Annotated in this window: 53 protein-coding genes and 5 pseudogenes; 33 read left to right on the top strand and 25 right to left on the bottom strand. The window is 69.8% G+C overall.

Going from position 1 to position 56,564, the window contains the following annotated elements; all coding sequences use genetic code 11:
• Window positions 1–143 precede the first annotated feature (143 nt).
• The 3 genes and pseudogenes from JAP66_RS26220 to JAP66_RS33515 all read left to right on the top strand — a co-directional run.
• Window positions 144–1,014, top strand: a pseudogene (locus JAP66_RS26220) (ISAzo13 family transposase); the annotation flags it as partial.
• Between the two features lies 1 nt (window position 1,015).
• On the top strand, window positions 1,016–2,110 hold the full coding sequence (locus JAP66_RS26215) for a hypothetical protein (protein WP_199434515.1): 1,095 nt from the start codon (window positions 1,016–1,018) through the stop codon (window positions 2,108–2,110).
• Between the two features lie 197 nt (window positions 2,111–2,307).
• A pseudogene (locus JAP66_RS33515) lies at window positions 2,308–2,661 on the top strand (hypothetical protein); the annotation flags it as partial.
• Window positions 2,662–2,746: 85 nt separating this feature from the next.
• On the opposite strand, the gene JAP66_RS32790 reads toward JAP66_RS33515, so the two are convergent.
• Window positions 2,747–2,872 (bottom strand): hypothetical protein, encoded by a 126-nt coding sequence (locus tag JAP66_RS32790; RefSeq protein ID WP_268963314.1) that lies wholly within the window; start codon window positions 2,870–2,872, stop codon window positions 2,747–2,749.
• Between the two features lie 538 nt (window positions 2,873–3,410).
• Between JAP66_RS32790 and JAP66_RS26205 the strand changes: the two genes are divergently transcribed.
• The 5 genes from JAP66_RS26205 to JAP66_RS32785 are packed head-to-tail and all read left to right on the top strand — an operon-like array spanning window position 3,411 to window position 7,301.
• Entirely contained in the window at window positions 3,411–4,244 is an 834-nt protein-coding gene (locus tag JAP66_RS26205) for a helix-turn-helix domain-containing protein (protein ID WP_199434514.1), read from the top strand.
• A 53-nt stretch (window positions 4,245–4,297) separates the two neighbouring features.
• Window positions 4,298–5,620 (top strand): FAD-binding oxidoreductase, encoded by a 1,323-nt coding sequence (locus JAP66_RS26200; RefSeq protein ID WP_199434513.1) that lies wholly within the window; start codon window positions 4,298–4,300, stop codon window positions 5,618–5,620.
• A 19-nt stretch (window positions 5,621–5,639) separates the two neighbouring features.
• The gene (locus tag JAP66_RS26195; protein WP_199434512.1) at window positions 5,640–6,245 is read left to right on the top strand and encodes a dihydrofolate reductase family protein; all 606 of its coding nucleotides are present in this window, start codon (window positions 5,640–5,642) and stop codon (window positions 6,243–6,245) included.
• Complete coding sequence (locus JAP66_RS26190) at window positions 6,242–7,162, top strand: NAD-dependent epimerase/dehydratase family protein (protein ID WP_199434511.1); 921 nt, start codon at window positions 6,242–6,244, stop codon at window positions 7,160–7,162. The genes JAP66_RS26195 and JAP66_RS26190 overlap by 4 nt, the downstream gene beginning before the upstream one ends.
• Window positions 7,163–7,172: 10 nt before the next feature.
• Window positions 7,173–7,301, top strand: a complete 129-nt coding sequence (locus tag JAP66_RS32785; protein WP_268963313.1) for a hypothetical protein — start codon at window positions 7,173–7,175, stop codon at window positions 7,299–7,301.
• Here the strand turns inward: JAP66_RS32785 and JAP66_RS26180 are convergent.
• From JAP66_RS26180 to JAP66_RS26160, 5 genes are all read right to left on the bottom strand, one after another.
• On the bottom strand, window positions 7,279–8,469 hold the full coding sequence (locus JAP66_RS26180; RefSeq protein WP_199434510.1) for a glycoside hydrolase family 64 protein: 1,191 nt from the start codon (window positions 8,467–8,469) through the stop codon (window positions 7,279–7,281). The two genes, JAP66_RS32785 and JAP66_RS26180, sit on opposite strands and share 23 nt — an antisense overlap.
• Window positions 8,470–8,939: 470 nt before the next feature.
• Window positions 8,940–9,977: a LysR family transcriptional regulator gene (locus JAP66_RS26175; protein ID WP_199434509.1), complete on the bottom strand. Its 1,038-nt coding sequence runs from the start codon at window positions 9,975–9,977 to the stop codon at window positions 8,940–8,942.
• 32 nt (window positions 9,978–10,009) lie between these two features.
• The gene (locus JAP66_RS26170) at window positions 10,010–11,140 is read right to left on the bottom strand and encodes a CaiB/BaiF CoA transferase family protein (RefSeq protein WP_199434508.1); all 1,131 of its coding nucleotides are present in this window, start codon (window positions 11,138–11,140) and stop codon (window positions 10,010–10,012) included.
• Window positions 11,141–11,147: 7 nt separating this feature from the next.
• Window positions 11,148–11,975, bottom strand: a complete 828-nt coding sequence (locus tag JAP66_RS26165; protein ID WP_199434507.1) for an enoyl-CoA hydratase/isomerase family protein — start codon at window positions 11,973–11,975, stop codon at window positions 11,148–11,150.
• Window positions 11,972–13,177, bottom strand: a complete 1,206-nt coding sequence (locus tag JAP66_RS26160; RefSeq protein ID WP_199434506.1) for an acyl-CoA dehydrogenase family protein — start codon at window positions 13,175–13,177, stop codon at window positions 11,972–11,974. Before JAP66_RS26160 ends, JAP66_RS26165 begins: the two co-directional genes overlap by 4 nt.
• A 230-nt stretch (window positions 13,178–13,407) precedes the next feature.
• Here JAP66_RS26160 and JAP66_RS26155 point away from each other — a divergent pair, with 230 nt between their 5' ends.
• From JAP66_RS26155 to JAP66_RS26140, 4 genes are read left to right on the top strand one after another with little or no spacing between them, the layout of a single operon-like run.
• Window positions 13,408–14,535 carry an acyl-CoA dehydrogenase family protein gene (locus tag JAP66_RS26155; RefSeq protein WP_199434505.1) on the top strand — a complete coding sequence of 376 codons (1,128 nt, stop codon included), beginning with the start codon at window positions 13,408–13,410 and terminating at the stop codon, window positions 14,533–14,535.
• Entirely contained in the window at window positions 14,532–15,515 is a 984-nt protein-coding gene (locus tag JAP66_RS26150) for a tripartite tricarboxylate transporter substrate binding protein (RefSeq protein WP_199434504.1), read from the top strand. Before JAP66_RS26155 ends, JAP66_RS26150 begins: the two co-directional genes overlap by 4 nt.
• A gap of 2 nt (window positions 15,516–15,517) precedes the next feature.
• Window positions 15,518–16,012 (top strand): tripartite tricarboxylate transporter TctB family protein, encoded by a 495-nt coding sequence (locus JAP66_RS26145; RefSeq protein ID WP_199434503.1) that lies wholly within the window; start codon window positions 15,518–15,520, stop codon window positions 16,010–16,012.
• A gap of 15 nt (window positions 16,013–16,027) precedes the next feature.
• Window positions 16,028–17,554 (top strand): tripartite tricarboxylate transporter permease, encoded by a 1,527-nt coding sequence (locus tag JAP66_RS26140; RefSeq protein WP_199434502.1) that lies wholly within the window; start codon window positions 16,028–16,030, stop codon window positions 17,552–17,554.
• A gap of 120 nt (window positions 17,555–17,674) precedes the next feature.
• On the opposite strand, the gene JAP66_RS33335 is transcribed toward JAP66_RS26140, so the two are convergent.
• The 9 genes and pseudogenes from JAP66_RS33335 to JAP66_RS26100 all read right to left on the bottom strand — a co-directional run bounded on the left by JAP66_RS33335 (window position 17,675) and on the right by JAP66_RS26100 (window position 22,680).
• A complete protein-coding gene (locus JAP66_RS33335; protein ID WP_372449013.1) occupies window positions 17,675–18,274 on the bottom strand; it encodes a thiolase family protein in 600 nt (199 codons plus the stop codon).
• A pseudogene (locus JAP66_RS33330) lies at window positions 18,243–18,689 on the bottom strand (thiolase family protein); the annotation flags it as partial. The pseudogene JAP66_RS33330 and the gene JAP66_RS33335, both read right to left, overlap by 32 nt.
• The gene (locus JAP66_RS26130) at window positions 18,682–19,044 is read right to left on the bottom strand and encodes a nuclear transport factor 2 family protein (RefSeq protein WP_199434501.1); all 363 of its coding nucleotides are present in this window, start codon (window positions 19,042–19,044) and stop codon (window positions 18,682–18,684) included. The pseudogene JAP66_RS33330 and the gene JAP66_RS26130, both read right to left, overlap by 8 nt.
• Before the next feature lie 29 nt (window positions 19,045–19,073).
• Complete coding sequence (locus JAP66_RS26125) at window positions 19,074–19,220, bottom strand: hypothetical protein (protein WP_199434500.1); 147 nt, start codon at window positions 19,218–19,220, stop codon at window positions 19,074–19,076.
• Entirely contained in the window at window positions 19,217–19,945 is a 729-nt protein-coding gene (locus tag JAP66_RS33050) for an aldehyde dehydrogenase family protein (RefSeq protein ID WP_199434499.1), read from the bottom strand. Before JAP66_RS33050 ends, JAP66_RS26125 begins: the two co-directional genes overlap by 4 nt.
• Entirely contained in the window at window positions 19,828–20,451 is a 624-nt protein-coding gene (locus JAP66_RS33045; protein WP_199434498.1) for an aldehyde dehydrogenase family protein, read from the bottom strand. Before JAP66_RS33045 ends, JAP66_RS33050 begins: the two co-directional genes overlap by 118 nt.
• A 2-nt stretch (window positions 20,452–20,453) precedes the next feature.
• Window positions 20,454–21,578, bottom strand: a complete 1,125-nt coding sequence (locus tag JAP66_RS26110) for an NDMA-dependent alcohol dehydrogenase (protein WP_199434497.1) — start codon at window positions 21,576–21,578, stop codon at window positions 20,454–20,456.
• Window positions 21,575–21,766 carry a hypothetical protein gene (locus tag JAP66_RS26105; RefSeq protein ID WP_199434496.1) on the bottom strand — a complete coding sequence of 64 codons (192 nt, stop codon included), beginning with the start codon at window positions 21,764–21,766 and terminating at the stop codon, window positions 21,575–21,577. Before JAP66_RS26105 ends, JAP66_RS26110 begins: the two co-directional genes overlap by 4 nt.
• On the bottom strand, window positions 21,763–22,680 hold the full coding sequence (locus tag JAP66_RS26100; protein ID WP_199434495.1) for an MFS transporter: 918 nt from the start codon (window positions 22,678–22,680) through the stop codon (window positions 21,763–21,765). Before JAP66_RS26100 ends, JAP66_RS26105 begins: the two co-directional genes overlap by 4 nt.
• A 34-nt stretch (window positions 22,681–22,714) precedes the next feature.
• On the opposite strand from JAP66_RS26100, the gene JAP66_RS26095 reads away from it, so the two are divergent.
• Window positions 22,715–23,131 (top strand): pectate lyase family protein, encoded by a 417-nt coding sequence (locus tag JAP66_RS26095; RefSeq protein ID WP_307849720.1) that lies wholly within the window; start codon window positions 22,715–22,717, stop codon window positions 23,129–23,131.
• A 40-nt stretch (window positions 23,132–23,171) separates the two neighbouring features.
• On the opposite strand, the gene JAP66_RS26090 is transcribed toward JAP66_RS26095, so the two are convergent.
• The 7 genes and pseudogenes from JAP66_RS26090 to JAP66_RS26065 form a co-directional block, all read right to left on the bottom strand.
• On the bottom strand, window positions 23,172–24,224 hold the full coding sequence (locus tag JAP66_RS26090; protein ID WP_199434494.1) for an alpha/beta fold hydrolase: 1,053 nt from the start codon (window positions 24,222–24,224) through the stop codon (window positions 23,172–23,174).
• 12 nt (window positions 24,225–24,236) lie between these two features.
• Entirely contained in the window at window positions 24,237–25,502 is a 1,266-nt protein-coding gene (locus JAP66_RS26085; RefSeq protein ID WP_199434493.1) for an esterase/lipase family protein, read from the bottom strand.
• 232 nt (window positions 25,503–25,734) lie between these two features.
• Complete coding sequence (locus JAP66_RS26080) at window positions 25,735–29,136, bottom strand: glycosyl hydrolase family 95 catalytic domain-containing protein (protein ID WP_235999487.1); 3,402 nt, start codon at window positions 29,134–29,136, stop codon at window positions 25,735–25,737.
• 336 nt (window positions 29,137–29,472) lie between these two features.
• Window positions 29,473–29,817 (bottom strand): DUF202 domain-containing protein, encoded by a 345-nt coding sequence (locus JAP66_RS31870; RefSeq protein WP_210770664.1) that lies wholly within the window; start codon window positions 29,815–29,817, stop codon window positions 29,473–29,475.
• Window positions 29,784–29,930: pseudogene (locus JAP66_RS32430) on the bottom strand (YidH family protein); the annotation flags it as partial. The gene JAP66_RS31870 and the pseudogene JAP66_RS32430, both read right to left, overlap by 34 nt.
• 3 nt (window positions 29,931–29,933) lie before the next feature.
• Window positions 29,934–31,265, bottom strand: coding sequence for an MFS transporter (locus JAP66_RS26070; RefSeq protein ID WP_199434492.1), 1,332 nt, complete (start codon window positions 31,263–31,265; stop codon window positions 29,934–29,936).
• Window positions 31,262–32,323 carry an MBL fold metallo-hydrolase gene (locus tag JAP66_RS26065; protein WP_199434491.1) on the bottom strand — a complete coding sequence of 354 codons (1,062 nt, stop codon included), beginning with the start codon at window positions 32,321–32,323 and terminating at the stop codon, window positions 31,262–31,264. The genes JAP66_RS26070 and JAP66_RS26065 overlap by 4 nt, the downstream gene beginning before the upstream one ends.
• Window positions 32,324–32,424: 101 nt before the next feature.
• Here JAP66_RS26065 and JAP66_RS26060 point away from each other — a divergent pair, with 101 nt between their 5' ends.
• The 7 genes from JAP66_RS26060 to JAP66_RS26030 all read left to right on the top strand — a co-directional run bounded on the left by JAP66_RS26060 (window position 32,425) and on the right by JAP66_RS26030 (window position 37,668).
• Window positions 32,425–33,312, top strand: coding sequence for a LysR family transcriptional regulator (locus JAP66_RS26060; protein WP_199434490.1), 888 nt, complete (start codon window positions 32,425–32,427; stop codon window positions 33,310–33,312).
• A 147-nt stretch (window positions 33,313–33,459) separates the two neighbouring features.
• Window positions 33,460–33,711: a hypothetical protein gene (locus JAP66_RS26055; RefSeq protein WP_199434489.1), complete on the top strand. Its 252-nt coding sequence runs from the start codon at window positions 33,460–33,462 to the stop codon at window positions 33,709–33,711.
• 106 nt (window positions 33,712–33,817) lie between these two features.
• Entirely contained in the window at window positions 33,818–34,345 is a 528-nt protein-coding gene (locus JAP66_RS26050) for a TQO small subunit DoxD (protein WP_199434488.1), read from the top strand.
• Complete coding sequence (locus tag JAP66_RS26045) at window positions 34,342–34,710, top strand: Rv1678 family membrane protein (RefSeq protein ID WP_199434487.1); 369 nt, start codon at window positions 34,342–34,344, stop codon at window positions 34,708–34,710. The genes JAP66_RS26050 and JAP66_RS26045 overlap by 4 nt, the downstream gene beginning before the upstream one ends.
• Complete coding sequence (gene fadE16, locus JAP66_RS26040; protein ID WP_199434486.1) at window positions 34,710–35,858, top strand: Rv1679 family acyl-CoA dehydrogenase; 1,149 nt, start codon at window positions 34,710–34,712, stop codon at window positions 35,856–35,858. The genes JAP66_RS26045 and fadE16 overlap by 1 nt, the downstream gene beginning before the upstream one ends.
• A 23-nt stretch (window positions 35,859–35,881) precedes the next feature.
• Window positions 35,882–36,694 carry an Rv1680 family SBP-like protein gene (locus JAP66_RS26035; RefSeq protein ID WP_199434485.1) on the top strand — a complete coding sequence of 271 codons (813 nt, stop codon included), beginning with the start codon at window positions 35,882–35,884 and terminating at the stop codon, window positions 36,692–36,694.
• Complete coding sequence (locus JAP66_RS26030; RefSeq protein ID WP_199434484.1) at window positions 36,688–37,668, top strand: Rv1681 family radical SAM protein; 981 nt, start codon at window positions 36,688–36,690, stop codon at window positions 37,666–37,668. The genes JAP66_RS26035 and JAP66_RS26030 overlap by 7 nt, the downstream gene beginning before the upstream one ends.
• A gap of 81 nt (window positions 37,669–37,749) precedes the next feature.
• On the opposite strand, the gene JAP66_RS26025 is transcribed toward JAP66_RS26030, so the two are convergent.
• On the bottom strand, window positions 37,750–38,832 hold the full coding sequence (locus JAP66_RS26025) for a terpene synthase family protein (RefSeq protein WP_199434483.1): 1,083 nt from the start codon (window positions 38,830–38,832) through the stop codon (window positions 37,750–37,752).
• Window positions 38,833–39,193: 361 nt separating this feature from the next.
• On the opposite strand from JAP66_RS26025, the gene JAP66_RS26020 reads away from it, so the two are divergent.
• From JAP66_RS26020 to JAP66_RS26000, 5 genes are all read left to right on the top strand, one after another.
• Window positions 39,194–39,490, top strand: a complete 297-nt coding sequence (locus tag JAP66_RS26020; protein ID WP_199434482.1) for a hypothetical protein — start codon at window positions 39,194–39,196, stop codon at window positions 39,488–39,490.
• A 30-nt stretch (window positions 39,491–39,520) separates the two neighbouring features.
• Entirely contained in the window at window positions 39,521–39,952 is a 432-nt protein-coding gene (locus JAP66_RS26015) for an Hsp20/alpha crystallin family protein (protein WP_199434481.1), read from the top strand.
• A gap of 57 nt (window positions 39,953–40,009) precedes the next feature.
• The gene (locus JAP66_RS26010) at window positions 40,010–40,474 is read left to right on the top strand and encodes a hypothetical protein (protein ID WP_199434480.1); all 465 of its coding nucleotides are present in this window, start codon (window positions 40,010–40,012) and stop codon (window positions 40,472–40,474) included.
• Window positions 40,475–40,480: 6 nt separating this feature from the next.
• A complete protein-coding gene (locus tag JAP66_RS26005) occupies window positions 40,481–40,780 on the top strand; it encodes a J domain-containing protein (protein WP_199434479.1) in 300 nt (99 codons plus the stop codon).
• A 420-nt stretch (window positions 40,781–41,200) separates the two neighbouring features.
• The gene (locus JAP66_RS26000; RefSeq protein ID WP_199434478.1) at window positions 41,201–42,550 is read left to right on the top strand and encodes a tetratricopeptide repeat protein; all 1,350 of its coding nucleotides are present in this window, start codon (window positions 41,201–41,203) and stop codon (window positions 42,548–42,550) included.
• A 27-nt stretch (window positions 42,551–42,577) separates the two neighbouring features.
• Here JAP66_RS26000 and JAP66_RS25995 read toward each other — a convergent pair whose 3' ends face one another.
• Window positions 42,578–43,390: an SDR family NAD(P)-dependent oxidoreductase gene (locus JAP66_RS25995; protein WP_199434477.1), complete on the bottom strand. Its 813-nt coding sequence runs from the start codon at window positions 43,388–43,390 to the stop codon at window positions 42,578–42,580.
• A gap of 124 nt (window positions 43,391–43,514) precedes the next feature.
• Here JAP66_RS25995 and JAP66_RS25990 point away from each other — a divergent pair, with 124 nt between their 5' ends.
• The 3 genes from JAP66_RS25990 to JAP66_RS25980 all read left to right on the top strand — a co-directional run bounded on the left by JAP66_RS25990 (window position 43,515) and on the right by JAP66_RS25980 (window position 47,482).
• Window positions 43,515–44,462: a PDR/VanB family oxidoreductase gene (locus tag JAP66_RS25990; RefSeq protein WP_199434476.1), complete on the top strand. Its 948-nt coding sequence runs from the start codon at window positions 43,515–43,517 to the stop codon at window positions 44,460–44,462.
• Window positions 44,463–44,476: 14 nt separating this feature from the next.
• A complete protein-coding gene (locus JAP66_RS25985) occupies window positions 44,477–45,673 on the top strand; it encodes a cytochrome P450 (protein ID WP_199434475.1) in 1,197 nt (398 codons plus the stop codon).
• A 126-nt stretch (window positions 45,674–45,799) separates the two neighbouring features.
• Window positions 45,800–47,482, top strand: a complete 1,683-nt coding sequence (locus tag JAP66_RS25980; protein WP_235999483.1) for a C69 family dipeptidase — start codon at window positions 45,800–45,802, stop codon at window positions 47,480–47,482.
• 94 nt (window positions 47,483–47,576) lie between these two features.
• Here JAP66_RS25980 and JAP66_RS25975 read toward each other — a convergent pair whose 3' ends face one another.
• Entirely contained in the window at window positions 47,577–48,569 is a 993-nt protein-coding gene (locus JAP66_RS25975) for a fatty acid desaturase family protein (protein WP_307849719.1), read from the bottom strand.
• Between the two features lie 351 nt (window positions 48,570–48,920).
• On the opposite strand from JAP66_RS25975, the gene JAP66_RS25970 reads away from it, so the two are divergent.
• The 5 genes and pseudogenes from JAP66_RS25970 to JAP66_RS33510 form a co-directional block, all read left to right on the top strand.
• Entirely contained in the window at window positions 48,921–49,709 is a 789-nt protein-coding gene (locus JAP66_RS25970) for an alpha/beta hydrolase (RefSeq protein ID WP_372449011.1), read from the top strand.
• Window positions 49,710–50,160: 451 nt separating this feature from the next.
• Window positions 50,161–51,198, top strand: coding sequence for a multicopper oxidase domain-containing protein (locus JAP66_RS25965; protein ID WP_235999481.1), 1,038 nt, complete (start codon window positions 50,161–50,163; stop codon window positions 51,196–51,198).
• A 69-nt stretch (window positions 51,199–51,267) separates the two neighbouring features.
• The gene (locus JAP66_RS25960) at window positions 51,268–55,287 is read left to right on the top strand and encodes a ThuA domain-containing protein (RefSeq protein ID WP_199434473.1); all 4,020 of its coding nucleotides are present in this window, start codon (window positions 51,268–51,270) and stop codon (window positions 55,285–55,287) included.
• Window positions 55,288–55,492: 205 nt separating this feature from the next.
• Window positions 55,493–56,200, top strand: a pseudogene (locus JAP66_RS33325) (cupredoxin domain-containing protein); the annotation flags it as partial.
• Window positions 56,201–56,402: 202 nt separating this feature from the next.
• On the top strand, window positions 56,403–56,564 hold a 162-nt coding region (locus JAP66_RS33510; RefSeq protein WP_443706215.1), incomplete at its 3' end, for an OmpL47-type beta-barrel domain-containing protein.

Genomic DNA, 56,564 nt, shown 5'->3' with positions numbered 1-56,564 from the left:
TCTCAGCGTAGTTGCAGCCGCTCGCGGACGCGCCCGCGCGGACGGAGAGCCCGTTCAAACAGAACCAATGGGTCAAGGACAGTCCTAAGGACTCGCAGAGAAATAACCCGTAGATTTCGATCTTGGGCTGTCATGCTTGTGGTATGAGCCTGGTCGAGGACACGGGGACGGCGCTGGCGGCGAAGTTCGAGGTGCTGATGCCGCACCTGAACGAGCGTCAGCGGCGGCTGCTGCTGGCCACGGAAGCCAGAGCGTTGGGCACGGCGGGATCAGGCTCGTCGCCCGCGCCGCGGGTGTCCGTGAAGCCACGGTGTCCCTGGGGTCACGGAGCTGGAGTCCGGCGAGGCCCCGCTCGGACGGGTGCGCCGGCCCGGCGGGGGCCGCAAACGCGCCGCCGACCTCGACACGGCGCTGCGCCCGGCATTGCTGGCACTGGTCGAACCGGACGTGTGCGGTGATCCGATGTCGCCGCTGCGGTGGACGACGAAGTCGACCCGCAAACTCGCCGCCGAACTCACCGCCCAAGGCCACCGGATCTCCGCCGACACCGTCGCGGACCTGCTGCGGGAAGAGGGCTTCAGCCTGCAAAGCAACGTCAAAACCCTGGAGGGAAAGCAGAATCCCGACCGGGACGCGCAGTTCCGTTACCTCAACGAACAGGTCAAGGACCACCAGGCCGCCGGGCAACCGGTGATCAGCGTGGACACCAAGAAGAAGGAACTGGTCGGGCAGTACGCCAACGCGGGCCGCGAATGGCGACCCGGCGGCGACCCGGTCAAGGTCGACACCCACGACTTCCCCGACAAGCCCCTGGGCAAGGCCGTGCCCTACGGGATCTACGACCTGACCGCCAACACCGGCTGGGTCAACGTCGGCACCGACCACGACACCGCCGCGTTCGCCGTCGAATCGATCCCCCGCTGGTGGAAGACGGCCGGCCGCAGCACCCACCCTCAGGCCCAACGCCTGCTGATCACCGCCGACGCGGGCGGCTCCAACGGCTACCGCGAGCGGTATGAGCACGCTCATCTACCACGGTCCGGACGCATGGCGGGCCGAGGTCGCCGCCGAGGAGCCCGCCCCACCGACACGGCTGGTCGAGGACTGCGACGCGCTGCAGCGCGACATCCCGCTCGACGGACACCGCGCCGCGTGCCTGACCGCGCAACTCACTGCGATGCGCGCGATCGCCCTCCACCTGGATGGCTCTGGCGTTCCGTTCCTTGAACACGCCCGGCAGTGCCTTGGCGTGCCGATCGATCGTGAGCCCGAGGACCGATTCGAGGCCGCCCACGCCCAGCTCGACGCCGCGCTTCCCGCTGGGCCCGGGTCGCTAGCCGAGCGTCTGCACGCGTGGCAGCAGGCCCATATCGTGCCGGCTGCTCGCCTTCCGGAGCTGGCCAGGCACGCCATTGCCGAGACCGTGGCCCGCACCCGCACGATCATCACGCTGCCCGACGAGCTGCATCTCGACGTCCGACTAGATACCGGGCCGCACCGCGGGCACTTCGCGGGCGAGGACCACGGCACGATCTACCTCAACGACAGCCTGCCGTTCAACGGGGCCGACCTGCTCTATGTCGTAGCGCACGAAGGGTTTCCCGGGCACATCGCCGAGTCGCTGCTGAAGGCCGCCCACCTGGCCGATCAGCCGGAGCACGGGGTCCGCTTCATGATTTCGCCGCAGTTCGTCATCAGTGAAGGGCTTGGGTTGCTCGCTCAAGAGGTCGTCTTCCCCGCCGACGAGGCGCAACGGTGGCTCACGGATAAGGTCCTCGCCCCGCTCGGGATCGGCCCGGACGGCAGCGACTTCGCCGCCATCCACAACGCCCGCAACATGCTGTGGGGCGTCTGGGGCAACGCCGCCGTCCTCGCGGCCGAGGGACGACCCGACTCGGAGATCGCCGACTACCTGACGCACTGGGCGCTGCTCACCGAGGACGAGACGGCGTGGGCACTCGGCTCCCTGCGCTCGCCCAGCATGGGCGTCTACGTCCTGGGCTACTTCCACGGATGGCGGCTGCTGCAGTCGTGGCTCGACCATCCGGACCGACCGGCGCGAGTGCGGCAACTGCTCACCAAGCCGGTGCTGCCGGTCGACTTGACCTGACAGCGCCACGCGCCCCCATGCCGCCAGGCGCAGAGGGCGCACACTCGAAACTGCCTGAACCGCGCTGGGTTCGGTAGAGACTCGTTACTGGGGCAGGCGACCGGGCTAGTCAGGTCGCCTGGACGGTTGATCGCGTGAAGCTCGGGTGAAGTAGCCCCTGGCTGTGGACGCGGACGGAGGGTGTTCAAGATCGAGTTGTGGGCAACGACCTGAACACCCTCCTGACGGCACTTTACGTGTTGATCGATGACCACGTGGTGCCGCCCCGCACCGGCAGAGGCCGCCGTCCCGAGCTGACCGACAGTGAGCTTGTCTGTCTGCCGTAGCCCAGGCGTTGTTGGGTTACCACAACGAACGACGCTGGGTCCGGCACGTCCACGCCGACCCCGAACTGCGCGCCATGTTCTCCGCCATGCCCAAACAGTCCGGCTACCACACAGTGGTGCCTGGCCAACCCGAAGATCGGCGAACGCGAGGTACTCGCGGCCCTGCTCGACCACAACCACCACCTCCTCCGCGACGGCCAGGTGCTGCTCGCCGGCAAGGACTTCGAACGGCTCTGCCAACCCTGATCGCGGGGCACGTGATCGTTCTCGAAGCTGACGAAACCTGGTTGGCCTCAGTCAGCTCCGGCATTCAACCCTGATCGATGAGAAGCGCGGGGCACCGCATCGAGCCCTTGTCGACGAGCCGCTCGATGATGTCGTCAACGACGGTCCGCAGCAGGTCGCCCGGGTTGGCGGTGCTGGGAGGCGATCCCATAGTTGGGGACGGGAACACGCAGCCCCGCTCCCAACGGAGCATCACTCACACGCGGACAGCCCGAAGGATGACTCGATCACGAGACTGCCGGTGTAGAACCGCTGGTCATTCCTGTTCCCATCCTTTGGTACTCCCGCCGGGGGCACCCTCCAGGACCGGCACCAATCGGCCCCTCACCAGGCACAACGCGGTGAGGGGCCGATCTCATGGTGGTGTCCGGCCGATACCGGCCGTTCGCGGTCTATTCGCGGTCTCGCTCCGGACCCAAGCACGCGGTCGATACATTCACGAGCGCTGGTCCGTCGGCGAGGTCATGCGGCTGTGGACCGACACCGCCAGCTGGATCAGAAGGGGTCGACCTCGATGCCCAGACCCAGCCGCAACTCGACGTACATCCTGGGCCAGCCGTAGGTGCTCCGGGACAGTCCGGGAACCTCCCGGATCTGTTCGGCCTGCCATTCGTTTCCTCCGCGCGGGCCGAGAGCGGGCAGCCTTGTTTTCGAGCCCGCCCGGGCAACTTCGGTGCGAGGATGCCGTCATGGACTCTTACGTCGAGCGTTCGCCGTTGCCGCGTTTGGCGGGGGTGGTGCGGACGGTCTGGATCCAGCGCACCGGTGCGGCGGCGTACGTGCAACGGCACCTGCCCACGGGCGGGGTCGAGATCCACTTTCCGATCGGTGGCCGTCCCCAGCTGGTTGGTCCGCTGACCGGTCCGCAGATCGAGGTCATCCCGCCGGGCACCACCATCGTGGGTGTGCGCTTCCACCCGGGGGCCGCGCCGCCCCTCCCGACGGTGCTCGACGACCTGGTGGACCAGCGTCTGGGCCTGGCGGAGCTGTGGCGGAGTTCGGCGGACCGTCTCGTGGAGGCGATGGCCCTGGCCGCCACGCCCGAGCGGGCGCTCATGTTCCTGCAGGCTCACCTCTTGCAGGCGTTTCGAAGTGCGCTCCACGTGGATCCGCTGGTGGGTGCAGCCGTGAAGGCGCTGATGCCCTGGCAGTCGGCCGACATCGGCGCCCTGGCCACCCACCTGGCACTCTCCGCGAGTCAGCTGCGCCGCCGCTGCCTGCACGCAGTGGGGGTGAGTCCCAAGGTCCTTCACCGGACGTTGCGATTTCAGGGGTTTCTCGCGCTGGCTCAGGCCGGCGTCGTGGCCACGGGCCGGCGTGGCGCGGACGGCATGGCGGGACTGGCGGTCGACGTGGGGTACGCCGACCAAGCGCACCTCAGCCGGGAATGCCTTCGCCTGACCGGCCTCACACCGCGCCGGCTCCTCGGTGGCGACATCGACCGGTGCGCCTGTGGCCACGAGCACTCCGCCTCTTACAAGCCCTTCCTCGCTACCCGTGGCAGGCGGCCGCTACGAGTCTGACCGTGCGCGATCTGTTCAAGACCCGCCCGGCACGCTGCTCATAGTTTGAACTCGTGTCCAACCTGGCCGAGTTCGGCAACTCACTCGATGGCGAGTTGTTCGGCCCCGACTCGCCGGGCTACGAAGCGATCCGCCGCCCGGTCAACGCCGCCTACCGCGAGGTGCGTCCCCGGCTCGTGGTTCTGTGCCGCTCGGTTTCGGACGTCGTGGGCGCCATGACCTACGCGAAGGCCACCGGGGAGCGCATCACCCCTCGTGGCGGGGGGCACTGCTTCGCGGGCCGGTCGTCGACTGATGGGATCGTGCTCGACCTGTCCGGCCTTGATGGCATCTCCATGGTGGATGACCGGGTCACCACGATCGGAGCCGGCGCCCGCCTTGGCCAGGTGTACGCGGCGCTGCACAGCCACGGCCGGACCCTGCCAGCCGGGTGCGGGGCAGGCGTCGGCATCACCGGCCTCGCCCTCGGCGGCGGGATCGGCCTGCTCGGGCGCGAGCACGGACTGACCTGCGATCGCCTCGTCGGCGCACAGGTCGTGCTCGCCGACGGCAGCATCGTGGATTGCGACCACGACCACGACCCAGACTTGTTCTGGGGTCTGCGCGGCGCGGGGGGTGGCCAGTTCGGTGTGGTCACGTCGCTGCGGCTCGACACCGTCGGTGAGCCGCTGACCACCCGCATCGAGGCGCACTGGTCGGACACCGCTCTCGAGGAACTGGCCTCGGCCTGGCAAGCCTGGGCACCGGACGCCCCGGACGAACTCACCGTCAACCTCACCCTTGTGTCCGAGCCCGGCGCACCTGTGCGGGCCACCCTTTTCGGCGCCTCGACCCTCGGGGAGGAATCGACGCGGGAACTGCTGCAGGAGTTCGTCGACCGGGCGGACGTGGCGCCTGCGGTCGAGTTGCGCACCGGCCTGCCCTACCACCACCTGAAGCACACCTTCGCCGACCCGCGGGATCTACCCGAACGCGCGCTGCGGATCCGGTCGGAGTTCTTCTCCCACGCGATGGCCCGCCGCACCCTCGCATCGCTGCTGACCCAGCTCGGCGACCCGAGGACCATCGGCCGTCGGCAGATCACGTTCACCGCGATGGGCGGGGCCTACAACAGGGTCGCCGAGGACGCCACCGCGTTCGCCCACCGCGGCGAACGCTTCCTGCTGGAGCACATCGCCGGCGCGGCCGACCCGTGGGTCGATCGTTCCTGGGCGACCGCCCACGCCGACGGGTCAGGACGCGTCTACCCCAACTTCCCCGACCCAGCACTCGACGACTGGGCCGTGGCGTACCACGCGGGCAACTACCCCCGGCTGACAGCGGTCAAGAACGCCTACGACCCGCACCGGTTCTTCGACTTCCCCCAGGCCATCTGATCAACAGCGAAGGAAGAACATGAGCAAGGTATTCAGCGCCCACGCCGTCTCGGTCGACGGCTACATCAGTGGCCGCACTCCCGACGGCCACGAGGAGTTCGGACGCGGTCTCGGTGACGCGCCCATGCTCTTCGACTGGTACTTCGACGGGGACACGCCGAGCCGGCTGTTCGACGGATTCAAGCTCAGTGAGCCGAGCGCCCGGTTCTTCGACACCATCGCGGCACGAGTGGGGGCGACCGTCTCGGGGCGCACCACCTACGAGCATTCCAGCCATTGGGGAGGCGGCAGCCCGCACCCGACGGCGCCGCTCGTCGTCCTCAGCCACCGGCCCGCGCCCGGGATCAGCGAGACGCAGACGCTCGTCACCACCGGCATCGAGGACGCCATCGCGGCGGCACGCGAGGCCGCCGGTGACAAGGACGTCGCCCTCATGGGCGGCGGCGCGCTGACCTCCGCGCTGGCAGCGGATCTCGTCGACGAGGTCATTCTCCACCAGGTGCCCATCCTGCTGGGCGGCGGTCGCAGCTTCTTCCGGGAGCTCCCGGAGCACGTGCACCTCCGTCTGCTGGAGGCCATCCCGGCGCCCGGCGTGACCCACCTGCACTTCGAGGTGGCCCGATGATCCTCGTCACCGGCGGGCTCGGCATGATCGGCGCCCACACCGCCCGCGCGCTCATCGACCTCGGGCACGAGGTCGTCGTCACCGCACACCGCCGGACCGAGGTTCCGTCGTTCCTCGCCGGCATGGTCACCGTGGAATCCCTCGACGTCACCGACCGGGACGCCTTCCTCGCCCTCGCCGATCGTCACGACATCAGCGACATCGTCCACCTCGCCGGCACCATCCCCGACGAGGACCCGGTCCACTTCTTCCGCACGGACACCACCGGCCTGCTCAACGCTCTGGACGCCGCCCGCACCTGGGGCGTCCGCAGGTTCGCCGTCGCCAGTAGCCTCGGCGTCTACATCGGTCAGACCGAGACCCCCTGGCACGAGGACCTCGCCCTGCCCACCGCCGACCTGCCACACCTGATCATCGCCTTCAAGAAGGCCGTCGAGCCAATCACCACGCACAGCCTCGCACGCACCGGTATCCAGCCGGTCGTGCTCCGGATCGGGAGCATCTGGGGACCGCTCATGGACCCGGAATCACCGCTCAACCACATCCCGCCGTACATCAGCGCTGCACTCCGCGGTGAGCAGCCGCAGCCGCTGCACGCCGACGACGGCGGTGACAGCTGCTACGCCCCCGACGCCGGACACGCGATCGCCCTGCTGACGACCACGGAAACCCTGCGGCACCACACCTACAACGTCTCCAGCGGCCGGCCGTTCACCAACCGCGAGCTCGCCGGCGCCCTGCAGGCGATCACCCCCGGCTCGCGGCTCGACCTCCTGCCCGGACGACGGCACGGCCCCGGCAACGACCCCTACCTCGACATCACCCGGCTCACCCACGACACCGGCTTCACGCCGAACTTCGACGTCACCGCCGCGGTCGCCGACTATGTCGCCTGGCGCACCGACAATCCCCGCTGAAGGAGCACACATGCTCGGCCCCGACGCGCGCCGCGTACTCGACGGCACCTCGATCGCTCACCTCGCCACCGTCCTCCCGGACGGCTCGGCCTTCCGGCTGGTGCCGCTGCCCGGATTCAGCGGATTCTGCCGAGCGTGACCGTCAGCAGCTCGGGGTCGCCGTGGTTGACCTTGCCGCTGTGATCCTCGTTCGCGTTCGCGCTGACGTCGTCGTAGGCGAAGGCGTATCCTTTGCCGTCCGGCAGGTTCTCGTGTACGACGCGGGCGTAGTGGTTCGTGACCGGATGCTGGTAGAAGGTCGCCGGGTCCTCACCGTGCGGCTGTTCGGAGTTGATCAGCAACGTCGTCCTGTTGAAGGCGGCGGCGATCCGGGGAACGATCGCTTTGCGCTCCTCGCTGTCTGTGTCCGGGTTGTTGGCGAACGGTCCGCTGTTGCAGCCCCAGATGTCGCCCGTGGTCGGCTTGCCGAAGCGTTCCGCGCCGAACACCAGGTCGCCGCCCTCGACGCGGCCCTGAAGGATGCCGATGTCGTCGCGCTGCGAGTCGACGATCAGCGGTTCGCTCGCGTACTTGCCCCACACCTGGTCGACGTAGCCGCTCATATACCCGGCGAAGTCGCCTGCCCGGTGGTTCGGGTTGAGCACGCGGACCACGGTGCCATTCGCCTCCTGTACACAGGTCGGCCACGAGCCGCCCTGTGCCCACAGTGACGAGGCGACGCGGTCGATCGCTCCGCTGGGCAGGCCCGGAACCTCCTGGGTTCCGCCTGTGTGCGCCAGATGCAGGCCGACCGGGGCGGCGACGAAGTCGACGTAGCTGATGTTGGCGTACAGCTGGACGGAGTTGAGTGTGAACTCGGCGAAGGTCCAGTTCTTGTCGAAGTTGGGGTCGGCGTCGGCGACGAAGTTCGGATGCACGACCGCAGTTCTGCCGTCGGCCGCCCGCACGGCGAGGAACTCTAGCTTGTCGTCGGTCACGAAGTAGACCCGCGCGCCGTACATGCGGGGAACCACGACCTCGGTCGATCCGTTCACCGGAACGGCGGGGTCCTCCCCGAGCGGCTGGGGCGTGGGGCCACTCGCTGCCGGGTAATACACGCTGCCGTCGGGGCGAACGAACATCGCGCGGCCGTCCGCATCCGCCTGGCCGGTGATGTAGGCGTAGGCGGTCTTACCGGAGTTGTTGACCAGCCGGAACCGCAGACTTTCCGGCGCGGCCACTGCGAACGGAGCGGTCAGCGTTCCCGCCCACAGCGGCGAGCTGAGCGCCGCGGCGGACATCCCGAGAAACTGCCGACGTGAGACCATGGACTTCCTCCAGACCGCGTTTCATCTCGAAAGCTGTGTGATCGACACACAGTCTGCCGGTCTAGACCTCTTGGCGGTACCTCCGAAAGTGGTTCTGATGACGCCATGCGGCGTACGTTCATCGCGGCGTTTCGGTGAGCGCGTCGGAGAGTTCGTTGGACCGCCGGCCTTCTCCGGCCTCAGGTCCTGGAACCGCCCGGAGTCGCCGGTGTTCATCCCGCCTGACCGGTTGCAGCATCCGGTCAGGCGGTAGCCGGCTTGCGCACCACCTGCTCAGGCGTGTGCTTCATCCACCTAGCAATATTGATGTCGAGCCTTCCTTCCACAAGGGACAGGCCACGCCCGGCAACGACGACGGTTGAGTGGACTGCGCGCGATCTCCGCGGGTGGCCATCCGGTGACGGCAGCGCCAGACTCGGAAACAGACGAAGAAGGACAGCGAATCGCGTGCGGGTCCCGTTCGGGTCTGGTCATCGCCTGGCATGGACGCGACCGGCACGGGCACGGTCTGCCGGCTCGGGCGGCCCCTCCTCCAGGCGCTGGTACGCGGCCTCGATCACGTTGTCGGCTTCGACGGCCGCCTCCAGCAAGCTGCTCCCCTGCTCCGTGCGCCGCGCGACCGCTCGGCGCCAGCGATCGAGATTCTCCTTGCTGAGCTCGAGGAATTTGCGCGCCGGGGCCGAGAGCGGCGAACTGGGCATGATGGCGTAGATCGGCCGGAAGGTCAGCGGGTCGATCGTGCGGAGGTTCGCCCCTCGCCGTCGAGCGTCGAGGGCCTGGCGCATCGGCAGGAAGGCGGCACCCGCTCCGGCGATGATCAGTGGAACGAGGCCCGCGGACTCGGAGACGTCGACGACCACGGCCGGCTCGACTCCGCTGGCGTCGCGAATCGACTGGAGGTAGGACCGCCCGAATCCACGGTCGATGATCATGGGCAGGCCGTCGAGCATCGCGATGGGGACCGGCTCGGGGAACTCGGTACGCCAGCCGGGCGGCAGGGCGAGCACGACCTCACCGTCACCGACGTGGACACATTCGATCCCTTGCCGGGACACGGGGGTCACGGTGTAGGCAAGTTCGGCTTCGCCCGATCTGATCAAGGCGATGATGTCCTCCGTGTCCCCGTGGTGCTGCGTCAGCCGGACGGTGAGGCCAGGGTGCTTGCGACGGAAATGGCCCACCCACGCGGCCAGGAAGTTCGAGGTGAGCGAGGCGGAGATCGCGAGGTCGACCCTCCCTCGCTCCAGCCCGCGGTATTCGTCAGCGACCTCGCGGGCGTGCTGCAGGTCGCGAACGACCTGCCGCGCCGGACCGACGAGCGCTTCACCCGCCGGGGTGAGCACCAGCCCGCGCCCGACCCGGCGGAACAGCTCGATGCTGAGCTCTGCCTCCAGTCGGCGGATGATCTGCGACACGGAAGGCTGGGCGAGATACAGCGCGGAAGCCGCCCGAGTGATGCTGCCGTGATCGACGACGGCGAGGAAGCATTCGAGCTCGTGGACCTTCATCGTATGATCCAAAGCCCGCCCCGCCTCGCCGGTCAAGGTTCGTACCGCGGGAGGGTGTCGGTGTCCGCGCCCACCTTCGGTACGGCTCGGTCCGGTGCGGGGTCGACGCCGTCGAGGCTGAACGGCAACGACGGGATCGGGTAGCGCTCACCATCCGGGCTCACCCCGGTCGTCAGGATTCCGCTGGACCGCGTGTCGGACGCGGCGGCCACCTCACGATAGGTCCGCACAGCTGCCGCGACGATACCCCGGTCCGCCAGCGCGGCGAGGCACTCGTCGGTCCGGGCAGTGCCGAAGGCCTCCGAGATCTCGGCCAGGAGAACGTCCCGGTGCGCGACCCGGGCCGGATTGTCGGCGAAGCGTGGGTCCTCGAGCATCCAGGTCTTCCCCATGAGCTCGCACAGCCGGGCGAAATGATCGGGCGTGTAGGCCGAGAGCACGATGGTCCCGTCCGCGGTATGGATGAGATCTGCCGCGGGCGCCACCGTCGCCTGACCATTGCCCTTCCGGCGCGGTTCCTGACCGGAGGCGTGCCACTCGCCCCACATCGCCGACTGCATGTGGATCATCGCGTCCAGCAGCGACACCTCGATGACCCCGCCTTGGCCCGTGCGCTCACGACGCAACAGCGCGGCGAGGACACCTTGGACGACCGCGTAGCTCGCGGCGACATCGGCGATCGGGAACCCGACACGCAGCGGATCGCCGTCCTGCTCCCCGTTGATCGACATGAGGCCGCTCTCCGCCTGCGCGGCGATGTCCAGACCCGCCCGCGACGCCGAAGGGCCCTTGGAGCTGAACCCGCTGACCGACACGTACACCAGCCGGGGGTGGTCCGGCACGAGGTCGCCGGCGCCGAGCCCGTGGCGGGCCATCGTCCCGGCCCGGAGATTCTGGACGACGACGTCCGCCTCCGCGATCAAGCGCAACGCGACGCGCTTGTCGTCATCCCTCGTGAGATCGAGCGCGACCGACCTCTTGCCCCGGTTGAACGCGAGCACGATGCCCTCGCCGTAGGCGCCGATGCCGCGAGCCTGGTCGCCGGTCGGTGACTCGACCTTGACGACCTCCGCGCCGAGATCGGCCAGCAGCTGCGTCGCCGCGGGAGCGGCGATGTAGTGACCGAACTCGACGACTCGAATGCCCGCAAGTGGGTTGGCCATACCGCTCCTACTCCCCGGTGAACACCGGTCTACGCTTCTCCAGGAACGCGCGAGCCGCTTGGCGCGCGTCGTCGCTGCGCGCACAGTCCACCATGCGCGGCACCTCACGCTCGAGGTACTCGGCCAGGGTGAACCGCCCTGCGTCGGCCAGATTCTTCTTCGCGTACCGCATCGCCTTCGGCGCCTGACCGGCGAGCTTGTCTGCCAGCTCGCCGACCCGGGCCGGCAGGTCCGCCGCGATCTCGGTCACGAGCCCGGCCTCCAGGGCCTCCCCCGCCGTGATCTTGCCCGGATCGAGAAGAAGCGCCCGCGCACGGGCACTGCCGACCGCGCGAGTCAGCAGCCACGCGCTGCCCAGGTCGCCGGAGACGCCTGCGCTCACGAAAGCCGTGTTGAACACCGACTCCGGGGCAGCGAGCCGGAAGTCGGTGGCCAGCGCCAGCGAGAGGCCGGCGCCCGCGCATGCCCCGTTGACGGCGGCGATCGTCGGCGCGGGGAAGGACGCGATCCTCTCCACGACGGTCGACGCCACGGCCAGCCGATCGCGATCGTCGGCGACGGAGCGCCCTCGCAGTGTGCGTGTCTCCTGGTCGCGCGCGTGCTCCGACCCCACACGGGCCAGGTCGGCACCGACACAGAAGTCGTTACCCGATCCGGTGACGACGAGGACTCGGAGCCCCTCGGCGGTGTGGGCTCGCTGGAGGGCCGCAAGCAGGTCCTCGACGAGCTGCCAGGAGATGGCATTGCGGCGCTCCGGCCGGTTCAGGGTCACGGTGGCGACGCCGCCGTCGAGCGTGAAGAGCGCGGTGCCGGAGCCGATCGCGGTGCCGCTCACCGGGGCAGGCCCAGCAGGTCGCGCGCGATCAGCGTGCGCTGGATCTGGGCGGTGCCGCCGGCGATCCGCTGACCTCGTACCTGCAGGTGCCGCCAGCGCAGATGGCCGGCCAGCTCCCCGGCCGGCGCCGTGCTGAGCTGGCCGTCCACGCCGAGAACGTCGGCACCGAGGTCGGCGATCGCCAGTCGCGTACGCGACCACAGCAGTTTCGTGATCGAGGCCTCCCTGCCCAGATCCTCACCTCGGCCGAGACGGGTCATCGTGTCGTACGCGCGAACGCGCAGCAGTTCGAGGTCGGCCCTGCAGCGGGCGATCCGCGCGCGGATCGACGGGTGCTCGATGGCGGGGCGACCGTCCTTGCCGGTGCACCGGGCCGCGGCGATCACGTCGTTCAACTCGTGGCTGAACTCCACGTACTGGCCGATCGGTGAGGCCTGCCGTTCCACCGAAAGCAGATATTCGGCTACTCCCCAGCCCTCGTCGATCTCACCGACCACGTTGCCCTCGATCGGTACACGCACGTCGTCGAGGAACTCGTGCCCGAGGTCCGGCGACCCGGACATCTGGCGGATCGTCCGCACCTCGACCCCGGGCAAGGTCAGGTCGATCAGCAGGAACGTGATGCCGCGGCGCCGTGACTCCCGCGGACTCGTACGCACCAACGCGAACAGCGCGTCGCCGTAGCGGGCCATGGAGGTCCAGATCTTCTGACCGGTGACCACCAGAGTGTCACCGTCGCGCACGGCCGTGGTCCTCAGGCTTGCCAGGTCGCTGCCGCTCTCGGGCTCGGAGAACCCCTGGCACCAGATCGTGTCCCCGGAGAGGATGCCCGGGAGGAGCCTGCGTTTCTGATCGGCCGTCCCGTAGCGCAGCAACGTCGGCCCGAGCAGGGTCGTGCCGAGATAGGTCAGCCCCAGGTAGGGCCCGATCGGTGCTCTTGCCCGCGCCATCTCCTCGTCGTGCACGGCCCGCACCTCGTGGTCGGCCCCGCGCCCGCCGAACTCGACCGGCCAGTCGACGCCGGTGAACCCGTTGTCGAACCGGTCCTTCTCCCACTGTCGCCGAAGCTCCAGGGACTCGGTGGTGCCGTCTCGCTCGAGCCAGAACCGCGGGCGGCGCCACGCCATGGGGACCGACTCGTCCAGCCAGCGCCGGATCTCCTTCCGGAACCGTTCGGCCTCCGGTGAGTAGCGCAGATCCATGCTGTGGTCACTCCCTGTCCCGAGATCCGATCGTGGTGCCGCCGGACACGCGAACCATCCTCGGGACTGCCGACATAGTACGTCAAAGAGCAAAATCGAACGCGACCCATTGTCCAGCGCAATACGTTACTCATTGCGTTGAACAATGGATGGCTTTGGGTTCACGTCTTTGACGTACTGATTCGTCACGTTGTGGACTGTGTGGCACCTCAACGGAGTGGACCGGTGTCATGGATTTTCGGCTCAGCGACGAGCAGGTCGCGATGGGCGGCGCTGTGCGGCAGTGGATGGATCGCCACATGGACCTGGCGGCCGTGCGGGAGTACGCCGATGCCTTGTCAGCGGAGGACGCCGAGCTGTACCGGGCGGCGGCCGACCTCGGATGGCTGGGTGTGACGGCACCGGAAGGAGCCGGCGGTCTCGACCTCGGCCTGCTCGACCTGTGTGTCGTCGCCGAGGCGCTGGGTGCCCGCCTGAGCCCTGCCGGTGTCTCGACCCGAATGGCAGCCTCCGACGTCCTCGCGCTGTCCTCCGGGCCGGAACAACTCTGCCGCTGGCTCGCGCCGGTGGTCTCCGGCGACCTTGCCGCGACGACGGCCCTGCACGCTCCGGGCGGTGCGTGGGACCGCCACGGCATCGGCGTCACCGCCACGGCCGACGGCGCGCTCGACGGGGACGCGGGATTGGTCGACCACGCCGCCGACTCGGGCATCGTCGTGGTCGCGGCCGCCTCCGCCGACGGGGTCGCACTGTATGTGGTGGAGACCGGGCACCCGGGGGTTTCACGCCGTCCGGCCGACCCCGCCGACCGGACGGTGCGTGCGGCCAGGGTGACCCTGGCCGGTGTTCCGGCGGAGCGCCTGCTCCGGTCCGGCGCCGGACACTTCGAGCGGGTCATGCAGCGGCTGACCGTGCTCGTGACCGCGGACCTCGTCGGTGCGGCCGGAGCCGCGCTCCGGCTCACCGTCGACCACGTCAAGCAGCGTCACCAGTTCGGGCGTGCGGTCGGCACCTTCCAGGCCATCCAGCACGAACTGGCCGAGCTGTATCTCGAGTGGACGGTCATCACCCACGCGTTGTGGTACACAGCCCACAGCCATGACGCGGGCCTGGACGAGGCCGCGTTCATGACCTCTGTGGTGAAGAGCCGCGCGGCCGACCTGGCCTGCCGGATGTCCGCGGCCATGGTCCAGTTCCATGGCGCCATCGGCCTCACCTGGGAGCACAGCGCGGGCCTGTTCTTCGCCCGGCTCCACCGGGACGCGTACAACTTCGGCGATGCCGACTGGCACCACCCGATCATCACGGCGGCCGCCATCGGGGCGGGCGCCCATTCGCACACGGGAGTTGCACCATGAGTATTCGTCCGATCCGGATGCGCCGCCGTGCCGCGATGCCCGCGATCCTCGCGGCGAGCGTCCTCCTCGCGGCGGCCTGTGGCGGGCCGCCCGGTCAGGGGGCTTACCCGGCACGGGACGTCCAGATCGTCGTCCCCTATCCGGCCGGGAGCAGCATCGACACCACGACCAGGGCGCTGGCCGAGGTCATCAACGACCAGGGCAAGCTCGGCAAGCGCGTTCAGGTCGTCAACAGGGAAGGAGGCGCCGGCTCGGTCGGGACCACGGCCACGCTCAACGCCAAGCCGGACGGCTACACCGTCGGCGTCCTGCCGGACGGCCCGCTCACGTTGATCCCGCACACCGAAGAGGTCTCCTACGACCCGCAGAACATCTCGGTGATCAACGAGGTCACGATCTCGCCGGTGATGTTCGTGGTACCGGCGGACTCGCCGTACCGGGACCTGCGTGACCTGATCGACGCCGCGAACGTCCGCCCCGGGGCGATCACGCTCGGCGAAGGCCCGCTGAACTACGCGGTCCCTGCCGAGAAGTTCGAGCAGCTGACGGACACCCGGTTCAAGCACGTCGCATTCGACGGTGACCAGGCGACCACGACGGCGCTGCTGGGCAACAACCTCGATGTCGGCGTCATGCAGCTGGCCGGCGCCTTCGCGCAGTTGGAGTCCGGCAAGGTCCGCGCGCTGGCGATCGCGTCTGCGGAGCGCGTCGACCTCGCCCCGGACATCCCCACCTTCGACGAACAAGGTGTCGGCCTCGGCTGGGAAGCGTACAACGTCGTGGTCGCCCCACCGGAGCTGCCGGACGCCGTCGGCAAGAAGCTGTCCGAGGTCTTCGGTTCGGCCGTCAGGAGTGCGGAGTTCACCAAAGCGGCGCAGGATCTGGGCCTGGTCGTGAGTGGTGCCGGCAGCGCGGCGGCCACGAAACGCCTGACCGACAAGTCCGCCGCGGCGGCGGGTCTGCTCGCCCCGTCGAAGTGACGATGAGCGCGGGGCGGGTTCGCGTCAACCCCGACATGATGGCGGCCGCGACGCTGCTGGGACTGGGCCTGCTGTACGGCGGCCTGGCCCTGGACGAGGGTCTCGGCACCGTGCCGGACACCGGCGCGGGCTTCTTCCCCTTCCTCGTGGCGCTGGTGCTCGTGGCATCCAGCATCACCGTGCTCGTACGCGAGCGACCTCGTGGGACCGAGGCCGATGCGCCCGCCGACGAAGACGAGGAGGGCTTCGCCGGCACGGTCCACTGGCGGCGGGTCGTCGGGGTCGTGCTCGCCGCGCTGCTCGTGCCGCTGTTCGGCACCACCGTGGGGATGATCGTGACTCTGTCGATCGCTCTGGTGCTGATCGCCAAGATCATGGGGTTGTCGCGGTGGAGCAGCGCGCTCATCCTCGGGCTCGCTTTCGGGGCCGCCACCTGGCTGATCTTCGTGTACTGGCTGTTCGTCCCGCTGCCGACCGGGACCCTCGGACTGGTCTGACCGGAAAGGACAGACGTGCTCGACAACCTCTGGGCGGGCTTCGCCGCCTTCGCCGATCCGACCTACCTGACCCTCGCGGTGGCCGGAGTGGTACTCGGCACGTTGGTCGGGGTGCTTCCCGGCATCGGGCCGATCGGTGCGATGTCGGTGCTGCTCGGCATGACCACACAGCTGGGTCCCGCGGGCTCGCTGATCCTGTTCGCCGGCATCTACTTCGGTTCCACCTACGGAGGGTCGACGACCTCGATCCTGCTCAACGTCCCCGGCGAAGCGTCCTCGGTGGTCACCGCGCTCGACGGCCACGAGATGACGAAACGAGGCAGGTCGGGACCCGCGCTGACGATCGCGGCGGTCTCGTCGTTCGTCGCCGGGACCGTCGCCATCTTCGGTCTCATGATGTTCGCTCCGTGGCTGAGCGGGGTGGCCGTCAAGCTCGGGCCGCCGGAGTACGCGGCTCTGTGCCTGGCGGGACTGCTGCTGTTGGCGGCGCTGTCCAGCGGGTCCACCGCGAAAGCCGTCGTCATGATCTGCGCTGGGCTGGCGATCGGCACGGTCGGCATCGATCCGGCAGGCGGCGACTTGAGGTTCACGTTCGGTTCGGACGCGCTCGCGGAGGGGTTCAGCTTCATCGCCCTGGTCATGGGCGTCTTCGGCATCGCGGAGGCCTTGACGCTGGCCGGCAGGCGGTGGCGTCCGGAACCCGTCAGGGCCCCGAAGCTGCGGGAGTTGCTGCCCTCGCGACAGGAGTCGCGGGACGCGGCGCCCGCGGCGCTGCGCGGATCGGCGACCGGGTTCCTCCTCGGCTTGGTTCCGGGCCCTGCCGCGGTGCTGTCGACGTTCGCCTCCTACGTGACGGAACGCAAGATCTCAAAACGTCCGGAGAAGTTCGGCGCTGGCGCCGTGCAGGGAGTCGCCGGCCCGGAGGCGGCGAACAACGCCGCGGCCGGCGCCGCGTTCATACCGTTGCTGGTGCTTGGCATCCCGTTCGCGCCGACCATGGCGCTTGTGCTCGCGGCACTGCTGCTGAACGGCGTCGTTCCCGGTCCGACCTTCGTCGACGACCAGCCCGAACTGTTCTGGACCGTGATCGCCGCGATGTACATCGCGAACTTCATGCTGCTGGTGCTCAACCTGCCGATGGTCGGCCTGCTCACCCGGCTGCTGGCCATCCCGCCTCAGGCGCTCATGCCGTTCGTGATCGGGCTGTGCATCGTCGGCGTGTACGCCGAGGGCAACTCGATGTTCGACGTGGTGGTCATGCTCATCGCGGGCCTGCTCGGCTTCCTGCTGCGCAGATCCGGATTCAGCATGGCGCCCTTCGTGCTGGCGGTCGTCCTCCAGCCCACCCTCGAAGGCTCGCTGCGCCAGACCCTGGCCTACTCCGACGGTGACCCCGGCTACCTCCTCGGACGGCCCGTCGCGATGGTGATCCTCGCCCTGGTCGTCGTGGCGGTAGCCCTGTCCACGCGGCGGGCGCTCCGCGCGCGAAAGGAGCAACGCCTGGCGGCCCGGCGGGAAGCAAACGATGCGCCCGGTCCGTGATCACCGGGCTCGGGGCAGCCGCGCAACAGACCCACAGCTGCCGAGTCCTCACGACGCAAGATCGAGGCGCGATGGCGGCCGTATTCGTGCCGGGGCGGGATCAATCTTCGCCTTCTGCGGTCAGGTCGCCAGGCATGACCGTGGCGATGAGACCCGCGACGAACTGGGGAACCTCCTCGGTGTCGAGTACCAGACTTGGTTCGCTGTGGTCCCTGCTCCAAAAGATCTCGACCGACTGGTGATCCGAGCGCCGGAGGCACCCAGTGGGTGGCCGAGCGCGACAGCACCACCATGGCGGTTCAAGCGATCGGCGGGCACATCGAACTCTCGTCGCCATGCCAGAGGTACGCAGGCGAATGCCTCGTTCACCTCGAACGCGTCGATGTCCCGCAGGGCCAAGCCGGATCGTTTCAGGATCCGGTAGGTCGCCGGTATCACGCCCATCAACATCAGCACGGGATCGTCCCCGACCACGGCAGTACTGTGGACTCTGGCCCTCGGTCGCATGCCCAGTGACGCGGCCTTCTCGCTGCTCATGATGAGCACAGCGCTCGCACCGTCGGTCAGCGGAGAGGAGTTGCCCGCCGTAACACACCAGTCGATCTCCGGGAACCGGTCGAGCACGCGGTCGTCGGCAAAGGACGGCCGCAGCCGGGCCAGTGCCTCTACATTGGATTCGGCCCGAATCGTCTCCTTGCGATCGAGCGCGGTGCCGGGCACCGGGGCCGTACGGATCAGCGTCACCGCTGCTCGACCACAGTGGCGCCTGGCTCATGGACTCCACTCCGCACGCGATCACCACGTCCGCCGCGCCCGCGACGACGGTGTGCGCGGCGAAATGCAGGGCCTGCTGGCTCGAACCGCATTGCCGGTCCACCGTGGTGGCGGGCACGCTCACCGGGAATCCCGCGGCCAGCACCGCGCTGCGGGTGATGTTCGCGGCTTGCACGCCAGCCTGGGTGACACAGCCTCCGATCACCTCGTCGATCAGTTCGGGCTCGATACCGGTGCGGCGGACGAGCTCGTGCAGCACGCCGGCGAGCAGGTCCGCCGGGCGCACCTCGGCCAGTGCGCCACCGGACTTCCCTTTCCCCGCGGGGGTGCGCACCACGTCGACGATGACCGCGTCACGCATCAGCGCCGTCCGACTTCGATCGCACGGTGAACCGGGCGGTCTGTAGCTGAATCAGCCCGTCGCGCATGACGAAGGTGTCCACTCCGTCGATGATGTCGTGCGCCTTGGCGTCGGCGGTCCATTCCAGCAGCACGGTGTCGTCGTCGGCGACGAGGGTGCCAACCGACAGTGTGAAGCCGGGAAACTGCTCCAGTACGCCCGCGAAGACTTCGGTGAGCGCGGCTCGCCCGGCCACGACACCGTCAGGCGTGATGAACCGGGCGTCCTCGGCGTAGTCCGAGATGACGCCCGCCAGGTCACCATCAGCGAGAGCGCCCGCGTGGTGGTCGATGATCTCTTCCGGGGTTCGTGTCATGAACCTCTCCTGTGGCGTGGACATGCGGATCAGCCGCGCAGGCGGAGCTTCGCGCGCTGCAGCTTGCCGACGTCGTTGCGGGGCAACGCGTCGACGTAATCGAAGACTCGGGGGCGCGCGTGTGCCCCGACACGGTGGCCCACGGCGGACCGCAGCTCCTTCTCGAGCTCGGTCACGGGCAGATCCGGCGCGGCGCGGACCAGCACGCGCGCAGAACGGTGCCGCCGTTCGGACCGGGCGCGGCCACGGCGGCGGCCTCAAGCACGTTCGGGTGCTCGGCCAGTACTCGCTCGACCTCGACCGGGCTGATGTTGTAGCCGGATGCGATGATCATGTCGTCCTCGCGGCCGAGGAAGCACCATCGCCCGTCAGGGCGCACGCACGCTCGGTCCTCGGTGACGAACAGATCGCCCTGCCATCGGGCATCCCATGCGCCGGGGCGGTTCTCGTAGCCGTTGCTGAGCTGGTAGCGGGGCCGTTCGACGGCGATCAGCCCGCTCTCTCCCGCCTCGACGGGGTTGCCGTCCGGGTCGAGAAGTTGGACGTCGAACCCCGGAATCTGCCCGCCGAGGGTGCCCGGTTCAGGATCCGCTCCGCCGGCCAGATCGGCGGCCGCGCGCAGGACCTCGCGGCCGACCTCGGTCGAGCCGGTGAAGGCGACCTTGTCGATGCCGGGATGGGCGGCGATCGCGGCACCGGCGGTCTCACCGTAGCCGGGCAGGATGTTGACCACGCCCGGCGGGAAGCCGGCCTCGTCCATCAGCTCCCCGAGCCGCAGCGCCGTCAGCGGTGTCTGCTCGGCCGGTTTGAGCACGACCGTGCAGCCTGCGGCCAGCGCGGGAGCGAGCTTCCACGCGGCCATGTTGAGCGGGAAGTTCCACGGGATGATGGCGCCGACCACGCCGACCGGTTTCCTGCGGGTATAGGCGTGGTAGTTCGCGCCGGGGTGTAAGGCACCGAGAGCGTGGCGGTCCTGCCGCTGATCTTGTCGGCCCAGCCGGCCATGTAGCGCAACTGACCGGCGGCCAGCGGGACGTCCGCGGCCAGCGCGGCCGCCTGTGGTTTGCCCTGGTCAAGTGATTCCAGCTGAGCGAACTCCTCGGCCCGCTCCTCGAGCAGGTCGGCCAGGCGCCAGATCAACGTCCCCCGCCGGGCAGGCGTCAACCGGGACCACGGCCCCGAAAGGGCACGCCGAGCGGCGGCGACCGCGCGATCGACATCGCGGCCCTCGGCGGCGGCTACGGTGGCCAGGGTCGTGCCGTCGCTGGGGTCCACGGTGCCGAGGGTGCTGCCGTCGAGGGCGTGGACCCATTCGCCGTCGACCAGGAACGGTCCCACGCGGCCGAGCAAGTCCCGGACGTCGGCGCGCAGCCTGTCCTGCTTCGCGGGCCGGCTGGTGGTGGTCATGGTCATATCCCCGCGTAGCTGATCAGCCCGCGGATGTTCCTTCCGTCGAGCATGTCCTGATATCCCTTGTTGATCTCGTCGAGCGGGTACGTCTTGGTGACCAGTTCGTCGAGTTTGAGCTCGCCGTCCATGTACAGGTCGAGCAGGCGGGGAATGTCGATGCGGGGATTCGACGATCCGAACAACCCGCCGCGGATCTGCTTCTCGTAGCACGTCAGCACGAACAGGTCGAGATCGACCTTCAGCTGGTCGCCGGGCGCGACGGAGGTGACCACGAGAACGCCGCGCTTCCCGACGAGTTGGAGCGCGGGCTCCACCAGCCTGCCTTCGGCGATGCTGGTGGTGAGGACGGCCCGCTGTGCCATGGTCCCGTCGGTGAGCTCCCGCACCAGCGGCAAGGCGTCCTCGATGCTTGCCGTGGTGTGCGTGGCGCCGAACTCCTTCGCCTTGTCGCGCTTGAACTCCACGGTGTCCACCGCGACGATGTGTTTCGCGCCGGCGTAGCGGGCACCTTGCACCGCGTTCATGCCGATGCCACCGGTGCCGAGCACCACGACCGTGTCTCCGGGTTCGGTGCCCGCCGTGTGGAAGGCCGAGTCCCACCCGGTGGTGACGCCGCAGCCGACCAGCGCTGCCTTGTCCAGGGGAACGTCGTCGCGGATCTTGATGACGTTGGCTTGGTTGACCACCGCATACGGCGCGAAGGTCCCCAGCAGGCACATCGTGCCCACACCCTGACCGCGCGCCTTCACCCGGTGCTGCCCGTCGGACAGCGCGACCCCACCGAACAGATGCGCACCCAGGTCACACAGGTGGGTTCGCCCTGATACGCAGGAGAAGCAGCGACCGCAGGAGGGGATGAACGCGAGTACGACATGGTCGCCCGGAGCGAGGCCGGTGACCTCAGGCCCGACCTCTTCCACGACCCCGGCGCCCTCGTGGCCGCCGAGCATGGCGTCCAGGCCGACATAGACCCCCGAGTCGATGTGGTCGTCGGAATGGCACAGTCCCGATGCGGCCAGCTTGACGAGCACCTCGCCGGACCGTGGTGGGTCGATCTCGATGTCTTCAACCGACCAGCCCTTGCCTGCTCCGGGGTTCCAGCAGATCGCGCCTCGTGTCTTCATCGACTCTCCTCCGAGGTAGTGTTGACCGACGATGCTGTCTTCGCGGTGAGCAGCGCGAGGAAGGTGATCGCGCAGCCGCCGACGATGTAGAGCGCGAGCACCCACGACTCGCCCACGGCGGCGAACATGGTGGCTGCGAGAAACGGGGCGGTGCCGCCTGCGAGTGCGCCGCCGATCTGGTAGGTCACCGATGTCCCGGTGTAGCGCAGTTGGCGGGGAAGAGCTCCGCCAGGTAACCGGCGACCGCGCTGTAGGTCACGGCGTGGCCGATCGGGATCGCCAGGACCATCGCGATCAGGATCAGCCACGGTGAGCCGCTGTCGAAGAGCCAGAAGTAAGGGAAGGCGATCGCGGCCATGTACACCGATCCGGCCAGTAGCATCCGCCGCCTGCCGAATCGGTCGGCGAGCACCGCGGCCGCCGGGATGGTGAACAGGTCCAGCACGAACGCCGCGATGATCGACAACAGGATCACGTCACGTGAGATCCCCAGATGTTGCGGGCCGTAGGAGAGCACGAACACGGCCACCAGGTAGAACGGGACGAAAGCGGCGGCCTGTGTGCAGATGCCGACCACGAGCGGGCGCCTCGCCCCGCGCAGGACCTCGGCCAGCGGGAACGCCGACAACGACTTCGACTCGCGAACGCTGCGGAAGTCCGGAGACTCGACCACCTGCACTCGGATGTAGAGCCCGACGGCTAGCAGAGCGACGCTGGCCAGGAACGGCAGTCGCCATCCCCACGCCTGGAACTGCTCCTCCGGCAGTTGCCCGACCAGAAAGAACGCGGCAGTCGAGAGCACCATGCCCGCAGGCACACCCGCCTGCGGCCAGCTGCCGTAGAACGCCCGCCGCCCTGGCGGAGCGTGCTCGACGGCCATCAGCACGGCGCCTCCCCATTCGCCACCGACGGCGAATCCCTGCACCAACCGGGCCAGCACGAGCAGGGCGGGCGCGATGATCCCGACTTGGTCGTAGGTCGGCAGTAGTCCGATGGCGACCGTGCCGCATCCCATCATCAGCAGCGACAGGACCAGTATCTTCTTGCGGCCGATCCGGTCGCCGAAGTGGCCGAAGACGACACCGCCGAACGGGCGCGCCACGAAGGCGACGCCGAAGGTCGCGAACGCCGCCAGCGTGCCCGCGGCAGGGCTGAGGGCGGGCGGCCAGGACCGCGGCCGCCTGCGCGTGAGCTATCACCACAACTGGTTCGACGGCACCAACCAGCGGCACCCGCGGGTGCGCTTCGGTAATCCGGTACACGTCTACAACAACTACTACGGCGGCGTCACCAGCTATGGCGTAGCATCCACAACGGAGGCGGGCGTTCTTGTCGAGGGCAACTACTTCGAGAACACCCGGGATCCGTTCCACCGCGGCGAGGGCAGCTCGCCTGCCGGCTCACTGGTCGCCAGGAACAACCACTTCGTGAACTCGGGCAGCGGCGAGCAGGGCGGCAGCGTGAACGGCATCCCCTACTCCTACTCGCTGGACCCCGCCGGCAACGTCAGGTCGATCGTGCGTGGCGGTGCGGGCGTGGGAAGAATCGGCTGACCTCACCGGGTGGTGCGGGGCGGACGGCGCGCAGGAGACCCTATCCCTTGGCGAGGAAGTCCCGCACCGCCGCGCTGAACTCGGCCGGGCGCTCGATGTGCGGACTGTGCCCGGCGCCGGCGACGACCACCTCGTGGCATCGACCACCGGCCGCCACGTAGCGATCCAGCACGGCGCGGGTCTGGGCGACCATCGGCTGCGGCGGGTGTGTGGCCTCACCCGGCCAGCCAGGCACGGCACCGATCGAGCCGAGGTAGGCGAGGTCGAACATGGAGGTGTCCGAGACGATCTGGTCCTCGGCGCCCCTTATCCACAGGATCGGCGGCTTCGGAGTGATCCGGTGCAGGTCGTCGAGCCGGAAGTGGCTGGGTGCGATGGCGTTGAGCACACCGGAGTCGCCGGGCGCGACACCCGGCCACGCGTCGGTCTGCACGAGGTTTCCGGGATAGTGCTCTTCGCCGATGCGGGTGCTCAGCATCGACTCCACGAACGTGTCCGTGAGCTCCGGCTGACAGGGTGGCCTGACATAGAAGGAGAGCAGTACCTGCCGTGGCGAGAGCGGTGAGTCTGCCGACCGCTCACCCGCAGACAGCAGCCGGACGAAGTCCGGGTTCGCCGTCCCTGCGCCGGAGCCGGCACCCGCCTCGTCGGTCAGCTCGCCCTCCACGCCGCGGGTTCCGCCGAACCCGTACGGCGAGACCGGGTTCACCAGAGTCACCGTGCGCACCAGCTCCGTGCGGTCCCGCAGCAGTTGCAGCACGACGCCGCCGCCAAGGCTCCAGCCGACCAGGTGCGCGGGTTCCAGGCCGAGCACCGTCAGCACGGCCGCGAGGTCGTCGGAGTAGTCGCGCACGCCCCTGGTCGCGTCGACGGGTTCCGGGTCGGTGCCGCCGAACCCGCGCAGGTCCACCGCGAGCGGCCGGTAGCCCGCGCGCAGGTCCAGCATCGCCTGCTGCCAGAAGAGGCTGGACGACACGTTGCCGTGCACGAAGACGACGGGCGTGCCGGAGCGTCCTTCGGCCTCGAGAACGTTGACGGTGAGCCGGTGGGTGGCGACGGAACGGGCGGTGATCCCGCCGAGCAGGTGGTCCATTACTCAGTCCTTTCAGGACAGCCAGCTCGCCACGGTCCGCATCACCGAGGGCGCCCAGCCGAGTTGCAGGTGGTTCGCCGAGCCCACCAGCGTGGTCGCGCCGACCCTGCCGATGCCTGCCGTGTCGAGCGCGCTCGACACGAACACCACGCCGTCGCTCGGGCCGCGGGTCTCGTTCCAGATGCCCACGACACTGGGCGAGCCACCGGCCAGCAGGTAGACCGGAACGCTCGCCGGCGTGGGCGCCGACTGGATGCGGCTCACGAGTGAACCGGCGTCGATCGCGGCCTGAATGCCCGGTCCGGCCGTGTAGAAGCCCTGCCCGCCGTAGTACGTGGTGTACCAGTCCTGGGTCGTGGTGTTCACCCCGTAGACGTCGTCCCACCGCGCGAGCATCTGCCGCTGCCCCGGGTAGGTGTCGAAGCCGCCGGTGGGCGTGATGGAGAGCTCCGGGTGGTGGGTGTAGCTCCCGTAGCAGGTCATCCGGGTGTGCGGGCTCGGCGCGTTGATCGTGCCGCCGCACTCCGGCCAGATCGAGAAGTCGTGCGCCCAGCCGTGCGCGAACGGGTAGTCGTAGCCACCGTTGGGACCGCCGAGCAGCAGCAGCCTGCGCACGTCACCGGCATACGCACGGCCCCAGTCCGGGCGGACCGAGGCGACGTACATCCTGGCCGACATCATGCCCTTGCTCCAGCCGACGACGTCCACCGCACTCACGCCGAGACGGGACTTGATGATCGCGATGGCGTCGCCGACCTGCTGTGCCTGCTGGTAGTTGTCACCCTGCTTGTGTGCGAACCCGATGGCGAACACCCGGTGGCCGCGTGAGCTGAGGTATTGCATCAGGCCGGTGCCGGGGCAGCTCGCCGACCCGCACCCGAAGTCGCCCGACTCGCCGGGGTTCGCCCACGCGCGGTCGGGGTTGTCGTTGGCCCCGTGCACGAGCAGCACGGGCGTCGTCCTGGTGCCCGTGTTCCACCCGGGCGCCGAGTAGAGCAGGAAGCGCGACGACGACGGCCGGGCCACCCCGCCGAAGAACGTCCGGCGCTGCCCGTCCTGGTCGCCGCGGCCGTCCGGCGGGTACTGCTCGTCGCGGAAGCCGGCCGTGGTGTCCCGGTAGCGGTCCACCTTCGCCCAGCCGTTCGCGACACCGGTGTAGGTGGCCTCGCGAGTCAGGTAGGACGGCTCGGCCGCGGAGGCCGTGCCGCCGGGTACGAGCACGCCGGCCACGGCGGCGCTCAGCACGGCGGCGGCGAGCAGGTATCGGATCGGGCGCATCGGCTTCCTCGGCATCGGCGCTGGGAACAGGTGGCCACCCAGCCTCACGAGCAGGCCGCCCTGCGGTCAAGGTGGCCTGCCGCCACCCCCCGGTGGCACGAGGTGTGCACTGGCCACACCCCGTGCCACCGGATGACCGGGGATCGGCGGGATCGTCCGGTTCGCGGGCGACCCCGTCGGCGTTGCCCGCGAGCCAGTCGATGAGCACGCTCGCGTCGCGACCGGTCACCGATCAGCCGAACGCGTGGCTACGCCAGTTCGGCACCTCTTCCGGGGCCAGCGCGCCGGGCAGGATCGCCGTGCGGTCGACCGCACCCGCCAGGCGCTGGCCGCCACCCTGGTCCGCGCCGAACCGGAGCTCCCGGGTGGCACAACCGTTGATCCCGTCGCCCGGCACCTCGGCGGTGCCCGCCCGCTCGCCGTCGAGGTAGACGGTGATCTCGCCGGTGCCGGTCATGGTGACCACCACGTCCACCCACCGGCCGGTGGGCATCGTGGCCGCTGTGGTGACGCCGTTGCCGGCCCCGATGAACCGCACGTTGTTCGACGGGGTCAGGTCGATCAGCACGCCGTCGGTGCCGGGGTCACCGCTGGGCTGCCAGTCGAACAACCGGCGGTACGACCCGGACCCGTCGACCTTCACCTCGGCGGCGAAGGTCGCCTCGCGCAGGAAGCCCAGCGAGGTCGGCTCCGTCCGCAGGAACGACTGCCCGTCCAGCAGCAGGCCGCTCCCGGTCGGCGCCGAACCGTCATAGCTCGCGGTTCCCCGCACGGTGGCATCACGCCGGTACGCCGATCCATCGTCGACTGTGGACCCCGACTGCGGATCCCACGCCACGAGTGGCCCTTCCAGCGACGGCCCCGCGCACGGCGGCAACGGCTCGATCGCCACCCTCGTGACACCGGTGTGCCGCCAGCCGTCCCCGGTCAGTACCGCGCGGACGGCCTGGCCGGCCTGCTCACCGGCCACCGGGGTGACCGAGAAGGTGAACCGCCTGGACTCCCCCTTCCGCAGCGGCAGCAGCCGGTGGCCCTCCGGTGTCGCGGTCCAGCCCCCGGGCAGGTCGAGCGCCAGCCGCCCGGCCGGTAGGGTCCGGCCCCGCGCCGCCACCGTGACGTCCACCTCGAACGGGGTCGCGGCGGCGACCTGATCCGGCGCCTCGACCGCGACCGAGGCCAGCGCCCGTACCTCGTACGTCGCGCCCCGCTCGGCGTCGATGGTGATCCGGTCGCCGCCCGTCGTGACGGGCACCTTCCTGCCCGATCCCGCGTCCACCACCTCGTAGCGGCCTTCGAAGAGGTCGCTCGCCACGGTCAGTGCACCGCCGCGGCCCGCGGCGAGCCGGATGCGGGTCGGCACGCCGCCCGCCCAGTCCACGTCCACCGTCACGTCGCCGCGGGCGCGCAGGCCCTCGACCGAGCCGGTGTCCCAGAAGTCCGGCAGCGCGGGGAGCACGTCCACCACGCCGCTCTGGCTCTGCAGCAGCATCTCCGCGACACCGGCGGTGGCACCGAAGTTGCCGTCGATCTGGAACGGCGGGTGCGTGTCCCACAGGTTCGGCAGGGTGCTGTTCCTGAGCAGCTCGGACAGCATCGTGTGCGAGTGGTTGCCATCGAGCAGCCGTGCCCAGAAGTTGATCTTCCATGCCTTGCTCCAGCCGGTGCCGGCGTCCCCGCGCGCGGTGAGCGACGTCCGGGCGGCCTCGACCAGCTCGGGGTCGTCGCCCGGGTTGATCTGGTTGCCCGGATGCAGCGCGAACAGGTGCGACACGTGCCGGTGCTCGTTGTCCGGGTCGTCCCGGTCCTCCTTCCACTCCTGCAGCTGGCCCCACTCGCCGACCCGCAGACCAGGGTCCAACTTGTCGAGTGTGGACTGTGCCTGCCTGGCGAACCCGTCCTCGCCCAGCTTCGTGGCCGCCGCGACGGTGTTGGACAGCAGGCCCCAGACGATCTGCTGGGACATCGACGCACCGGCGGTGAACGGGCCGTGCTCCGGCGAGAAGCTCGGGCTCACCACCAGCTTTCCGTCCCGCGGATCGGTCACGAGCTCGTCCATCCAGAACTCGGAAAGCGACTTCATCATCGGATAAGCCCGCTCACGCAGGAAGTCCACGTCCATGGTGAACAGGTAGTGCTCGTAGTAGTGCTGGGCGAGCCAGGCGCCGGACTCGGGGAACCAGAAGGCGGTGGCCCAATCGTGCACGCCGGTGAAGCCGAACGGGTTGGTCTCGTTGTGCACCACCCAGCCACGGTTGCCGAACATCTCCTCGGCAGTGACCTCGCCAGGCGGTACGAGGGAGTCCACGTAGTCGAACAGCGGCGCGGCCGTCTCCGAGAGGTTGGTGGTCTCCGCGGGCCAGTAGTTCATCTGCAGGTTGATGTTGACGTGGTAGTCGGCACTCCACGGCGGGGAGGTCGAGTTGTTCCACACGCCCTGCAGGTTCGCCGGCAGCGAGCCGGGCCGCGACGAGGCGACCAGCAGGTAGCGGCCGTACTGGAAGTACAGTGCCTCCAGCGCCTTGCGGTGGGCGGCCGGGGTGGCCGGGTCACGGTAGGCACGCAGCAGGTCGTCGGTCGGCATGTCCGGCATCTCCTGGCCGATGTCCAGGCTCACCCGGTCGAACAGCTCCCGGTAGTCGGCGAGGTGAGCCGACCGCAGCCGCGGGAAACCCTTCCGGACGGCCCGGTCCACCCGCTGGGTGACCGCGTCGTGCGGGTCGGTGCCGGTCCGGTAGGCCGGGAAGGCGTCGGAGTAGTCCGTGCCGGCGGCGAGGATCAGCGTGACGGCGTCCGCACCGCTGACGGTGACCGAGCCGTCCGCGTTGTCGGTGCGTGTACCACCCTCGTTGAGCACCTGGATCTGCGACTCGTAACGCATCTCGTTGTCGTCGAGACTGCCGGCGAAGGTGATCCGGCCGTCCCGCGCGGTCACCGTCTTCGACCGGTTGTCCGGTGCGGTGACCGCGGTGGTGAAACCGACCTCGCCCGGCCGGCCTGCGGAGAGCCGCGCGACGATCACGTCGTCCGGCGCCGAGGCGAAGTACTCGCGGCTGTGCCGCACGCCGTCGGCGGTGTAGCCGACGCCGGCGGTGGCTTCGGCGATGTCGAGGTGCCGCCGGTAGCCGGTGACCTCGGCCGGCTGCTCGGGCAGGGTGAGCCGGACGTCGCCGAAGACCTGGTAGGCACCGAAGCCGGTCTTGGGCTGGCCGAGTTGGCGGGCTACCCAGTCCGGATCGGCCGTGCCTTCGGCGTCGATCCGGTCCCGCACCGCCTCGATGGCACCCGGGCGCGGCGTGCGCCAGTTGCCGAAGTCGTAGCCGGGCGAGCCGGGCCCACCGGTCCACAGGGTCTTCTCGTTGAACTGCAACAGCTCGTTCTGCACACCGCCGAAGATGTTCGCGCCGAGCGCGCCGTTGCCGATCGGCAGCGACTGGGTCTCCCAGTCGGTGGCCGGTTCGTCGTACCACAGCGTCAGCCCGGCGTCGCGGTTCGCGCCGCCGCTCGCGCCGGTGGCCGGCTCGCCGACGGCGGTGGAGCCGCCTCCGGTCAGGACGGTGCCCGCGAGCGCCGTGGCCGCCACCATCGTGGTCACCAGTAACCGCGGCGCTCGACCGCGTAAGCGTCTGTTGGCCATCACGACTCCCTTGTCATGAGCACACCGAGTAGGCGACGGAGACGGCTTCTCTCCGCCGCCGGAACCGTTCATTGGTCGGATCACCGGTTTCGGCGGCTCTCCCCCAGTGCCCCGCTTTCGTCGCGGCGATCAGTCGTCGGATGTATCGGAACAGGACAATTGTCCGTGGCACTACGCGAAACCGGATTCACCCGCCACGAACAATCCTCCGGTCGGACTTGGGTTCGACCGAGGATAGACATCCGATGTATCTGCCGTCAAGGTCCTGTTGGTTAACCGTCACTCACCCCAGCTTGTCCAAAGTGGACTCACCGCTGCCCCGCCCCGCGACCCGGTTCAGCCGAGGAACACGATCGCGGCAGCCGCCGGCGCGACGACGTGCGCGACGAGCAGCACGTTGGCGACGAACCCCGGCTCGACCGAACCCGCGCGGAACCGGTTCACGCGCCGGATGTGCCGCCGGGCCGACAGTGCGAGCAGGCCCACCGGGAAAACCATCGGTCCGGCACCGGCCGGCAGGGCGTGCCATGAACCGGCCGGGGCGAGCCGGGCGACCGTCAGCGCGACGACCACGAGGCCGAGCACGGTGGGCTCCCACGCGAGCGATGTCCGCTCCGGCTGGAGTCCGTGGTCGGCATGGGTGCCGCGCCCGCGATGACGGCGAGTGCCGTGCGCACCCACGCCAGGAACGTTCGTTCGTTGGCAAGGGTGAACCGCGGATCGGGCTCAGGCCCCGCACGCAGCGCCCGAGGCCGCCACGTGCGGGGCCGGGTGTCCTCCGGGAGGCCGGTCACCAGCTACCCGATCTCCCGGATTTCCTTGTCCTTGCCCTCCTGGGCGGCGAGCAGGGCGATCGCGCTGATCGCGGAGAGGGTGATCCAGGCAACCGCGACCAGCCACAGGGATCCGCCTGCGGCGAGCACCAGGCCGGTCGCGAGCATCGGCATGAACCCCGCGCCGAGGGTCGACGCGGTCTGGTAACCGATCGACGTACCGCTGTAGCGGATGCGGGTCGGGTACAGCTCGGCCGCGAACGCGCCGTAGGGCCCTGCCGTGAAGCCCTGGACCACGCTGAGTCCGAGGAACAGCGCCAGGAACACCGCCCAGGTCTGCCCGGACTCGAGCAGGTGCAGGATGGGGAACGCCAGGACGGCGGCTCCCACCATCCCGCCGAGCATCACCCGCTTGCGGCCGATCTGGTCGCTGAGCCGCGCGGCGACGATGATCATGACGATGGTGCACACGCCGGCGAGCGCCTTGACGTTGAGCACGGAGGTGGGCGAAAGGATGGCCTGCCGCACGGCGTAGGAGATCGCCCACGCACCCATCAGGCCCTGCGCCGCCTGGCCCGCGATGCCGGTGCCCACGGAGATCAGGAAGCTGCGCCGGTACCTCGTGAACACCTCGACGACAGGCGCCCTCGCGGCCCTTGCCTGCCCGGCGACCTCGGTGAACACAGCCGACTCCGCCACCTTCAGCCGGATCACCAGACCGACCAGCACCAGGACGGCGCTCAGCAGGAACGGGATTCGCCAGCCCCAGGCCAGGAAGTCCGCGCGGGGCAGGGTCGAGGCCGCGCTCAGCACCAGCGTGGCGACGATCGCCCCGGCAGGTGCCCCCATGTAGGCGAACGACGCGGCGAACCCGCGTTTGCTCTTCTGGGCGCGCTCGAACGCCAGCAGCATCGCACCGCCCCACTCGCCGCCCACGGCGACGCCCTGCAGGATTCGCAGCGTGACCAGCAGCAGCGGCGCGGCCACACCGATCTGCGCCGGGGTGGGCAGCAGGCCGATCAGCACGCTCGCCGCACCCATCAGCACGAGCGTGACGATCAGCATCGACTTGCGGCCGAGCCGGTCGCCGAGGTGGCCGAACACGACGCCGCCCAGCGGGCGGGCCAGGTAGCCGGCCGCGAGGGTGCCGAAGGACAGCAGTTGCGCGACGCCCTCCCCGGCGCCGGTGAAGAACACCTGGTCGAACACGATGCTCGCGGCGGTGGCGTAGAGGACGAAGTCGTAGTACTCGATGGCCGTGCCGATAAAACTGGAGGCGAGGATGCGGCGCATCTCGCGGGGGCCTGCGGTCGCGGCCGTCGCCTGCGTCGGCGGGGTGGGGTTCGCGGTGGTCATCGGCGGACCTCCGGGACAAGGCCGGCAGGCGGTGCCTGCACCGTGGCGAACGGGAGCACGTCGAGGTCCTCGGGGACGTAGAGCGGGCCGCCGAACGTCTCCGCCGCCGCCAGCCACGACGCACGGGGGGCGTTGGCGGGAACCAGGTGGTGCAGGGCCAGCGCACCGGCCCCGGCCCGCTCGGCGACCCGGCCGGCCTGCCGCGGCGTCGTGTGCGCCCGGCGGTGGTGGTCCATGGTCGCCCTGAGCATCTCCGTGTCCGTGTAGCGGCCCGCGATCAGCTCCAGGTCGATCGCCTCGTGCAGCAGCAGGCCGGTGCCCATGGCCAGCCGCTCGAGGTTGCTGCACGGCGCCGTGTCGCCGGAGATCGTCACCGAGCCGTTCGCCGTGTCGAACCGGAACGCGAAGGCCGGAGCCGTGGGCGGATGTGCCACCAGCGTCGCGGTCACCACCACGTGGTCGTCCTCGAACACCGGGAACGGCTCCATCTCCGGCGCCACCACCGCGTCCGGGTCGAAGCCGGTGCCGGCGGGAAGGGCGATGTCGCGCACCTCGTAGTGCTCGGACGGCGGGCGGGTGAGCGAGTCGAAGATCCGGTCGTTGAGGTCGGTCGCGTAGGCGGCGCAGAGCTGCTCGACCATGTCGACGGTGCCCGGGGTGGGATTCCACGGCGCGACCGCCCGGGGCATCGCGGTGGCGTGCCGGGACACCGGCGGCAACGTGCCGCGCGAGCCCGGACCACGCACGGCGATCGGGCCGGCGTCGCGGTCCTTGCGTTCGAACTGGCCGAACAGCAACAGCGCGGCCAGGTCGACGACGTGGTCGGAATGCAGGTGAGTGAGGAACAGGCCGCGGACCCGATCGAGCCGGAGTCCGGCGCGGGCCAGCTGGCGCCCCGTGCCCTGCCCGCAGTCCACCAGGTACACCGCGTCATCGACGACGACCGCGGTGCTGATGCCGCTGCGGGGCGTCTCACCGGGACGGTCCCACCAGCGCGGGCCTCCCGCAGTGCCCAGGGCTACCACATGCGGTCCCGGCCGCGTTGCGTGTTCGGTCATGGCACTCCCTCGTGTCATGCGTGCGTTCGTGCCGATCACGCTCGCACCCGGCCGACCTCGGGAAAAACTGAATCTTTTCCGGTAAGCCCTAAGCTCAGCTTATGAAGGACGTCACGATACGACAGCTCGAATACTTCGTCGCCGTCGCGGAAGAGCAGTCGATCACCAGGGCCGCGTTGAAGTGCCACGTCACGCAGGCCGCGATCAGCCAGGCGCTGAAGGAGCTGGAGGCGGTCCTCGGCGTGCAGCTCGCGATCCGGCGCACGGCCAAGGGAATCCACCTGACGCCCACCGGACGGGCGGTGGCGACGCGCAGCCGCACGCTGCTAGGCGAGGTGCGGCACCTGGTGAGCACGGCGGACGGGACGGCGGAGACCGGCACCTACACGGTCGGTTGTTTCCCGACCCTCTCTCCCCTCGTCATCCCCGAGCTGGCCGAGTTCGTCGCCCGCAACCACCCGAGCGTCCGACTGGAGATCGTCGAGGACACCGGCCCGGAGATCCAGGAACGGATGATGCGCGGGCAGGTGGATCTGTGCTTCATCTACGAAGCACAGCGGCATCCCGAGGCGAGCACCGTCCTGCTCAAGGAACGCCGCTTCCGGATCGCCGTCGCGGCCGACCACCCGCTCGCCCGGCACGACGCCGTGAGCGTCGCCGAACTGGCGCGGCATCCCTTCGCACTGCTGAACGTGGAGCCCGCGACGTATCTCAACGAGGCCATGCTGCGCCGGTTCGGCGTGGTGCCGAACGTGGTGTACCGCAGCTCCAGTGTGCACACCATCCGCTCGATCGTCGGGCGCGGACTGGCCTGCGCGCTGCTGATGCACGAGGTCGCCGAGAGCGACGAGGGGCGCCCGCTGCGCTTCCTGCCCATCGTGGAGGATCTCGGGACGAACTCGATCCTCGCCGCGTCACCGCGCGGGGTACGGCCGTCCACCCTCACCGCCGCGCTGATCGAGCACTGCCAGGCGGCACTGGCAACGTGATCCCGCAGGTCAACGCTCGTGAGTGCGTAACAGTGTTCTAACTCGTGTGCGCATTCACGAGAGGTGACCAGGCACAATGCGCCATCCGTGTCGAAATCCTCCCGGCTCGTTCGACGTATCTATGAGCCGAACCGAGAGGGGCCTGACATGGACGCCGGAAACCACCGCACACTGGCCATGCTTCGCGCGGTCGCCGCCGGACGTGCCCACGTGTCGTGCAGTAGCGAACCCGACCTGTTCGTCGACGGAGTGCCGTGCTGCGACCAGTTCGCCGCACATGCGCTCGCGCGGGAGGGCCTGGTCCGGCCTGCCCGGCCCGGGCGAGTCGGGCAGCGAGTGCCCGCCGCCCTGACCGACGCGGGCCGGGCGCTGCTGTCCACCCCGGCCACCGCCGCCTGACCGCTCGTCGCCCCGTTAGAGGTCCGTAAGGAGCCGCGGGGTTGTGCCGCCGCCCGCGATTGCCTTCAGTGGAAGCCGTGCAGCGGCGAAGCAGTGGAGGCCCCGGATGAGCGTCCGGGTGGATGAACCGGCGACCGGGGCGCTGCCGTCCCGGGTGTCGCTGGCGGTCGTGCGCGTCGGCGTCGCACTGCTCTGGATCCAGAACGCGGCCTGGAAGGTGCCACCGGACTTCGGTGAGTCCGGCGGAGGCGGGCTGTACCACTTCACCCGGTTCGCCGTGGACCGGCCGGTGTGGGGTCCCTACGCCTGGCTCGTGGAGAACGTGGTGCTGCCGAACTTCGTGTTCTTCGGCTGGGTCACCCTGCTGGTGGAGGCGAGTCTCGGGGCGTTCCTGCTGGTCGGGCTCGCGACCCGGCTCTGGGCGCTGGTCGGCGTCGGACAGTCGCTGGTCATCACGCTCTCGGTGCTCAACGCGCCACACGAATGGCACTGGTCCTACTACCTGATGATCCTGGCGCACCTCGCGTTGTTCGCCACCGCCGCGGGCCGCCACTTCGGGGTGGACGCCGTGCTGCGGCCCGCCCTGCGCGGCCGGGCCGGCGCCGGTGCCCGACTGCTGGCGAGGCTGACATGACCCGCCCCGACCGCGCCGTCGTCGCCCTCGGGGTGGCGGCCCTGCTCAGCACGGTGTTCGCGCTCAGTCCCGGCGGGCATCTGCCGTACGACTTCCTGCAGCTGCGCGGGGCGGGCCTTGTGGTCGTCACCGCCATCGGGATCCTCGCCGTGGCGGGCGGACTGCTCCGGTCGCGAATCGTGGTGCTGATCGCCGGTGCCGCCTTTCTCGGAGCCGCCGTCGTGCAGTTGCTCCAGGCGGGCCGGGACACGAACTGGCTCGAGGGCAACGGTTCCACGCTGTCGCTGCTGCTCGGCCTCGGCGTCGGCCTGCTGGTGACCGGGCTCGTGCCGAGGGAACACAACGGAACCCGACAGGAAGGCTGATGGCAACCGTGGACCTGACGAGGCAGGACCTCACCGCACGGCTGGAACCGGTGCTGACGGCGGCCGGCGAGCACGCCAGGGAGGTGGACGCCGCCGCCCGGTTCCCGGAGGAGGCGGTGGCTGCGCTGCGGGACTCCGGGCTGCTGGGGCTCACGCTGCCTGCCGAGGCAGGTGGGCTCGGCCAGGGGCCGCACGAGTTCGCCGAGGTGGTGAGCGCGCTCGCCGCCGCCTGTGGCTCGACGGCCATGATCTACCTGATGCACGTCAGCGCCGCCATGCCGCTGGCGGCGGCACCACCACCGGCCGTGCCCGAACTACTGTCCGAACTTGCCAGTGGCAAGGCACTGGCTTCGCTGGCCCTGTCGGAGAAGGGGTCGCGCTCGCACTTCTGGGCCCCGGTGTCGCAGGCGCGGTCGACCGGAGCCGGGCTCCGGGTGCGGGCCGACAAAAGCTGGGTGACGTCCGCCGGGCACGCCGACGTCTACGTCGTGTCGACGTTGACTCCGGATACCGGCACAGCCGACACGGTCGACATGGTCGCCGTCCCCGCGGCCACCGCGGGGGTCACCGTCGCCGGTGACTGGCACGGCCTCGGCCTGCGGGGCAACGCGTCCGCGCCGATGAAGCTCGATGTGGAGCTACCCGCGGACCACCGGCTGGGCTCGGCGGGCACCGGCTTCGAGCTGATGATGCAGACGGTGCTGCCGTGGTTCAACCTCGGCAACGCCGCGGTGTCCGCCGGGCTGTCGCGGGCGGCCACCGACGCGGCGGTCGCGCACGCGAGCGCGGCGAGGTTCGAGCATCTCGAGGAGAGCCTGTCCGCGCTGCCGACGATCCGCGCGCAGCTGGCGAAGATGTCGATCGAGGTCGCCGGTGTCCGCGCCGCACTCCGGCAGACCGCCGATCGGCTGGCCGAGCCGGGCGAGGACACCATGCTGCACGTACTCGGAATCAAGGCGAGCGCGAACGACGCGGCGCTGCGGGTCACCGACGCGGCGATGCGGGTGTGCGGCGGTGCGGCCTTCTCCGAGCACCTGCAGATCGACCGGTACTTCCGGGACGCGCGGGCCGGGCACGTGATGGCTCCGACCGCGGACGCGCTCTACGACTTCTACGGCAAGGCCATCACCGGACAGCCGCTTTTCTGACCAGTGGACGAGGGAGTCTCACCGTGAGCAAACCGTTGATCGTGGGGGCCGTCGCCTACACGCCGAACGTCGTCAACATCTGGGAAGGGATGCGCGGCTACTTCGCGGACGGACCGGCGCCGATGGACTTCGTGCTGTTCTCCAACTACGGCAGCCTGGTGGACGCGCTGCTCGACGGCACGCTCGACATCGCGTGGAACACCAACCTGGCCTGGGTCCGCACCGTCGGCCGCACGCAGGGCGCGTGCCGCGCGCTGGCCATGCGGGACACCGACGCGGTGTTCCAGACGCTGTTCGTCGCCAGGCCGGGCAGCGGGCTGAGCGGCCTGGCCGACCTCAAGGGGCGGCGGCTCGCGCTCGGTTCGCGGGACTCCGCCCAGGCGGCGATCCTGCCGGTGCACTACCTGGGTGAAGCGGGTCTCGGCGCGGACGAGGTCGAGCTGGTGCGGATCAACAGCGATGTCGGCAAGCACGGCGACACCGGCCGCAGCGAGCTGGACGCCCTGCGCGCCGTACTCGACGACCGAGCGGACGCCGCCGCGCTCGGCATCAACACCTGGGAGGCGATCGGGCGTGAGGAGCTGATGCCCGGCGCGTTCGAGGTGTTCTGGGAGTCGCCCACCTACTCGCACTGCAACTTCACCGCACTGCCCCGGCTGAGCGAGGAACGCACCCGGCCGTGGGTCGAGCGGTTGTTCGCGATGGACTGGGACAACCCGGAGCACCGGCCGATCCTCGAGATGGAGGGTCTGCGGCAGTGGGTTCCGCCACGGCTGGCCGGGTACGACTCGCTGTTCGAAGCCGTCCGCACGCAGGGAATCTCCGACCGATGGTGATCCTGGACCTGGTCGAGCGCATCGGCACGGTGGCCGACGGGGCCACGGTCACCGTGCCGCTGGATCCGGCGGACGGCGCGCTCGTCGCGGCATGGTGCGCCCGGACCGGCAACGAGCTGGTCGACGTCGTTGACGGAGTCGCCACCGTGCGGCGCGGCCGGGGCCCTGACCCGTTCGCGGAACTGTCTCCCTGGCAGCTGCCGGGCACGCGGCTGTGGATGTACACGAACTTCGACTGCAACCTCGCCTGCGACTACTGCTGTGTCCGGTCCTCGCCGCACGCGCGGCGACGGGCCCTCGGTGCCGACCGGGTGCGCAGGCTGGCCACCGAGGCCGCGGCGGCCGGGGTGAGCGAGCTGATTCTCACCGGCGGCGAGCCGTTACTGCTGCCCGACATCGACGATCTGGTCGCGGCCTGCACGGCGGCGTTGCCCACGACGCTGCTCACCAACGGGATGTTGTTCCGCGGCAGGCGCCTCGACGCGCTGCGCCGGATGGATCCGGCCCGGCTGGCGCTGCAGATCAGCCTCGACTCACCCGAACCGGAGCCGCACGACCGGCATCGCGGCAGGGGAACGTGGCAGAGGGCGGTGGACGGGATCCGGCTGGCACGGGCGGAGGGTTTCCGGGTCCGCGTCGCGGCGACGCTACCTCCCGAGCAGCTGCACACCCTGGAGCCGTTCCACGCCTTCCTCGACGGGCTCGGCATCGCGCGCGAGGACCAGGTGATCCGTCCGCTCGCCCGCCGCGGAGTGGCCGAGAGCGGGCTCGAGCTCACGGTCGAGTCGCTGATCCCGGAGGTCACGGTCACCGCCGAGGGGGTGTACTGGCATCCGGTGAGCGCCGACCACGACGACCAGCTCGTCACCCGTGAGCTGTTCCCCCTCGAGGCCGCCATCGAGGAGGTGCGCAGGCGCTTCGCCGCCGACCGGCGCCGCGCGGATGCCGCGGCACAGTGGTTTCCCTGCGCGTGACCGGCCGGGAGCGCGGCTCCAATGCGGCATCCGGTGCGCTGAACGCTACCGCTGCCGCATTGGGAACACCCTGCCGGACGCTCACGACAGCTGGGTCCACCACCACGCGACGCTCGGCGGAGGCGGCGGTTTCGCACGGGGCTCGGCGGGGCTGCCGGTGCAGCCGCCGTGCAGCCGGATCGTCGCACCCGCCGGGTACTCCCCGGACGGCCGCAGGGTGGCGTAGCGGGGCGTGCGCAGGCTCCAGTCGATGTTGGACCGGATTCCGTGACCGAGAGCGTCGAGGTAGGTCCGGAGCGCTTTCGAGCCACCCCGGGCCAGCTGTTCCCGGAGCCTCAGGAACAGCACCATCAGGCCGTCCCGGAAGCCGACCAGTTCCTCGACCGCCTCCGCCTCGGTCAGCCCGAGCTCGCGGGCGAGGACATCCACGGCGTTGTAGTGGTCGCGCTGCCCCAGCCGTTCCTTGTGGCGGGAGACGCGGTCGTTGTCCAGGCTCGCGATCATCCAGAAAAGCTCCGTGACCGCCCGGACCCGAGGTGCGTCCATCTCCGCCCCCGGCACCTCCTCGTCGTTGGCGAACTCGAGTATCGCCTGCACGGGAGGGCCACCTGCGTCGTGCAGGCGCGTCAGCAGGTAGTCGTCGAAGGTGGCGGGTCCGCCTGCCGCGCGATGGGCGGTCTGCTGGACGACACCGAACAGCCAACGTTGCTGCGCCGTCACCCACCGCTGGAACTGTGTGGCCGTCGCGAGCTCCTGGTAGCGCCGCGCGAGATCCCACAGACCGAACAGGTGTCGGTCACCGTGGCACAGCCGCTCGTCGCCCGAGTCGAGTATCCGCAGCAGGCGTGCGGCGAGCGCGATGAAACGCTCCGGGGTGATCGAGCCGCCGTCCTCATCGCAGTGTGCGTCGTCGAAGGAAAAGCCCCAGGCGGCCCAGTCGACCGCTACCTGATAGCGATCCGTGGGCGCATCGGGCACCATCCCGCCGTAGAAGTCGGCGGCGGTGGCCGCATGCCAGCGAGCGAGCTCGGCCTCGCCGCCGGCCAGGCCGATGTTCGACGCCCACTCGCCGCAACGTCGCTCCGCCAGCTCCATACCGGGATGCAGCACGGGGTCGAAAGGGCAGAAGAAGAGCGGAATCTCGACGTGGAACTCGTCGGGCATTGTCGGCTTCCATTCGTGTTGGCCGCGGGAAACGCGCCGAGGTTAGCTCAACGACTTCAACGCGGGCCAGCCACATCCGGAAATAACGCACGGAAAGACCGTGCACGTTTAACGTCTTCGAATATTTAACATCCGCGGGTGCTTCCCGGTATTCCCTGCCGGCTTTTTCGGCCTCACTGTGCACGCGGCGCGGACCGGCACGGCCGCATGTCTCTTCCCGGAGGCCGGCGGACACGACGACCCGCCCACTCGGAAGCGCCGCCTGATCCTGCTACTTGACATAAGCTCACGTGCTGGATATAAGAAATGTATAGCCGTGAGTACCTGGTAGTAGTTGGAGACCATGCCGGGGTGATCGCGGATGCGCCAGGACACCGGACGTACGGACGAACGCTTCGCGGACCTGCTCTGCGCGGACGACGAGTGGGTGCACGCGGAGTTCGACGCGATCGTCGCCGCCAACTTCGGGCAGTGCGCCACTCACGCGCAGGTGCCACTCCCTCCCGCGAGCACGGCGACCTCGCGTGCTCCCCGGCTCCGGCGAACCGGAGCGGAACCGGGCCGGGCCCGCGGCGCCCGCACGGCCGCGGCCCGTGAGCACTGGCCGCGCCAGCGGTCCCCGCCTGCTCTGCTCGACACGCAGTCTCACCGGGAGTGACCGCACGAGCAGAGGAAGGAGGCAGTGGCGATGCTCATGCGCACCGACCCGTTTCGCGAGCTGGATCGGCTGAGCCAGCAGCTCCTCGGCGCCAACGGCACTCGCTCAAGGCCCGCGGCGATGCCGATGGACTCCTACCGGTCCGGTGACGAGTACGTGGTGCACTTCGACCTGCCCGGTGTCTCACCGGAGTCGATCGACCTCGACGTCGAGCGCAACGTCCTGACGGTCCGGGCCGAGCGCAAACCCGAGTACGGCGAGGACGTCGATCTCCACGTCGCCGAGCGTCCGCGCGGCGTGTTCAGCAGGCAGTTGTTCCTCGGCGAGACCCTGGACACCGAGAACATCGCCGCGCAGTACGACGCCGGGGTGCTCACCCTGCGCATCCGGGTCGCCGAGCAGGCGAAGCCCCGCAAGATCGCCGTCTCCGGCGGCTCGGAGCCGAAGAAGATCAATCAGTAGCCGACGAAGTACGGGCGGCGTCGCAGCGGCAGGTCGTGGAAGGAGGGAGGTGACGAGATGAGCACGAGGAACGACGGCATGTCGCTGCGAGACAAGCTCGCCGGGGCCGAGCACCTCGTCGAGCGCGCCGAACAGGAGATCACCTCGGGGCTCACCGGCACCGCGGCGCTGCACGCCGCGGTCGCCGGTGTGCACCACGTGGCGAGCGCGCTCGCCGACCTGGTCGGCACGCTGATCGAGCGCGTCCCCTCGGCCGTTCCGGCCGCCGACGGACAGGCCGACGCGACCCGCGAGGTCGTGGCCGACCTGCGTGCGGCGCACGGCTGCCTGACCACCGGGCTACGGCTGCTCGACCCGGCACTGGAAGATCTGCGCGGTATCTCCGTGCCACGTGCGAGCGCCGGGCCGGTGGACATCGGCACCCCACTCGGGCACGGGTTTCACGACGTGCTCGACGCCGATCCGGTCGAGGTGGCCGAGCAGCGGCACGGCGCCCCGCCCGCCGGTACCGCGGAGAGGTGAGCCGCCATGGCGCGACCACGTCCCGATGATCCGTATGCGGTGCTCGGTGTGCACCGCGAGGCGACCGGCGCGGAGATCACCGCCTCGTACCGGCGCCTCGTCCGGCAGCTCCATCCGGACGTCAGCCCCGGTGGTCAGGAGCGGCTGGCCGCCGTGGTCGAGGCGTACCGGACGTTGCGCGACGCCCGCCGTACCGAGAGCACCGAGCCCGGCACGAGCGTCCGGATTCCGGTCCGGCGCCACGAGCCCGCACCGGGGCCGGACCTGCGCGCCGGTCCCGTCCGCAGGCACCGGCGGACCTCGTGACCCGCCGCCGGGTGCGGCCTGGAACCGGCGGCGCGCGACAATTCCGCGCCTGGTCACCGGACCTGCGTACCCGAAATACTGTCCGTGCAGGCCCGATCACCTCAACAGGCGCTACGGAATTACGGGCCCCGCGCGTAATGTGAGGATTACCGCGCCGAACTACCGACAGAGGGGGCCACCTTGCCGAAATCAGCCACCTTTCGAGCGGCAGGCATTGTGCAGCGCAATGGAAGGCCCACCACCCACGGGGAAGATCCGGACTGGTGGCTACGTGACCAGGCCTGACCGATATCGGCGGTATTCACGAACGAAACGCATTCCCAGCTGCGTTTTACCGCGGGTAAGGGCGATTTCAGCCGGTCGCCCCGCCATCCGGCCACCTCGGCCGAGAATCGAGCGGGCTTCTGCCGGAGGAGACCGATGCGAGCACAGCGGGTGCCGAACCATCGACTCAGGTCGCTGCTCGGCAGGGCCGGACTGAACGGCCCGGCACTCGCGCGCATGGTCAACCGGATCGGCGCGGAGTCCGGTCTCGACCTCACGTACCAGCGTGCGTCGGTCGCGCAGTGGCTTTCCGGCGTCCGGCCCCGGTCACCTGTTCCCGAGCTCATCGCCGAGAGCCTTTCGCGCAGGCTGGGGCGCCGCGTCACGATCGAAGAGATCGGCTTGGGGGCCCCGGAATCGACCGCGCGCATCGGCCGGAGGCCGTGGTGGGCCACGGCGGCCCCGGACCGGCTGGTCGAGGCGTATCGAGCCGCCGGTCCGTCGCAAAGTCCGGTCGCTCCCGCGTACAGCATCGCGGCACTGTCCGCGCCGAGCTGGACGGCGCTCGCCGGCATGATCCCGGCCGAGGAGCCGAAGGGCCGCACGACTACCCGAGTGGGCAGCACGGAGATCACCTCGGCGACGGCCATGCTCCACGTGTTCTCCGGCGCGGACCTCAACTTCGGGGGCGGCCATGCCCGGAGCGCGCTGGCCGGCTACCTCGCCTGCACGATCGCTCCGTGGCTGCGCGCGGACGGGAGGTCGGCCGTACGCAGAGAGCTGCTCAGCACCGCGGCACGGCTGAGCTATCTGTGCGGCTTCATGTGCTTCGACGACGAGTCGCACAGCGTCGCCCAGCAGTACTACCTGACAACGCTACGGCTCGCCGCGGAGGGCGGCGACCGATGCACCTACGCGATGGCCCTGCGCGGGCTGAGCGCACAGGCCCGCCTGCTGGGGCACGGCGGCGAAGCCGTGGCACTGGCCGAGTCCGCGGTGCGGACCGCGTCCGGCCACGTACCTCCCCACGCGCGCGCATTCCTGCTCGGCCAGGTCGGTGTCGCCCAGGCGGCGGTGGGCAACCGCCGCGCCTCGCTCGCGGCGCTCGGCAGGGCCGAGGCGCAGCTCGCCCGTGCCGACGGCGGCAGCTCTCCCGGCGGCACGAGCCACGCGGCCTCGCTGGCCTACCAGAGCGCTGCCGCCGCCAACTGTCTCGGCGACCGGGGCGCGGCGATCCGTGCGCTCGGGGTCTCCATCAGGAACCGGTCACGCAGCGAACGCCGTACCCACGCCATCAGCCTGGCCCGGCTGGCGGAGCTTCAGCTGGCCGAGGGACGGCTCGAACAGGCCTGCGCCACCTGGCACGAGTTCCTCGACCACTACTCGCCGCTGGAGTCCCGGCGCGCGGAGCGAGCACTCGACCTGCTCCGGGCCCACACCCGGCCGTTCCAGAACAACAGCGTCGCGCGCGGTCTTCGCGAAAGGGCCATGACGATCAGAACGTGAGCAGGGCCAGTCTGCAGTGGACGATCGTCAGAGCCCGAAGCTGCGGCGCAGGAGGTGGTCGAAGAGCCGCTGCGGAAGCAGTGTCCGCAGGAGCGGGACCCAGCGGCCGTCGCGGCCCGCTCCGTACCGGAACAGTGGCGAGCGCGCACCGGCCACCTTCACTACGAGCGCCGCCACCTTCCGCGGGTCGTCGCCGCGGCGCAGCACCTCGTGCAGCGTGCGCCGGGCGGACTCGCGCGGGCCGTCGTAGTCGGCGATCACCCGCTCCGCGGACGTCGCGGCGTCGAGCACTCCGGTGGTGAACGCACCGGGCTCCACCAGGCAGACCTGGATGCCGAGGTGCCGGACCTCGTGCCGCAGCGCCTCGGTGTAGCGGGCCAGCGCGGCCTTCGACGCGGCGTAGAAGCCCTCGCCGGGCTCGCCGACCCACGCCGCCAGCGAGCCGATGTTGACGATCCGCCCCCGCCGCGCCCGGCGCATCTCCGGCAGTACCGCGTTGACCATCCGTGCGGTCCCGAAGAAGTTGGCCGCGAACACCGACTCCGCCTGCGCGATCGACGTCTCCTCGGCGAGCCCCTCGTGCATCGTCCCGGCGTTGTTGACCAGGACGTCGATGCCGCCGGCCCGCTCCAGCACCTCCGCCACACACTGCCGCGCCGACTCGTCCGAGCGCACGTCGAGCCGCAGCATCTCCACCCCGGCCGCATCCGGCCGCTCGCGCCGGCTCGTGCCGAAGACCCGCCAGCCGTGCGCGGCGAAAGCCCGCGCGGTCAGCTCGCCGATCCCTGACGACGCACCGGTGACGAGAACCGTCCCCGCCGCGCCTCGCTGTCGGACCATCAGGCCCGACCCTGCCAGATCCCGGCCGAGATGTCCCCGCCCGGCTCTCATTCAGCGGGAACGTGGTCGCGGCCGCGCCGACCGGGCCCGCATTCTTGCCGCAACCGACACGAGGAGGCGGCAGGTGAGCGCGAACGTGGCGACCTTGACGGTCGCCGCCAAGGACGAGATCGCCGAGGGCGTGGTGGCGCTGACCCTCGCCGACCCTGGCGGCGCACGGCTGCCGGACTGGACTCCCGGTGCGCATATCGACGTCGTCCTGCCGAACGGGATGACCCGCCAGTTCTCCCTGTGCGGCGACCGCTGGGACACCCGCGTCTACCGCATCGGCGTTCTGCGCGAACCACACGGGCGTGGTGGCTCGGCCTACGTCCACGACGTGCTGCGGCCCGGCGACCTGGTCGGCGTTGGCGGGCCACGGAACAACTTTCCCCTCGTGCCTTCCGCGGGGTACCTGTTCATCGCGGGCGGCATCGGCATCACGCCGTTGCTGCCGATGATCCACCAGGCCGACCTCCTCGGCGCCGAATGGAACCTGCTCTACGGCGGTCGTCGCCGGGCTTCGATGGCTTTCCGGGAGCGGCTGGCCGGTTACGGCGGGCGCGTGCACCTGCGGCCCGAGGACGAGTCCGGCCTGCTCGACGTGCCCGCCTGGCTCGGGACCCCGCGACCCGGCGTGAGGGTCTACTGCTGCGGGCCGCCACCCCTGCTGGCCGCCGTGCAGGCCGCCTTCCGGAGCTGGCCCGCGCACGCGCTGCGCACCGAGCGGTTCACCGCCGGGGCCCAGGACGCGCCTGCCAGGGAGGAGCCGTTCGACGTCGAGCTGCGCCGCTCCGGCGGCACGGTGACGGTCGGCCCGGACAGGTCGGTGCTCGACGCCGTGCGGCGAGCGGGCGCCGATGTGCTCTCGTCGTGCCGCCAGGGAACCTGCGGCACGTGCGAGACCACCGTCCTGGACGGCGACCCCGATCACCGCGACTCGATCCTCACCGACCACGAACGGGCGGCGAACGACTGCATGTTCCCCTGCGTCTCCCGCTCCCGCACCGATCGTCTCGTTCTCGACCTGTGAACCAGGAGCCGGCCATGACCGAAACCCTCGCGCTGCCCACAGACGACACCGACCCGTTCGGGCCCGAGGCCCTGGAGGATCCGGCGGAGCTGCACGCCACCCTCCGCGAAGCCGGACCGGTGGTGTACCTGACCCGGTACGGCGTCTACGCGGTGGCGCGCTACAAACACGTACGCGCGGCCCTGGTCGACTGGCAGGACTTCCAGTCCGCGGCCGGGGTGGGGCTGAGCAACTTCCGCTACGAACGGCCGTGGCGGGCGCCGAGCCTGCTGCTGGAGGCGGACCCGCCGCACCACGACGCCCCGCGGCGGGTACTGAGCGGCATCCTCGGCCCCCGGGCCCTGCGACGGCTGCGGGAGCAGTGGTTCGCGGTGGCCGACGAGCTCGTCGGCCGGGTGCTGGCCGAGCCGGAGTTCGACGCGGTACCCGCCCTCGCCGAGGCGTTCCCGCTGCGGGTCTTCCCCGATGCGGTCGGCATCGGCCGGGAGGGGCGGGAGAACCTGCTGCCCTACGGCGACTTCGCGTTCAACGCGTTCGGGCCGGGCAACGACCTCGTCAACCGCGCCGCCCCGGACGTGCCGCGCCTGTCGCGCTGGGTCGACCGGCAGTGCGCCAGGGAAGCGCTCGCCGCCGACGGCTTCGGCGCACGGATCTGGGCCGCCGCCGACCGTGGCGACATCACTCCCGACCAGGCCCCGCTCGTGGTCCGCTCCCTGCTCACCGCCGGTGTCGACACCACGGTGCACGGCCTTGCCGCGGTGCTCTACGCGTTCGCCACCAACCCGGGCCAGTGGCAGCGACTGCGCGAGCGGCCCGCGCTCACCCGGGCCGCGTTCGACGAGGCGGTGCGCTGGCAGTCCCCCGTCCAGACGTTCTTCCGCACCGCGACCACCGACACCCGGATCGGCGGGACCACCATCCCCGGGGGAGGCAAGATCCTCATGTTCCTCGGCGCCGCCAACCGCGATCCCCGCCGCTGGGACCGGCCCGACGAGTTCGACCTCGACCGTGATCCCTCGGGACAGGTGGGCTTCGGCATGGGCCTGCACCAGTGCGTGGGCCAGCACGTCGCGCGCCTGGAAGCCGAGGCACTGCTCACCGCGCTCGCCCACCGCGTCACCCGCTTCGAGCTCACCGGCCCGCCCCGCCGGCACCACAACAACACCCTGCGTGCCTGGGAATCGCTCCCGATGCGGGCCAGGGTGGCCTGATCCGCTCCCCGCTTGACCGGTGGTTTTGCCCGCTAGTACGTTCCGTCGGGTTCGTTTCGGCTGATGACGGGGGTATTCGGCATGTTTCGACCGTTCCGGAAGTCCGGGTTGAGGTTACCGGCCGCGATGGCGGCGCTCCTGCTGCTGCTTCCCGCCGGCGCGGCGTCGACCGCACGGACCACGGCGGAGCACGCCGGAGCTCCCGTGGCACAGGGCCAGGAGGAGCTGACGAAGAGCATCGGCTTCTACGTCGGCAGGAACCTGACGGAGGACGGCTCGACCCTGCTCGGCGGCTTCGGTCACGAACCATCCAGTCACTGGCTGGAGATCGTGCCCCGCAGGCACTTCCCGGAAGGGGCGACAACGACCGTCGGGGTAACCGAGGAGGCCGGCTTCCCGGGCGTTCTCACCGAGATCCCGCAGGCCCGCCGGACCAGCAGGTACATCACGTCGAACTACTCCGAGTTCGCGGGCTTTCCCGCACCGCTGACCAACGGCGGCCTGAACGAGCACGGCGTAGCGGCGCGCGACGTGTGGTCACCCTCCAGCGACCGGCTGCTCCAGCTCACCGAGAAACCACAGACCGGCCCCAACTACAGCGACCTCGCCCGGATCGCCATGGAGCGGGCCAGGACCGCCCGCGAGGCCGTCGAGATCATCGGCGCGCTGATCGACGAGCACGGCTACTCCACCTACGGCGGCAACTCGCACCTCTTCGCCGACGAGAACGAGGGCTGGGTCTTCGTCAACTACGGCGGCAGCCAGAACCTCTGGGCCGCCGAGCGGCTGGGGCCGGACGAGGTCCGGGTGTCCTTCCCCGGCTACCTCAACCCGTTCCCGCTCGACTACGAGAACCGGCCCGGCGAGTACCTGGCCTCGGACAACTTCGTCGACTTCGCCGTCGAACGAGGTTGGTTCGCCCCGGAGGGCAAGGACGTCTTCGACCCGCAGGCGGTCTACGCCGGCTGGCAGCCCGACGACCGGCAGGTGACGCCGACCCACCCGTGGGGCAACAACGTCCAGTCGGAGCTGGAATCCGAGCTCCGCACGGAGCTCGGACCGGTCTCGCTGGCGGATCTGCTCGCCTACGTCCGCGATCCGCGCTGGTCGCATGATCGCTCGGGCTACGGTCACGTTGCCCAGCTGGGCAACGCCGGCCGGCCCGAGCTGAACGCCCTCTGGACCGCGGTCACCGGCGCGGTGGCCACCCCGTACGTGCCGGTCTACATCGGCGCCGAGGACGTGCCGCCGGAGTACAAGCAGCACCGCTACCTGACGAGCGACGCGGCCTCCTCACACGTCGCGGCCGACTACGCGCCGCTGGAGGCCACCCGCTACGCCACCCGGACCTTCAAGCGGCTCATGTACCACACGTGCGAGCACCCGCGCACATTCCTGCGGCCGGTCACCGCCGAGATCGAGAAGTTCGAGCAGCGGCTGCTCAGGGAACAGCCGCGAGTCGAGCGGCAGGCGCTGCGCTGGTTCCGCGCCGGGCACGACGACAAGGCCCGCGCGCTGCTGACCGGGCAGGTCGAGCGCCGCCTGCTCGACGCGCTCGACCTCGGCGAGGACCTGGCGCGGGAGGTCGAGGACCGGACCCGCGAACGATTCGGCATCCGCATGCCCACCGGCCGCAACCTGCCGGGCGAGACCTACCGCGCCGAGAGCCAGAGCATGAACCGCGGCGAAGGGCTCAGCGGCCCCGCCAACGACATCGTGCACTGCTACCGCGAGGGCATCGACGACTACCCGCGCGAGCACGGCTCCTACCGCGGCCTCGCCGGGACGCTCCTGCCGAAGGGCGGCTAGCGTCCCGGCCCCGCAGGCTCGTGAGTGTTGAGCCGAGTTCTAACTCGTGCCAACACTCACGAGCGTGGTTCGAGGGTGCCTGCGCCGCAGCCGGTCAGGCGCGGGCGGCGCGCAGCGGGGCGCCCATGTCGTGCAGGTGCCGCAGCACGTAGCCGTAGGAGCGGAACAGACCGCACTGGCTGTACGGGATGCCGCGGTCGGCGCAGAACTGGCGGACGATCGGCTGCGCGTGGCGCAGGTTGGGCCGCGGCATGTTCGGGAACAGGTGGTGCTCGATCTGGTAGTTCAGCCCGCCGAGCACGAAGTCCACCACCCGTCCGCCACGGACGTTGCGCGAGGTCAGTACCTGCTTGCGCAGGAAGTCCAGCGAGTCCTCGTCGGTCATGGTGGGCATGCCCTTGTGGTTGGGCGCGAACGACGACCCCATGTAGATGCCCCACAGGCCCTGGTGCACGACGATGAACACCACGGCGAGGCCGGGCGAGAGAACCAGGAAGACCGCGCCGAGATACAGCGCGAAATGTCCCAGCAGCAGCGCCGTCTCCAGGCGGCGGGACTTGATCTCCTTGCGCAGCAGCGCACGCACGCCCGACACGTGCAGGTTCAGCCCCTCCAGGGTGAGCAGCGGGAAGAACAGCCACGCCTGGTGCTTCGCCATCCAGCGCAAGAAGCCCCGCTTGAGGCGGGCCTGACCGCTGGTGAACGCCAGCGCGGGGATGTCGAGATCCGGGTCGTCATCCTCGTGGTTGGGGTTGGCGTGGTGGCGGTTGTGCCCGCTGATCCACCAGCCGTAGCTCATGCCGACCAGCCCGCCGTGCCCGGTCCCGATCGCGTCGTTGGGCTTGCGGGTCCGGAAAATCTGCTTGTGCCCGGCGTCGTGGCCGATGAACGCCAGCTGCGCGAACACGATCGCCAGGAACGCGGCGACGAACAGCTGCCACCAGGAGTCGCCGATGTAGGCGAAGGCGACCCACGCACCGGCGAGGGCGACGATGTTGCCGGTGATCTTCATGGCGTAGTAGCGATATCGCCGGTCGAGCAGGCCGGCACCGCGGATTCTGCGGGACAGCTCCGCGTAGTCGCTCACGGAACGGGTCGCCGCTCCGGAGGGGGAGATGTTGTCGATAATGAGCTCAATGCCTCTCTGCGGGGCGAGCGCGGTGTGCCCGCGCCGATGCCGTGCCGGGGCTATCGCCACCCGGTCGGTGTCCGATCGGCCTCCGGCACTACCCACACTACGCCCGTCCAGCCGGTTTGCGGCCCCATTGGCCGACTGTTCATCTGCACGAAGGTCGAACCCGACGCCGACCAGCGTGGCCCGGTCGGCGCCGACCCGAGGCGAGGCCCGCTTCGCCACGCCGACGGGTCGATCCCGATCTCGCGGGTATTCGCTCCGCACAGCGGCAACGCGCGAGTCGCACGGACGGAGGGTGAGCAAGTGTGGACGTCACGTCAGCTCGCCGAGCGGACCGCGCAGGCGATCACCGCCGCCGCCCAGGAGCAGCTTCTCGTCGTCGTGTTGCGAATGATCCCGCGCCTGCTGCGACATCCGGTGTGGCGCGGGGCGAATCCACGCCAGGGAGCGGGGCAGGGCGTGCTCCTCATCCCAGGCTTCGGCTTCGGTGACCGCAGCCTGAGCCTGACGAGCAGGTGGCTGCGGGCCCGCGGCTACCGCCCGATCGGCGCCCGCATCGGCATCAACGTCGCCTGCACCAGCGACCTGGTCGCCCGGATCGAACGCAGGCTGGAGACCCACGCCGAGGCGACCGGGCGGCGGGTGGTCGTGCTGGGCCAGAGCCGCGGCGGCTGGCTCGGGCGCCTCGTCGCTGTTCGCCGGCCGGATCTGGTGCGGGGCCTGGTGATGCTAGGCAGTCCGGTCGCCGACCCGCTCGGCGCGAACCCGAAGGCGGTCCGGACCGCGGAGACACTGGCCCGGCTTTCCGACCTCGGCCTGCCCGGCCTGCTGGATCGCGACTGCTTCGCCGGCCCCTGCTTTCAGCGCAACAAGGCGGAGCTCACGGCCGCGTTGCCGGAGGACGTTCCCGCCCTCACGATGTACTCGCGCGCCGACGCGGTCATCCCGTGGCAGCTGTGCCTCGATCCGTACGCCGACCACGCCGAGGTGCGCAGCTCACACACGGGGATGGCACTCGACCCCGAGCTCTACACGCGGCTGGAGCCCACGCTGGCCGCATGGTCGGCGGAACCGGGCTCGGGAGCGCGCTGACGGTCCCCCGGCGAGGGCCAGGGCGAAACCCGCGTGCCACGCGGTGAGGCGTTCGTAGCGCCCGCGCGGCTCGGTGCGACCGAACAGTCTCCTGCCCTAGCCCGTTCGGCCCAGCAACTTCTGTCTTAACGCAGCAGAAGTTAGATCAGGTTGACCATAGATATTTACGTGAGGCCCGGAAGTAATTAACGTCCCAACCGAAATCCTCGGCGCAGGAGGCGAGGCAGTGTGATCGGGTCGTCACTACAGCAGGCGAGGGTACGGACCCCGTGCCCGCCGCGTACGGACACTTCCCGTTGCCGGGCGGTGTGCCGCGTCGATGCCCGCTTCTTCCCCCCGCGAACCGCGACTTCCTCGGCAGTCCACTCCGGACATTGGCGTACGAGAGGCATCGCCGGCCCGCGCCCGTTCCCCCCGCGCCGGTGCCCGGGGAAGACCGAAATGGAGACACATGAGTGACAAACATGCCCAGACAGGGCAGTTCCGGCGGCAGGTGTCCCGGCGTTCGATGCTGGCCGGCGCCGCGGTGGGCGTCGCCGCGCCCGTGGTCGGTGCGACGCTCGGCAGCGCACCCCTGGCGGCCGCCCAGGGAAACAGGGGCGAGAACCCGCAGCAGGGCACGACCCGCCGGATCACCATGTACGCCGAGGAACTGCCCGGCGCCCAGATCGGCTACGGGCTCGCGCCGGGCGAGGCCACGATCCCCGGGCCGATCCTCGAGATCTGGGAGGGTGACACCCTCGAGGTGGAGCTGGTCAACAACACCACCAAACGGCTGTCGATCCACCCGCACGGCGTCGACTACAGCGTCGACTCCGACGGCAGCCCGCTCAACGACTCCTTCAACGAACCCGGCGAGACACGCACGTACGTCTGGCGCACGCGGGCTCCGTTCAAGGCCAAGGGCGGCCTGTGGATGCCCGGCAGTGCGGGCTACTGGCACTACCACGACCACGCCATGGGCGGCGACCACGGCACCGACGGCCTCCGCGCCGGCCTGTACGGCGCGCTGATCGTCCGGCGCCGCGGCGACCTGCTGCCCGACCGGCAGTTCACCGTCGTCTTCAACGACATGACGATCAACAACAAGATGGCGCCCGAGGTCCCACTGCTGGAGGCACGTCTCGGCGAGCGGGTCGAGTTCGTCGCGATCGGGCACGGCAACACGTTCCACACCTTCCACCTGCACGCCCACCGCTGGGCGAACAACCGCACCGGAATGCTCGAGGGTCCGAACGACTCGAGCCAGGTGATCGACAACCGGGATCTCAACCCCGGCGACTCGTTCGGCTTCCAGGTGATCGCAGGCGAGGGCGTCGGCCCCGGCGTCTGGATGTACCACTGCCACGTGCAGTTCCACTCGGATGGTGGCATGGCCGGCGTTTTCCTTGTCCGCAACGAGGACGGCAGCCTCCCCGAGGGCGCACAGGCCGCATTGGACCGCTACTACGGGCACCAACACGACGGAGGTCATGGGCACGAGGGTTAGCCGGCTCCCGGAACGGACGTGGGAGCTCCCACGCCGTCACCGGGCAGAACCACGAGTGAAGGAGTAAGGATGGCTCGAAGAGGTCGATTAACGTTACCCCGCAACGGTCGCGCACGACCGGGTTCGCTGCGGCGCGCGACGGTTCTGTTCACGGGCGCCACGCTCGCCCTCGGACTCGCCGCGGCGCCGGCGCTGGCCGCGCCGGGGAAGGCGGCGCAGCCGGAGGTTCCCGGCGACCAGGCCGCCGCACCGAAGCAGGACGCGGTGAACGTACTGGTGTTCCACGGTGCGGCGGCCGAGCAGGACGATCCGGTCAACCAGGCCGTGGACGCCATCGAGGAACTGGGCGCGAACAACGGTTTCACCGTGGAGGAGTCCACCGATCCCGGCGCCTTCTCCGCACGGAACCTGGACAAGTATCGCGGCGTCGTCTTCCTCTCCGCCGAGGGCACCGAGCTCACCGCGAGCCAGGAGGACGCGCTCAAGGGCTACGTCAGGGACGGCGGCGGCTTCCTCGGTGTCCGGGACGCCGCACGGGCGCAGGAGCGCTCGGAGTGGTTCAGCGGCCTGATCGGCACCCGGCCGGTCGGTGCGCTTCCCGACCCCGAGGAGGTCGCTGAAGTCACCGCGAGCGGGGAGAACCCGCCGAACGAGGTCGCGGCGAACCTCGCCGACGGCGACACGGGCACCAAGTGGCTGACGTTCGACCCGACCGCAACGATCACCGTCCGGCTCGCCGAATCCGCGGCGGTCTCGCACTACGCGCTGACCTCCGCCAACGACTTCGACGGCCGGGACCCGAAGGACTGGACCCTGCAGGGCTCCCAGGACGGGCAGAACTGGACGGACCTCGACCGCAGGACCGGGGAGGACTTCCCGGACCGCTTCCAGACCAAGGACTACCGGTTCGACAACACCGAGTCCTACCAGCACTACCGGCTGGACATCACCGCGAACGCCGGTGACGGCCTGACGCAGCTCGCCGAGCTCCAGTTCTTCACCGGCGACGCGACGACGGATCCGGAGCCGGAGATCCCCGTGCAGGAGGCGACGGTCAACGTCGTCGACCGGCAGCACCCGGCCAACGAGGGGCTGCCGCAGAACTGGACCCGGTCCGACAGGTGGATCAACTGGGACCCGAACCCGAGCGGCGAGGTCCATACGGTCGCGCAGGTCGAGGAGAAGAGCTACGACCCGGGCAAGGGGGCGAACGGCCCGTTCCACCCGGTCTCCTGGTGCCGTGACTACGACGGCGGCCGCTCCTTCTACACGGGAATGGGTGGCACCGCGGAGAGCTACACCGAGGACGGCTTCCGGAGTCACCTGCTCGGCGCGCTCAAGTGGACCACCGGCATGGTCCGCGGCGACTGCCAGGCGACCATCGGGGCGAACTACGAGATCGAGCGGCTGACCGCCAAGAACAAGCCGGGCGAGCTCGACCAGATCGGCGAGCCGCACGGCCTGACCATCGCCCCCGGCGGCAAGGTCTTCTACATCGGCAAGGCAGCCTGCCCGTCCGGTCCGATCCCCAGCTGGGACGACCCGAACGTCGGCCTCGGCTGCGGCACCATCCACCAGTGGGATCCGGCCACCGAGGAGGTCAAGCTCCTCACCACGCTGGAAGTGATGGGCAACAGGGGCAGCGGCAGCGAGCTCGTGAAGAACGAGGAAGGCCTCGTCGGCATGACGCTGGACCCCGACTTCGAGAAGAACGGCTGGTTCTACGTCTTCTGGATGCCGCACGACTCGATCGACCGCGACAAGCGGATCGGTCAGCGGACGGTTTCGCGGTTCACCTACGACCTCGAGACGGAGACGATCGACCAGAGCACCCGCAAGGACCTGCTGCAGTGGGACACCCAGATCCACAGCTGCTGCCACGCGGGTGGGGGCATGGCCTTCGACAACGACGGCAACCTCTACATCGGCTCCGGTGACAACAACTCGTCGCAGGGCTCGAGCGGCTACTCCGGCAACAACTGGAGTGAGCAGTACAAGGGCATCTCCTTCCAGGACGCGCGCCGGACCTCCGGTAACACCAACGACCTGAACGGCAAGATCCTGCGGATCCACCCTGAGGACGACGGCACCTACACGATCCCCGAGGGGAACCTGTTCCCCGAGGCCGACGATCCGGGAGACAAGACCCGCCCGGAGATCTACGTGATGGGCGTGCGCAACATCTCGCGGCTGGCCTACGACAAGAAGAACGACTGGCTGACCGCGGCCTGGGTCGGTCCGGACGCGGGCAAGCCGAGCCCGGAGCTCGGCCCGGCGAAGTACGAGACCGCGACCATCATCACCTCGGCGGGCAACCAGGGCTGGCCCTACTGCATGGGCAACCGGCAGCCCTACCGCGACCGCAGCGACACCGACGCCAGCGTGCTCACCGGCTGGTACGACTGCGACAACCCGAAGAACACCTCGCCGGCCAACACCGGGCTCGTGGACATCCCGCCGATCCGGGACAACATGATCTGGTACTCGCCGAACGGCGGCGGGCCGGTCTTCCCCACCCGGGACGACGGCAGTGGTGTCCCCACCTACAACGAAGAGGACGCCACCTACACGCAGCCCTACCTGAAGGGTGGCTGCCAGGCGATCATGGACGGTCCCACCTACCACCGCTCCGAAGTGGACACGAAGAGCGGGGTCGCGTGGCCCGAGCACTGGGACAACAAGTGGTTCATCGGTGACAACTGCAACGCGAACAACCGTGTCGCGCTGACCGTCGACCCGGACACCGTGGACGAGGCCGGTCCCCCGGTCCATGCCGAGAGCCTGCGTCAGATCATCCGGGGCGGTGGCGGCAACAACGAGCTCCAGGCGTGGATGGACGCGAAGTTCGGTCCGGACGGTGCGCTCTACATGCTCGACTACGCGGGCGGCTTCTTCAGCCTGCACGACAACCAGAAGCTGATCCGGATCAGCTACAAGGGAGGCCCGGCGACGCCGGCACCGACCGCATCGGCCACTTCGCTGCACAACAGGCCGCTGACGGTCGCGTTCACCGGCGAGAAGTCCGGTGGCGTGTCCTACGAGTGGGACTTCGGCGACGGCGGCAAGTCGAAGGAGGCCAACCCGAGGCACACCTACGCCAAGGTCGGCAACTACACCGCGAAGCTGACGGTGACCTACGCCGACGGCGAGAAGGCGACCACGGAGACCGAGGTCAGCATCGAGTGTGTCGTGCCGGACGAGCGGGAGTCGGTGTGGATCGGTGACACCGACACCGGTGTGGCCAACAAGCAGGTCGGTGGCGGCTGCACCATCAACGACCTGATCGACGACGAGGGCACGTGGGACAGCCACGGCGCGTTCGTCGAGCACGTCAACGGTGTGATCGACCCGATGAAGAGGGACGGCGTCGTCAGCGGCAAGGAGAAGGGAAAGCTGACCAGCGCGGCGGCCAAGTCCGACATCGGCAAGAAGGGCTACACCGGATACGAGCCCATCTTCAACGGGACACACGAGTCCCTGCGCGGATGGGAGCAGGCACCTGGCGGGCACTTCGAGTTGCGGCCGGACGGATCGCTGCGTGCTCGTGGCGGCCTGGGAATGCTGTGGTACTCGGCCAAGGAGTTCGGCGACTTCTCGTTGAAGCTCCAGTTCAAGGACATCGCGGCCGAAGGGCACCGGGCGAACAGCGGTGTCTTCACCAGGTTCCCGAACCCGAACACCCCGCTCGACGAGCGTCCCGAATGCGGGAAGCAGGGTGCGGCACGGAACTCCGCGGCGTGGGTCGCGATCTACTGCGGCCAGGAGGTCCAGATCTACGACGGGGAGTCGGGTGAGCCCCAGAAGACCGGTTCGATCTACAACTTCGACCGGGTCGGACTGGACCAGGCCGGCGTGACCCCGAAGGGCGAGTGGAACAACTACGAGATCCGTGTTGTCGGGCAGCACTACACGATCATCCGCAACGGCGTGGTGATCAACGAGTTCGACAACACACCCGGCAAGGAGTCGTCGCGGGCCGGCGATCCGCCGACCGATCTGCGGCAGTTCAGCAGCGGCTTCGTCGGGTTGCAGAACCACGGTGACAACGACCAGATCGAGTTCCGCAACATCCGGGTGCAGGAGCTGTAGCCAGGAAAACCGGGTCGGTGCGGGTGCGGGTACTCCCCGCACCCGCACCGACCCCGGAATCACGAGAGGTGCAGCATTCCCATGCTTCAACGATTACTTTCCGCCGTACCGAGACGTTCTCCGACGTCCGGGCAGCGCGGGGCCGGCCCGCGNCCCCCCCCCCCCCCCCCCCCGACCCCGGAATCACGAGAGGTGCAGCATTCCCATGCTTCAACGATTACTTTCCGCCGTACCGAGACGTTCTCCGACGTCCGGGCAGCGCGGGGCCGGCCCGCGGCGCGCCGCGCTGGCCATGCTTGCCGCGACGATGACAGCCCTGTGGGTGGTACCGACATCCGCCGCGAGCCAGGACCGGACGGAGACAGCGGCGGCCGCCGAGCAGGTCCTCACCTGGACCGCGGGCGACAGCATGACCGAGTACACCTCCGCCCCGGCCGAGGCGACGGCCGGGGCCGCGACGCTCGTCTTCGAGAACAGCCTGGCCACCGGCAACACGACCGGGATGACCCACACCCTGACGTTCGACACGTCGACGCCGGGGTACAACCACGACGTCGACGTCAACATCGTCGCCAGCCCGTTCGACGCCGACGGCGGACGGCACGAGGTCGACGTGAACCTCACGCCCGGCAAGTACCGCTACTTCTGCGCGATTCCCGGCCACGGCGAGATGGTCGGCGAGTTCGTGGTCACCGAAGGCGGCGGTGAGGACACCACCGCACCGCAGGTGTCCGCAGAGATCAGCGGGGAGCAGGACGCCGACGGCAACTACATCGGCTCCGCCACGATCGCCGTGTCCGCACAGGACGACGGCTCCGGCGTCGCGGCGATCGAGTACGAGATCGACGACACCGGGTTCCTGCCCTACACCGAACCGGTCACCGTCGACGAGCCGGGTGACCACGCGGTTCAGTACCGGGCGACCGACAACGCCGGCAACACCTCCGAGACCGGCTCCATCCCGTTCAGCATCGTGGAACCGGACCCAGGCGACACCACGCCACCCCAGGTGACCGCCGAGGTCACCGGCGATCAGGACGCCGACGGCAACTACATCGGCTCCGCCANTCACCGGCGATCAGGACGCCGACGGCAACTACATCGGCTCCGCCACCGTGAACCTCTCCGCCCAGGACGCCGACTCCGGCGTCGACACCGTCGAATACAACCTCGACGACACCGGATTCCAGCCCTACACCGCACCGGTCACCGTCGACACGACCGGTGAGCACGCGCTGACCTACCGGGCGACCGACAACGCGGGCAACACCTCCGAG

Source organism: Qaidamihabitans albus (assembly GCF_016464705.1).
Lineage (GTDB): Bacteria > Actinomycetota > Actinomycetes > Mycobacteriales > Pseudonocardiaceae > Qaidamihabitans > Qaidamihabitans albus.
Note: the sequence above shows the minus strand (reverse complement) of the source record. Positions and strands in the feature narration are given on the sequence as shown.

Coding starts and splice junctions, on each gene's coding strand:
- JAP66_RS26065 (WP_199434491.1), bottom strand. CDS start 32,323: ATGACCGAACACGCAACGCGGCCGGGACCGCATGTGGTAGCCCTGGGC.
- JAP66_RS26025 (WP_199434483.1), bottom strand. CDS start 38,832: ATGCCCGACGAGTTCCACGTCGAGATTCCGCTCTTCTTCTGCCCTTTC.
- JAP66_RS32785 (WP_268963313.1), top strand. CDS start 7,173: ATGCTCGGCCCCGACGCGCGCCGCGTACTCGACGGCACCTCGATCGCT.
- JAP66_RS25980 (WP_235999483.1), top strand. CDS start 45,800: ATGGCGGCGCTCCTGCTGCTGCTTCCCGCCGGCGCGGCGTCGACCGCA.
- JAP66_RS26015 (WP_199434481.1), top strand. CDS start 39,521: ATGCTCATGCGCACCGACCCGTTTCGCGAGCTGGATCGGCTGAGCCAG.
- JAP66_RS26180 (WP_199434510.1), bottom strand. CDS start 8,469: ATGGTCTCACGTCGGCAGTTTCTCGGGATGTCCGCCGCGGCGCTCAGC.
- JAP66_RS26020 (WP_199434482.1), top strand. CDS start 39,194: ATGCGCCAGGACACCGGACGTACGGACGAACGCTTCGCGGACCTGCTC.
- JAP66_RS26195 (WP_199434512.1), top strand. CDS start 5,640: ATGAGCAAGGTATTCAGCGCCCACGCCGTCTCGGTCGACGGCTACATC.
- JAP66_RS26055 (WP_199434489.1), top strand. CDS start 33,460: ATGGACGCCGGAAACCACCGCACACTGGCCATGCTTCGCGCGGTCGCC.
- JAP66_RS26175 (WP_199434509.1), bottom strand. CDS start 9,977: ATGAAGGTCCACGAGCTCGAATGCTTCCTCGCCGTCGTCGATCACGGC.
- JAP66_RS25960 (WP_199434473.1), top strand. CDS start 51,268: ATGGCTCGAAGAGGTCGATTAACGTTACCCCGCAACGGTCGCGCACGA.
- JAP66_RS25985 (WP_199434475.1), top strand. CDS start 44,477: ATGACCGAAACCCTCGCGCTGCCCACAGACGACACCGACCCGTTCGGG.
- JAP66_RS26070 (WP_199434492.1), bottom strand. CDS start 31,265: ATGACCACCGCGAACCCCACCCCGCCGACGCAGGCGACGGCCGCGACC.
- JAP66_RS26000 (WP_199434478.1), top strand. CDS start 41,201: ATGCGAGCACAGCGGGTGCCGAACCATCGACTCAGGTCGCTGCTCGGC.
- JAP66_RS25965 (WP_235999481.1), top strand. CDS start 50,161: ATGAGTGACAAACATGCCCAGACAGGGCAGTTCCGGCGGCAGGTGTCC.
- JAP66_RS26160 (WP_199434506.1), bottom strand. CDS start 13,177: ATGGATCTGCGCTACTCACCGGAGGCCGAACGGTTCCGGAAGGAGATC.
- JAP66_RS25995 (WP_199434477.1), bottom strand. CDS start 43,390: ATGGTCCGACAGCGAGGCGCGGCGGGGACGGTTCTCGTCACCGGTGCG.
- JAP66_RS26150 (WP_199434504.1), top strand. CDS start 14,532: ATGAGTATTCGTCCGATCCGGATGCGCCGCCGTGCCGCGATGCCCGCG.
- JAP66_RS26170 (WP_199434508.1), bottom strand. CDS start 11,140: ATGGCCAACCCACTTGCGGGCATTCGAGTCGTCGAGTTCGGTCACTAC.
- JAP66_RS33045 (WP_199434498.1), bottom strand. CDS start 20,451: ATGACCACCACCAGCCGGCCCGCGAAGCAGGACAGGCTGCGCGCCGAC.
- JAP66_RS26145 (WP_199434503.1), top strand. CDS start 15,518: ATGAGCGCGGGGCGGGTTCGCGTCAACCCCGACATGATGGCGGCCGCG.
- JAP66_RS26080 (WP_235999487.1), bottom strand. CDS start 29,136: ATGGCCAACAGACGCTTACGCGGTCGAGCGCCGCGGTTACTGGTGACC.
- JAP66_RS26110 (WP_199434497.1), bottom strand. CDS start 21,578: ATGAAGACACGAGGCGCGATCTGCTGGAACCCCGGAGCAGGCAAGGGC.
- JAP66_RS26155 (WP_199434505.1), top strand. CDS start 13,408: ATGGATTTTCGGCTCAGCGACGAGCAGGTCGCGATGGGCGGCGCTGTG.
- JAP66_RS26190 (WP_199434511.1), top strand. CDS start 6,242: ATGATCCTCGTCACCGGCGGGCTCGGCATGATCGGCGCCCACACCGCC.
- JAP66_RS26085 (WP_199434493.1), bottom strand. CDS start 25,502: ATGCGCCCGATCCGATACCTGCTCGCCGCCGCCGTGCTGAGCGCCGCC.
- JAP66_RS26205 (WP_199434514.1), top strand. CDS start 3,411: ATGGACTCTTACGTCGAGCGTTCGCCGTTGCCGCGTTTGGCGGGGGTG.
- JAP66_RS26215 (WP_199434515.1), top strand. CDS start 1,016: ATGAGCACGCTCATCTACCACGGTCCGGACGCATGGCGGGCCGAGGTC.
- JAP66_RS26045 (WP_199434487.1), top strand. CDS start 34,342: ATGACCCGCCCCGACCGCGCCGTCGTCGCCCTCGGGGTGGCGGCCCTG.
- fadE16 (WP_199434486.1), top strand. CDS start 34,710: ATGGCAACCGTGGACCTGACGAGGCAGGACCTCACCGCACGGCTGGAA.
- JAP66_RS26010 (WP_199434480.1), top strand. CDS start 40,010: ATGAGCACGAGGAACGACGGCATGTCGCTGCGAGACAAGCTCGCCGGG.
- JAP66_RS26060 (WP_199434490.1), top strand. CDS start 32,425: ATGAAGGACGTCACGATACGACAGCTCGAATACTTCGTCGCCGTCGCG.
- JAP66_RS26030 (WP_199434484.1), top strand. CDS start 36,688: ATGGTGATCCTGGACCTGGTCGAGCGCATCGGCACGGTGGCCGACGGG.
- JAP66_RS26050 (WP_199434488.1), top strand. CDS start 33,818: ATGAGCGTCCGGGTGGATGAACCGGCGACCGGGGCGCTGCCGTCCCGG.
- JAP66_RS26005 (WP_199434479.1), top strand. CDS start 40,481: ATGGCGCGACCACGTCCCGATGATCCGTATGCGGTGCTCGGTGTGCAC.
- JAP66_RS26090 (WP_199434494.1), bottom strand. CDS start 24,224: ATGGACCACCTGCTCGGCGGGATCACCGCCCGTTCCGTCGCCACCCAC.
- JAP66_RS32790 (WP_268963314.1), bottom strand. CDS start 2,872: ATGGGATCGCCTCCCAGCACCGCCAACCCGGGCGACCTGCTGCGGACC.
- JAP66_RS26130 (WP_199434501.1), bottom strand. CDS start 19,044: ATGACACGAACCCCGGAAGAGATCATCGACCACCACGCGGGCGCTCTC.